The sequence below is a fragment of the Leptospira dzoumogneensis genome (assembly GCF_004770895.1).
GTDB lineage: Bacteria > Spirochaetota > Leptospiria > Leptospirales > Leptospiraceae > Leptospira_B > Leptospira_B dzoumogneensis.
In genome coordinates this window covers 57,672-115,342 of sequence record NZ_RQHS01000010.1, presented here as the reverse complement: position 1 = coordinate 115,342, position 57,671 = coordinate 57,672, and the positions used below count along the sequence as shown (strand labels likewise).

General features: G+C 41.2%; 53 protein-coding genes and 1 pseudogene (2 of these 54 cut by a window edge). 30 read left to right on the top strand and 24 right to left on the bottom strand.

Features of this window, described 5'->3' with window-relative positions; all coding sequences use genetic code 11:
- Window positions 1-120, bottom strand: partial view of a hypothetical protein gene (locus EHR06_RS06350; protein ID WP_135756230.1) — the 5' end (the start) only. It extends 219 nt beyond the left edge of the window; the window shows 120 of its 339 coding nt (coding positions 1-120); the start codon lies at window positions 118-120; its stop codon lies beyond the left edge, outside the window.
- Between the two features lie 102 nt (window positions 121-222).
- Here EHR06_RS06350 and thiS point away from each other — a divergent pair, with 102 nt between their 5' ends.
- The 3 genes from thiS (at window position 223) to EHR06_RS06335 (ending at window position 2,028) form a co-directional block, all read left to right on the top strand.
- Window positions 223-423 (top strand): sulfur carrier protein ThiS, encoded by a 201-nt coding sequence (gene thiS / locus EHR06_RS06345; RefSeq protein WP_008592479.1) that lies wholly within the window; start codon window positions 223-225, stop codon window positions 421-423.
- 7 nt (window positions 424-430) lie between these two features.
- Entirely contained in the window at window positions 431-1,099 is a 669-nt protein-coding gene (locus EHR06_RS06340) for a thiamine phosphate synthase (protein ID WP_135756229.1), read from the top strand.
- 98 nt (window positions 1,100-1,197) lie between these two features.
- The gene (locus tag EHR06_RS06335; RefSeq protein ID WP_135756228.1) at window positions 1,198-2,028 is read left to right on the top strand and encodes a WecB/TagA/CpsF family glycosyltransferase; all 831 of its coding nucleotides are present in this window, start codon (window positions 1,198-1,200) and stop codon (window positions 2,026-2,028) included.
- A gap of 143 nt (window positions 2,029-2,171) precedes the next feature.
- Here the strand turns inward: EHR06_RS06335 and EHR06_RS06330 are convergent, their stop codons facing one another.
- Entirely contained in the window at window positions 2,172-5,912 is a 3,741-nt protein-coding gene (locus EHR06_RS06330) for a tetratricopeptide repeat protein (protein ID WP_135756227.1), read from the bottom strand.
- Window positions 5,913-6,034: 122 nt separating this feature from the next.
- Here EHR06_RS06330 and EHR06_RS06325 point away from each other — a divergent pair, with 122 nt between their 5' ends.
- Together EHR06_RS06325 and EHR06_RS06320 are read left to right on the top strand one after the other, a co-directional pair.
- On the top strand, window positions 6,035-6,913 hold the full coding sequence (locus EHR06_RS06325) for an early set domain-containing protein (protein WP_135756226.1): 879 nt from the start codon (window positions 6,035-6,037) through the stop codon (window positions 6,911-6,913).
- Between the two features lie 30 nt (window positions 6,914-6,943).
- Window positions 6,944-7,666 (top strand): hypothetical protein, encoded by a 723-nt coding sequence (locus EHR06_RS06320; RefSeq protein ID WP_135756225.1) that lies wholly within the window; start codon window positions 6,944-6,946, stop codon window positions 7,664-7,666.
- Window positions 7,667-7,803: 137 nt separating this feature from the next.
- Here EHR06_RS06320 and trxB read toward each other — a convergent pair whose 3' ends face one another.
- A complete protein-coding gene (gene trxB, locus EHR06_RS06315) occupies window positions 7,804-8,751 on the bottom strand; it encodes a thioredoxin-disulfide reductase (RefSeq protein WP_135756224.1) in 948 nt (315 codons plus the stop codon).
- Between the two features lie 170 nt (window positions 8,752-8,921).
- Between trxB and EHR06_RS06310 the strand changes: the two genes are divergently transcribed.
- Window positions 8,922-10,262 carry an LA_2490 family SGNH/GDSL-type esterase gene (locus EHR06_RS06310; protein ID WP_135756223.1) on the top strand — a complete coding sequence of 447 codons (1,341 nt, stop codon included), beginning with the start codon at window positions 8,922-8,924 and terminating at the stop codon, window positions 10,260-10,262.
- Complete coding sequence (locus EHR06_RS06305; protein WP_135756222.1) at window positions 10,252-11,682, top strand: MBOAT family O-acyltransferase; 1,431 nt, start codon at window positions 10,252-10,254, stop codon at window positions 11,680-11,682. The genes EHR06_RS06310 and EHR06_RS06305 overlap by 11 nt, the downstream gene beginning before the upstream one ends.
- 194 nt (window positions 11,683-11,876) lie before the next feature.
- Here the strand turns inward: EHR06_RS06305 and EHR06_RS06300 are convergent, their stop codons facing one another.
- Both EHR06_RS06300 and EHR06_RS06295 read right to left on the bottom strand, forming a co-directional pair.
- Complete coding sequence (locus EHR06_RS06300; RefSeq protein ID WP_135756221.1) at window positions 11,877-12,926, bottom strand: LA_2486 family SGNH/GDSL-type esterase; 1,050 nt, start codon at window positions 12,924-12,926, stop codon at window positions 11,877-11,879.
- Window positions 12,923-13,471 (bottom strand): tetratricopeptide repeat protein, encoded by a 549-nt coding sequence (locus EHR06_RS06295; protein ID WP_135756220.1) that lies wholly within the window; start codon window positions 13,469-13,471, stop codon window positions 12,923-12,925. The genes EHR06_RS06300 and EHR06_RS06295 overlap by 4 nt, the downstream gene beginning before the upstream one ends.
- 173 nt (window positions 13,472-13,644) lie before the next feature.
- On the opposite strand from EHR06_RS06295, the gene xerD reads away from it, so the two are divergent.
- The 3 genes from xerD to EHR06_RS06280 all read left to right on the top strand — a co-directional run bounded on the left by xerD (window position 13,645) and on the right by EHR06_RS06280 (window position 15,450).
- Window positions 13,645-14,541, top strand: coding sequence for a site-specific tyrosine recombinase XerD (gene xerD / locus EHR06_RS06290; protein ID WP_040507921.1), 897 nt, complete (start codon window positions 13,645-13,647; stop codon window positions 14,539-14,541).
- 17 nt (window positions 14,542-14,558) lie between these two features.
- Window positions 14,559-14,984, top strand: coding sequence for an ATP-binding protein (locus EHR06_RS06285; protein WP_086446439.1), 426 nt, complete (start codon window positions 14,559-14,561; stop codon window positions 14,982-14,984).
- Between the two features lie 61 nt (window positions 14,985-15,045).
- Window positions 15,046-15,450, top strand: a complete 405-nt coding sequence (locus tag EHR06_RS06280; protein WP_135756219.1) for an LA_2478/LA_2722/LA_4182 family protein — start codon at window positions 15,046-15,048, stop codon at window positions 15,448-15,450.
- Here EHR06_RS06280 and EHR06_RS06275 read toward each other — a convergent pair.
- A complete protein-coding gene (locus EHR06_RS06275; protein WP_135756218.1) occupies window positions 15,447-17,165 on the bottom strand; it encodes a DUF342 domain-containing protein in 1,719 nt (572 codons plus the stop codon). The genes EHR06_RS06280 and EHR06_RS06275 overlap by 4 nt on opposite strands.
- Window positions 17,166-17,388: 223 nt before the next feature.
- Here EHR06_RS06275 and EHR06_RS06270 point away from each other — a divergent pair, with 223 nt between their 5' ends.
- On the top strand, window positions 17,389-17,994 hold the full coding sequence (locus EHR06_RS06270; RefSeq protein ID WP_135756217.1) for an LIC_11485 family protein: 606 nt from the start codon (window positions 17,389-17,391) through the stop codon (window positions 17,992-17,994).
- A 1-nt stretch (window position 17,995) separates the two neighbouring features.
- Window positions 17,996-18,970: a tetratricopeptide repeat protein gene (locus tag EHR06_RS06265; protein ID WP_135756216.1), complete on the top strand. Its 975-nt coding sequence runs from the start codon at window positions 17,996-17,998 to the stop codon at window positions 18,968-18,970.
- On the opposite strand, the gene EHR06_RS06260 is transcribed toward EHR06_RS06265, so the two are convergent.
- A complete protein-coding gene (locus EHR06_RS06260) occupies window positions 18,967-19,431 on the bottom strand; it encodes a chemotaxis protein CheX (RefSeq protein ID WP_086446434.1) in 465 nt (154 codons plus the stop codon). The genes EHR06_RS06265 and EHR06_RS06260 overlap by 4 nt on opposite strands.
- Window positions 19,431-20,648 carry a hypothetical protein gene (locus EHR06_RS06255; RefSeq protein WP_135756215.1) on the bottom strand — a complete coding sequence of 406 codons (1,218 nt, stop codon included), beginning with the start codon at window positions 20,646-20,648 and terminating at the stop codon, window positions 19,431-19,433. The genes EHR06_RS06260 and EHR06_RS06255 overlap by 1 nt, the downstream gene beginning before the upstream one ends.
- A gap of 104 nt (window positions 20,649-20,752) precedes the next feature.
- Between EHR06_RS06255 and EHR06_RS06250 the strand changes: the two genes are divergently transcribed.
- Window positions 20,753-21,472 (top strand): LIC_11490 family protein, encoded by a 720-nt coding sequence (locus EHR06_RS06250; protein WP_135756214.1) that lies wholly within the window; start codon window positions 20,753-20,755, stop codon window positions 21,470-21,472.
- A 20-nt stretch (window positions 21,473-21,492) separates the two neighbouring features.
- Here the strand turns inward: EHR06_RS06250 and lmtA are convergent, their stop codons facing one another.
- The 7 genes from lmtA to EHR06_RS06215 all read right to left on the bottom strand — a co-directional run bounded on the left by lmtA (window position 21,493) and on the right by EHR06_RS06215 (window position 27,890).
- A complete protein-coding gene (lmtA, locus tag EHR06_RS06245) occupies window positions 21,493-22,251 on the bottom strand; it encodes a lipid A Kdo2 1-phosphate O-methyltransferase (RefSeq protein WP_135756213.1) in 759 nt (252 codons plus the stop codon).
- A 79-nt stretch (window positions 22,252-22,330) separates the two neighbouring features.
- Complete coding sequence (locus EHR06_RS06240; protein WP_135756212.1) at window positions 22,331-23,332, bottom strand: DUF4340 domain-containing protein; 1,002 nt, start codon at window positions 23,330-23,332, stop codon at window positions 22,331-22,333.
- Window positions 23,332-24,996: a GldG family protein gene (locus EHR06_RS06235; RefSeq protein ID WP_135756211.1), complete on the bottom strand. Its 1,665-nt coding sequence runs from the start codon at window positions 24,994-24,996 to the stop codon at window positions 23,332-23,334. Before EHR06_RS06235 ends, EHR06_RS06240 begins: the two co-directional genes overlap by 1 nt.
- Window positions 24,993-25,739, bottom strand: a complete 747-nt coding sequence (locus EHR06_RS06230) for an ABC transporter permease subunit (protein ID WP_135756210.1) — start codon at window positions 25,737-25,739, stop codon at window positions 24,993-24,995. The genes EHR06_RS06235 and EHR06_RS06230 overlap by 4 nt, the downstream gene beginning before the upstream one ends.
- 3 nt (window positions 25,740-25,742) lie before the next feature.
- Window positions 25,743-26,654: an ABC transporter ATP-binding protein gene (locus EHR06_RS06225; protein ID WP_135756209.1), complete on the bottom strand. Its 912-nt coding sequence runs from the start codon at window positions 26,652-26,654 to the stop codon at window positions 25,743-25,745.
- A 50-nt stretch (window positions 26,655-26,704) separates the two neighbouring features.
- Window positions 26,705-27,007: an STAS domain-containing protein gene (locus EHR06_RS06220; RefSeq protein ID WP_020771596.1), complete on the bottom strand. Its 303-nt coding sequence runs from the start codon at window positions 27,005-27,007 to the stop codon at window positions 26,705-26,707.
- 97 nt (window positions 27,008-27,104) lie between these two features.
- Window positions 27,105-27,890, bottom strand: a complete 786-nt coding sequence (locus EHR06_RS06215; protein ID WP_135756208.1) for a class I SAM-dependent DNA methyltransferase — start codon at window positions 27,888-27,890, stop codon at window positions 27,105-27,107.
- A gap of 61 nt (window positions 27,891-27,951) precedes the next feature.
- Here EHR06_RS06215 and EHR06_RS19415 point away from each other — a divergent pair.
- The 5 genes and pseudogenes from EHR06_RS19415 to EHR06_RS06195 all read left to right on the top strand — a co-directional run.
- A pseudogene (locus tag EHR06_RS19415) lies at window positions 27,952-29,190 on the top strand (SpiroCoCo family coiled-coil protein); the annotation flags it as partial.
- 174 nt (window positions 29,191-29,364) lie between these two features.
- Complete coding sequence (locus EHR06_RS19410) at window positions 29,365-31,530, top strand: SpiroCoCo family coiled-coil protein (protein ID WP_425269489.1); 2,166 nt, start codon at window positions 29,365-29,367, stop codon at window positions 31,528-31,530.
- A gap of 237 nt (window positions 31,531-31,767) precedes the next feature.
- On the top strand, window positions 31,768-32,001 hold the full coding sequence (locus tag EHR06_RS06205; protein WP_010515511.1) for a hypothetical protein: 234 nt from the start codon (window positions 31,768-31,770) through the stop codon (window positions 31,999-32,001).
- A 7-nt stretch (window positions 32,002-32,008) separates the two neighbouring features.
- Window positions 32,009-32,764: a type I methionyl aminopeptidase gene (gene map, locus EHR06_RS06200; protein WP_135756206.1), complete on the top strand. Its 756-nt coding sequence runs from the start codon at window positions 32,009-32,011 to the stop codon at window positions 32,762-32,764.
- Window positions 32,765-32,777: 13 nt separating this feature from the next.
- The gene (locus EHR06_RS06195) at window positions 32,778-33,701 is read left to right on the top strand and encodes a DUF350 domain-containing protein (protein WP_135756205.1); all 924 of its coding nucleotides are present in this window, start codon (window positions 32,778-32,780) and stop codon (window positions 33,699-33,701) included.
- Here the strand turns inward: EHR06_RS06195 and EHR06_RS06190 are convergent, their stop codons facing one another.
- Window positions 33,702-34,061, bottom strand: a complete 360-nt coding sequence (locus EHR06_RS06190) for an LIC_11502 family protein (RefSeq protein ID WP_135756204.1) — start codon at window positions 34,059-34,061, stop codon at window positions 33,702-33,704. It abuts the gene before it with no gap.
- A gap of 16 nt (window positions 34,062-34,077) precedes the next feature.
- On the opposite strand from EHR06_RS06190, the gene queG reads away from it, so the two are divergent.
- Window positions 34,078-35,007 carry a tRNA epoxyqueuosine(34) reductase QueG gene (gene queG, locus EHR06_RS06185; protein ID WP_135756203.1) on the top strand — a complete coding sequence of 310 codons (930 nt, stop codon included), beginning with the start codon at window positions 34,078-34,080 and terminating at the stop codon, window positions 35,005-35,007.
- A 42-nt stretch (window positions 35,008-35,049) separates the two neighbouring features.
- On the opposite strand, the gene EHR06_RS06180 is transcribed toward queG, so the two are convergent.
- The 4 genes from EHR06_RS06180 to EHR06_RS06165 all read right to left on the bottom strand — a co-directional run bounded on the left by EHR06_RS06180 (window position 35,050) and on the right by EHR06_RS06165 (window position 39,945).
- Window positions 35,050-36,099 (bottom strand): LIC11966 family surface protein, encoded by a 1,050-nt coding sequence (locus EHR06_RS06180; protein WP_135756202.1) that lies wholly within the window; start codon window positions 36,097-36,099, stop codon window positions 35,050-35,052.
- Between the two features lies 1 nt (window position 36,100).
- Complete coding sequence (locus EHR06_RS06175) at window positions 36,101-38,173, bottom strand: carboxy terminal-processing peptidase (protein ID WP_135756201.1); 2,073 nt, start codon at window positions 38,171-38,173, stop codon at window positions 36,101-36,103.
- A gap of 139 nt (window positions 38,174-38,312) precedes the next feature.
- A complete protein-coding gene (locus EHR06_RS06170) occupies window positions 38,313-39,005 on the bottom strand; it encodes a Pr6Pr family membrane protein (protein WP_135756200.1) in 693 nt (230 codons plus the stop codon).
- A gap of 49 nt (window positions 39,006-39,054) precedes the next feature.
- Complete coding sequence (locus tag EHR06_RS06165; RefSeq protein WP_135756199.1) at window positions 39,055-39,945, bottom strand: AraC family transcriptional regulator; 891 nt, start codon at window positions 39,943-39,945, stop codon at window positions 39,055-39,057.
- Window positions 39,946-40,102: 157 nt separating this feature from the next.
- Between EHR06_RS06165 and EHR06_RS06160 the strand changes: the two genes are divergently transcribed.
- The 4 genes from EHR06_RS06160 to rfaD all read left to right on the top strand — a co-directional run bounded on the left by EHR06_RS06160 (window position 40,103) and on the right by rfaD (window position 45,187).
- Window positions 40,103-40,855 (top strand): SDR family NAD(P)-dependent oxidoreductase, encoded by a 753-nt coding sequence (locus EHR06_RS06160; protein ID WP_135756198.1) that lies wholly within the window; start codon window positions 40,103-40,105, stop codon window positions 40,853-40,855.
- A 440-nt stretch (window positions 40,856-41,295) separates the two neighbouring features.
- Complete coding sequence (locus EHR06_RS06155) at window positions 41,296-42,426, top strand: A/G-specific adenine glycosylase (protein ID WP_135756197.1); 1,131 nt, start codon at window positions 41,296-41,298, stop codon at window positions 42,424-42,426.
- 22 nt (window positions 42,427-42,448) lie between these two features.
- Window positions 42,449-44,206 (top strand): UbiD family decarboxylase, encoded by a 1,758-nt coding sequence (locus EHR06_RS06150; protein ID WP_135756196.1) that lies wholly within the window; start codon window positions 42,449-42,451, stop codon window positions 44,204-44,206.
- 12 nt (window positions 44,207-44,218) lie between these two features.
- Entirely contained in the window at window positions 44,219-45,187 is a 969-nt protein-coding gene (gene rfaD, locus EHR06_RS06145; RefSeq protein WP_208757750.1) for an ADP-glyceromanno-heptose 6-epimerase, read from the top strand.
- A 34-nt stretch (window positions 45,188-45,221) separates the two neighbouring features.
- Here the strand turns inward: rfaD and EHR06_RS06140 are convergent, their stop codons facing one another.
- From EHR06_RS06140 to EHR06_RS06125, 4 genes are all read right to left on the bottom strand, one after another.
- Window positions 45,222-45,524, bottom strand: coding sequence for an ArsR/SmtB family transcription factor (locus EHR06_RS06140; protein ID WP_135756194.1), 303 nt, complete (start codon window positions 45,522-45,524; stop codon window positions 45,222-45,224).
- 454 nt (window positions 45,525-45,978) lie between these two features.
- Entirely contained in the window at window positions 45,979-46,749 is a 771-nt protein-coding gene (locus EHR06_RS06135) for an SDR family NAD(P)-dependent oxidoreductase (RefSeq protein ID WP_135756193.1), read from the bottom strand.
- Window positions 46,733-47,437 (bottom strand): histidine kinase, encoded by a 705-nt coding sequence (locus EHR06_RS06130; RefSeq protein WP_100724707.1) that lies wholly within the window; start codon window positions 47,435-47,437, stop codon window positions 46,733-46,735. The genes EHR06_RS06135 and EHR06_RS06130 overlap by 17 nt, the downstream gene beginning before the upstream one ends.
- Window positions 47,438-47,606: 169 nt before the next feature.
- Window positions 47,607-48,149 carry a hypothetical protein gene (locus EHR06_RS06125; protein ID WP_135756192.1) on the bottom strand — a complete coding sequence of 181 codons (543 nt, stop codon included), beginning with the start codon at window positions 48,147-48,149 and terminating at the stop codon, window positions 47,607-47,609.
- Between the two features lie 474 nt (window positions 48,150-48,623).
- Here EHR06_RS06125 and recN point away from each other — a divergent pair, with 474 nt between their 5' ends.
- From recN to EHR06_RS06090, 7 genes are all read left to right on the top strand, one after another.
- Complete coding sequence (recN, locus tag EHR06_RS06120; protein ID WP_135756191.1) at window positions 48,624-50,330, top strand: DNA repair protein RecN; 1,707 nt, start codon at window positions 48,624-48,626, stop codon at window positions 50,328-50,330.
- A 131-nt stretch (window positions 50,331-50,461) separates the two neighbouring features.
- The gene (locus tag EHR06_RS06115; RefSeq protein WP_135756190.1) at window positions 50,462-51,067 is read left to right on the top strand and encodes a MotA/TolQ/ExbB proton channel family protein; all 606 of its coding nucleotides are present in this window, start codon (window positions 50,462-50,464) and stop codon (window positions 51,065-51,067) included.
- Window position 51,068: 1 nt separating this feature from the next.
- The gene (locus tag EHR06_RS06110; RefSeq protein WP_100709702.1) at window positions 51,069-51,536 is read left to right on the top strand and encodes an ExbD/TolR family protein; all 468 of its coding nucleotides are present in this window, start codon (window positions 51,069-51,071) and stop codon (window positions 51,534-51,536) included.
- A gap of 88 nt (window positions 51,537-51,624) precedes the next feature.
- Window positions 51,625-54,522 (top strand): BamA/OMP85 family outer membrane protein, encoded by a 2,898-nt coding sequence (locus tag EHR06_RS06105; protein WP_135756189.1) that lies wholly within the window; start codon window positions 51,625-51,627, stop codon window positions 54,520-54,522.
- Between the two features lie 12 nt (window positions 54,523-54,534).
- Window positions 54,535-56,745, top strand: a complete 2,211-nt coding sequence (locus EHR06_RS06100) for an ATP-dependent helicase (protein WP_135756188.1) — start codon at window positions 54,535-54,537, stop codon at window positions 56,743-56,745.
- A gap of 60 nt (window positions 56,746-56,805) precedes the next feature.
- Window positions 56,806-57,246 (top strand): LIC11625 family surface-exposed protein, encoded by a 441-nt coding sequence (locus EHR06_RS06095; RefSeq protein ID WP_135756187.1) that lies wholly within the window; start codon window positions 56,806-56,808, stop codon window positions 57,244-57,246.
- A gap of 9 nt (window positions 57,247-57,255) precedes the next feature.
- Window positions 57,256-57,671, top strand: the start of a protein-coding gene (locus EHR06_RS06090; protein WP_135756186.1) for a 3'(2'),5'-bisphosphate nucleotidase CysQ. 436 nt of this gene lie beyond the right edge of the window; 416 of the gene's 852 nt are visible here — the first part of the coding sequence; its start codon is at window positions 57,256-57,258; its stop codon lies off the right edge, out of view.

The window sequence follows — 57,671 nt, the reverse complement described above, 5'->3', positions numbered from 1 at the left end:
ACCTGTGCAGTTTGCATAGAAAGTTGCCAAAGCATTTCCCTTGATATCTCTCTCTCCGGTATTACATGATAAAATACCTAGGAGTGCGATTGCTAGTAAAAACGGGAGAAATCGGGTCATATAAGTAAATCGTTTTCGGCCGGGACAGAACGGTAAACTAAAAAACATTCGACGTTAGCGGAGAATCAGTAGGAATGAAGTATCTAGACCGAGGTGCATGGAATGATCGTAAACGGTAAGGAATTCTCTCTGCGGGAACTTTCTTCTCCGGATCTTTTTTCCCTATTGGAGTCCTTAAAATTAAAACCGGAAACGGTTGCCATCCAGAAGAATGGAGAGATCCTAAAAAGGGACCATTGGAAGAATTCCTCCTTAGAAGAAGGGGATAAAATAGAGATCCTGAAATTTGTAGGAGGGGGTTGAATCATTTTTGGAATTCCCACTTAGACCCAGACATAGTATCTGGAGAGCGCCCGGCATTTATCCAATCCTAGATCTAGAATATTGTTCCAAGTTTTCCAAGGACCCGGTCCGTATTGTGGAACTTTGGAGTTACCAAAGGGAATGGATCCCATTCTATCAGATACGCGCTAAAAAAGAGACCACTGAAACATTAAAGAAGGTTTATGAAAGTCTTATAGAAGCATTTCCTGATTTTCCGATCATACTGAATGATTATTGGAAAGAGGCCTTGGAATGGAGATGTTTCGGACTTCATATCGGAAAAGAAGATTATGCTTCTCTTTCCTTAGAGGATAAGAAGAAGGTCCGCTCGAGTGGATTGTACCTTGGCACTTCCTGTCATAATTCCGAAGATATTGCAGGCTTAGAGCCCGGTGTCTGGGACTATACCGGACTTGGACCGGTGTATTCTACAAACTCCAAGGATACGGAAGATATTCCTGTAGGTCTTCGGGGCGTCCAAGAAGCCTTACAAATTGCTAAAATACCTGTCACTCCTATCGGAGGGATCGGTCCTGAACAGATCACAGAGTTATCGGAGCTCGGTCCATTGTCCTATGCGATGATCGCTTCCGCTTCCGAAAGAGATTCCTTTTACGATTGCATTCGTATCCTTAAGGAGATAAAGAATCCATAAAGGACCTGAGACCGGTATACCGATTCTTCCTTGTTTTTGAAGGCTCCAAATCCCAAGTTTCAATTGACTCCCAAATTATGTCCAATAAGATGATCCCTATGAAACAGCCAGGGGAAATACGCCATCTATCTGCAAAGGATGATCGCGACTACTTACTAGATTATCAGACCCTGAATGTGGATGATCTGGACAAGGCTCCTATTTTAGGTGTACCTTTCGATAACGCCAGCCTAGATGAGGCGGTGGCAAAAATTTATCATCTCATGGAAGAGAAGGATAAATTCCATCATGTTCTTCTTTTAGATCCTATAAAGACAATGGCTCTTCGCAAAGGGAAGAAGTTACATAGGATCGCGCAAAAAGCCAGCCTCATCCTAGCGGAAGGTGCGGGTCTACAATGGGCCGCTAAAAAATTAGGCGGGGAATTAAAAGAGAGAATTCCTACAATCGCACTCATGATGGACTTGGTCCGTCTTTGCGAACTTAGAAATTATTCCATTTTTCTTTTAGGCGGAAAGGAAGAGATCGTTGAGAAAGTTTATTTCAATCTTTCCAGACATTTTCCCGGAGTTCGTATCGTAGGACGTCATGCAGGATATTTAAACACCCAGCGTGAGCTGCTTGTAAAAGAATCTATCCGCAAGACCAGTCCGAATATTATATTTCTTGCAATGGATTTTCCGGACCAAGAGATCTGGGTTGAGAATAATACCGCATTTTTCGGCCACGCAGTAGTGATCGGAGTCGGTCCTGCTATGGACATTCTTTCCGGAAAAGTAAAAAAGGCTCCGAATGTTTTCAAACTGAAGGGCTTAACCTGGCTTTGGAGAATTATGGTACGTCCTTGGAGACTGATTCGCCTGAGTAGAATGTTCGGATTTTTTATAGTGGTAGCGATCAAATCTCTTTTTGTAAAAAAGAAGAAATAACTCTTTCGGATTTTTATACCACGCGGAATCGCGAAGACGCAGAGTTTTTAAGAAACCCGATGTAGGAACTCCTACAAAACAAACTCCGCGGCTCTGCGCCTCTGCGTGAGAAAAACTCTGAATCTCTTAAAAACTCTGCGCCTCTATTTACGAACCAAATCTTTAATCGAATCAAGCGTTGGAGAAACCCAGTCTTCTAAGAGAGGTTCTCTTTTGAGAGCTTCTTTTTTGAATAAAAGATCTTTATTGGAAAGTGAGATCTCGCTTGCTTCATTGATCTTACGCGCGGTTTCGATTGCCTTCCAATAATTCTGAAGAGCCTGAGCGGTATAATTCTCGGATTCTTGTGCATTTGCTTTTTTAGAAAGAGTTTCGTAACAAGCGCCAATATTATTATAAGCGGCAGTCAGAGTTTGATACACTTCCTGGTGATATGGATCTTCCGTTTTAGGAGAACTCATCTGAGGAAGTTTTTCTTCCATATCATCTTTTACTCTTAGGAAATATCCAAGAGCGGTTTTTGTCTGACCTGTGTAGAAGAATGCATTTCCTTTTGCCATAAGAAGAGTAGGATTATAATATTCATCCTTGTCTTCGAAACCAGTCCAATCAGCCAAAGATTTGTCGAAGTCTGAGTCCATATATTCCACCCAACCTTTGAAAAATTTCATTTCTCTCAGCATGGATGCAGGGAGCTCTCTTCTCCATTTGCGGATTAGATCGAACTTAGGTTCTTCGGAATCCACTTTTGCGAATTCTTGGAGTGAATTTCTAAGTTCGTTCCTACGATTTCTTTTTTCCTCTTCTTCTTTTAAGACGGAAAGGCTTTTGCCGTCGGATTCGGAACGAGAACGGAATGGATAAATTTTTCTACCGGGAAATTCTTTTAGGGAATCTTTGTCTGAAAGCCCTGCGGACAATAAGTATCTGATCTTTCCAAGATCGAAATGGATACGTGCGGGATTTCCTTCGAATAATGTTTCGTCTTCGTCTTTAGAGCCGAACCAACGCTCGCTATTTTCATAACGAGATTCAGCTTCTTTCAAAAGATCTTTTGCTTCTTCAAAATTTCCTACTCGGATAGAATGTTCTGCAAGTTCCAGGACCGCCAGCCAATGTTTAGGATCTAGAGTAGCCGCTTTTTCGAAAAATCTTCTCGCCTGGCTATTTTCCTTTTGCGAAAGATAATATTTCCCGCGCTGGTAATATCCTTCCGCATAATCTTTTCCTTCTATCTCAACCCCGGTCCTTTCGTCTTCCATGGACTTTCTGTAAATAGTATCTAAAAGACGGATTGCACTTTCTTCTATTTCTATTCCGGAAACTTGGTCAACAGGATTGATATTATATTTGATCCTAAGTTCTTCCGGATCGATAGCGGCATAAAAAGATGCAAGCTTTGCAAGAGTATAGAAGGGGAGTTCCGACTCCATGTCCAGATTATTCCTAAGTAAACGATGATGATTTAAAACGAATTGAGGATCCCCGCTTTCTTTCCACATTTCTAAATATGTGGAAACGAGTCCGGCTTGGCCGGGAATACTTTTAGGATTCGCTTCTACAATTCGATTGTAGAAGGATGCTGCTTTTCCGAATTCTCTTCTATTATAATATATTTTTGCGATACCAGCGGTAGAATCCTCATCATAAGGGCTTTCTCCGTCGGTGAATACCTTGGAATAATAATCAACAGCTAACGCGTCGTTTTTATATCTTCCTTTTTTACCTTCGGTTGGCTCTGCAAAATCAGGCATGATCTGAGAATGGAACCAGCCTAGGTTTCTGTAGGTATTATTATCATGAGTTCTTTCTTTCAGCCTCATCGCGAGGAATGCGCCAGCGATCAGAACTTTTCTTGGGGTTTTTTCCTGGTCTAAGAGAAATTTGATGCCTTCTATCCCTTGGTTTACACCTTTATTGGTCTTAAGCTTTTTATCATTCCAAGATTCTCCTTGGGCCAATCGGACCATAGGAGATTGTTCTCTTTTATTCCAAGAATCTAATGTTCCCATTCCAAGATCCGGCTCTATTTTACCGAATAATTTTTGGAAGGAATATTCGTACTCTCCTGCACGGCTGTATTCCACTCCGTACAGGTTCATATATTTCAGATTATAAGGATCAATATCGAATCCTTTATCATAAGAATCTTCTATACTGATCAGATATTTTTTTCTATCTTCTTCGCCTAAAGTCCCTGCGAATCTTTTGGCTCCCATTTCACGGATCTGTTCCAGACCTGCTTCGTAATTTTGAGCGGCCTGTCTAGGAAGAATGATATGTTTATAAGTGAAATAACTTCCGAATCCGATCAGTAACGCTGCGGCCGCCGCGAAGAATGTCCTGCGGATCTTCTTCCTTCTTTCTAATACACCTTCTCTTGTATAGATAGGGTCGGAAGAAATGATAGGAACACCGTCTGCGGAATAAGCGCCGCTTCTATCCGTAAGAGCGACTGTGACTCCTAATGCGGATGATAAGAATGCGGCGATATCCTCGGGGCTACTTTCTATTTTAATAAGTTCTAATAGATCTCTTTGGGCCTTTTTAGAAAGACGGTCTTGGACTATGGATTCAATGACCGTTCTACGTAAAAGTGGAGGATAACGAAGTATTTCCCTCTGGATGATTGCAAGTTCTTCGTCTGTGAGGGATTTATCTATTTCGTCTTTATCTTCTCCACCCAATGAACGTAGGTCTTCTTCGAATGCGTCTGCTCCAAGATCCTCGTCTCCTGAGTCTGAATCCAGATCAGGGGAGAAGCTTGTAAAATCGGAAGATTCCGGAACAGATTCCATTTCCATTTGGGAAGCAGGTTCTGTCGCAAAATCAGCAAATGGATCCGATTCCGGAATGGAAGTTGCCCCGGAAAGATCTGAGAATGGATCATGATCTCCACCGGAAACAGGAGCGAAGTCTGCGAATGGGTCTGAATCTGTAGGAGCTTCGGCAAAATCATCTCCGCCAAAATCTCCTGAGCCGCTCGGTTCAGAATCGAAACCGCCTAAGTCTCCAAAATCAGAATCACCGGATGCAGGGGAGGCACCGAACGGGTCACCTTCTTCTAATCCGAATTCGTCTCCAGGAGTATCTTCCATTCCGGAAGCATCAAATGCTGCAAATGGATCATCGGAAGCGGAAGAAGCAGGAGAGTCGAAATCTTCAAGACCTGAATCTCCTGGCTCTTCTCCGCCGCCTAAACCAGCGAACGGATCATCTGAAGAGTCGGAAGTTCCAGCACCAAAATCGTCCATTCCTAGATCAGAATCCGCAAATGGATCAGCACTAGGAGTGGAGGAAACTAAGTCTTCATTAGGAGGAGAGTCGAATGGGGTATCTAATTCAGGAGAGGAATCGAATCCACCGAATGGATCTTCTTCACTTGTAGGAGCTCCGAAATCTTCCAGGCCTGCGGAAGGTTCTTCCGGCTCGGAAGCTCCTCCAAAATCATCCAAGCCTGAGTCGGCAAATGGGTCGGATACAGGCTCTGGGGTCGCAAAATCACCGAAATCGTCGGATGATGTAGGAGCTTCGTCAAATCCCCCGAAAGGATCTTCTCCCGCATCAGCGTTAGGTTCGCCCCCTTGGGAAGGCTCAGTTAATAATTCATCAAGATCGATATCATCGTCTTCAGAAAAGGATAATGGCTTTGGCTTTTGGATAGGTTCCGGGGACTCGTCGTCACCTAGATCGAAACTTTCTTCGGATCCTTCTTCCGGTTGGTCCTCATCGTCGTCCCCGATAGATATAGGAACACCGTATCCCATCTTCTCTCGGAAAGAGGAAAGCATAGGATTCAAATCTTCGGAAGATTCCGGATTCTTGTTCAAAGGATCCAAGATGGAGCGGATCTGCTCCAGTTCCTGTTCTGAATAATCAGCCATAAAGTCCTTCCAATAGTATCGGCTGGTCTTGGAAAGAGCAAAGATTTTTTCCTTATGTCGGATCTAGGACAAGCCCCGGAAATACGCTTAGGGTTTCCGGGAAAACCTACGACAATCGGTTTATGGTGCATAAAGCCAAGGCGGTTGCCTTACTTACCTTGATATTGACCTTCGCTCTTGCTGCGGAAGACGCGGAAGACTGGATCGGAGCCTTCCGGTCCGTGGATTATGAGGAAGGAGAAGAAGCCCTTCCCGAAGAGAAAATTTATTATTTCTGGCAATTGGAGAATTTGAGAAAGGCAGTACCGCCTAGATTCATCCGATTCGTAGATACATTCTCCGCTTTAAAAACCGGGAAACTATTGAACCGAGGAGTTTTGTTCAGTTACGAGGGTCTTGCAAACGACGAGGTAAGCGTTTGTGGAGAATTCAATCATTGGCAATGTGTTTCCTTACAAAAGAATGATAAGGGAATATTTTACGGAGTAGTGGATATCCACGGAGACCAACTCTATGAAGCAAAACCTGCCTACGAGTATAAGTTCAAGGTAGACGGTATCTTTACACATGATCCTGAAAACCCTGACACAGTAGAAGATGGAGAAGGTTCTCAAGTTTCCAGGATCGCATTCAGAGAAGGTGGACCAAATAAACAGACAAGCACCAGGGTCTTAGAAGATTCTCCATACGAAGAAAAAGAATTTAGGACCGTAGAATTCAGGATTTATCAACCCCAAGCAGAGTCCGTAAGTCTGATCGGAGATTTTAACCATTGGGATCCGGAATCCGATTTTTTGATCAAAGAAAGGAACGGGACCTTCAGGGTTGTCAAAAAATTAAAACCTGGTGAATACCAATATAACTTCTTAGTCGATGGAAAGATCGTAGTGGATACTTATAATCCTCTTACGGTGTTAAGAGAAGACACAGGAGAGATCTCTTCTGCATTATTAGTTCCTACCAGAACCGGAGTTTTGGAAAGAAAGAAGATTGACCCCTAAGGCATAAAACGGATTCTTTAGATCCGTTCTATGGAAAAGTTTCGTCTCTCCGTATATTTTGTGATCGGGATCATCGTCATCCTGATCGTATTTACTTTGTTAAAAAGTTGGTTTGTATACGACCGAGGGATCGAACTCGCAAAACATCCGTCTAACAGTATCCAGACTGTATATGTGGAACCGGACGACGATCTGGTAGAACATTCAGCAGTAGTTTGGGGAAAATTTTTATACTACCCACTCGGGCTAAACAGGGACAGAGAAAATTTCGGTCCTCGTAAAACCTTAAATCATGCCCAAAACCTTGTGTTTGTAGATCTCCAAACGGGAAGAAACCGTAAGGTATTCAATAAAAGTGTGTATATCTGGGATTATTTTTACGGAGCAGAACCTGAAAAGTTGAGTTCAGATTCGGAAACCGGGGAAGTCTCTGAAGATGTATTTCCAGGTTTAAAAACCGGAAAAAAGTTCGTGATCGTTGGAATGCCGGAAGATACCAATAAGGACGGATATCTAAACCAAAAAGATTCCAAAAAAGTTTTTGTATACGATCCGAATTATGATGAACTACTTCCGATTCTTCCCAAAAAATTCTATTTGGAAAAGATCCTGCCGGACACTCCTGAAAACAAACTAGTGATGATCGTAAAAAGGGAAGAGGAGTCCGGCCCAAACAAAAAGAAGCCGAATCTTCCTACATTATTTATTTATGATACTCTTCAAAAAAGAGGCCAAATGATAGAGCGCCCGTAAAAAATTTTGGGCGGGAGGCCTTTAGTTGTGATCTCCAAAAATTAGAAAATTTCGCACAAAGACCGCCAAGACCACGGGGTTGAAAACTAACGATAATCTTCTTTGTGTCTTAGCGGCTTCGCGTGAAAAAATGTTCTCTACTCTTCCTGAGCTTCTAACCATCTTTCCGCTTCCAGAGCTGCCATACATCCGGAGCCCGCAGCGGTAATCGCTTGGCGATATGTTTTATCCTGAACATCTCCTGCAGCAAATACACCATCCACACTTGTACGAGTTGTGCCAGGAACGGTTTTGATATAACCTGTTTCGTCCAGATCCAATTGGCCTTCGAAAATTTCAGTATTCGGTTTATGACCGATCGCGTAGAATAAACCGCCCACAGAAAGTTCTTTTGTTTTTCCAGTGGTAAGTTCTTTTACAGAAAGGGAAGTAAGCTGGTTTCCATTTCCTTGTGCTCCTTCTACGGCAGTATTCCAGATAATTTCTATCTTAGGATGAGTGGTCGCTCTTTTTTGCATGATCTTAGAAGCTCTTAAAGAATCTCTTCTGTGGATCAAATACACTTTAGATGCAAACTTAGTTAAGTGAGCCGCTTCTTCTACCGCGGAATCTCCTCCACCAACCACTGCTAATTCTTTGTTTCTATAAATTGGAAGTGCACCGTCGCAAACTGCGCATGCAGAAATTCCTTTTTGCCAATAAGAATCTTCACCTGGGATGAACATCCTTTTTGCAGTGGCACCCGTTGCGATGATCACAGTTTCAGCTTCGATCAATTCATCGTCCGACCAAATTTTGAAAGGTCTTTTGGAGAAGTCGACTTTGGTGATTGTTTGGGTGATAATTTTAGTGCCGTATTTTTCGGATTGAGCACGGAACAAATTAGTAAGTTGGGTTCCGTCTATTCCTTCCGGAAAGCCTGGGAAATTTTCCACCTCAGTGGTGGTGGTGAGCTGTCCACCAGCGGCGATTCCCCCCGCCATAAATCCTTCGTACATAACAGGGTTTAAATTCGCTCTGGCTGCGTAAATTGCCGCAGTATGACCCGCAGGTCCGGATCCAATGATGACTACTTTATGGGGCATCTCATTTCCTCTAATGATTTAGAATGATTCTAAATTGATTTTATTTTTAGACTGGGGAATTGTAAAGTAGATCTTTTTTTTCGAGAAGAAAGAGTCGGAATTCCAGCAGTCCCTTTCCTAGATGAATTGTCTTGTCATCCGGGTAGGAATCCAAATGCTATCCAGTATTCATGGATTTCGCCAAAAAATCGTTTTTCGGCCTAGTTTTTTTGATCCTAATCTTCCTCGGAACCGAAGCAGGCTTGGTTCTATTACGCAGTCCTTCTCTACAATACTATAGGGATCTAAAACTCATCCATAGTTTCCATCCTGAATATTACGTGGCTCTTGAGCCCGGCCAATCCAGATATGTCAGCCATTTTGCAGGAAAATGGGAAGGCCAGTTCAGCATCAACTCACTCGGCCTTAGAGGAAAAGAAGAACCGGTCCCTGGAAAACCAAAACTTCTATGCTTAGGAGATAGTTTGGTAATGGGATTTGGGGTAGGTGACTCAGATACATTTTGCCAACTCTTGGACGGAATTCAATTAAAGGGAGAAGCTAGACAGGCCCTAAACCTGGGAGTGGACGCCTACGGATCCAGAGGTTCCTATTACAGACTCAAAGATATTTCTGCAAAACTAGATAATGTAAAAGAAGTACTATTCTTCATTTCTCCAAACGATTTCGATATGCCGGAAGTTCTTGCAAAAAAAGGGATCTTGCCCGACGACCAAACCGACGCGATCAGAGAAAAAGATCCGAACTACGCTCGAAATTTTAAATTACAATTTATTTTAACAAGAATTTCTTATACACTCCAAGCTCTAAAACTTGCTTACGAACAGATCCAAGTAACATTTGCAGTTACTAAACTTTCAGTATGCAAAGAGTTGGATTCCGCAGGATTTTATAGATGTAGTATGCTTTCCGCTCCGGAGGAAAACACCAGCGCGGCCGGAAACGGATCTGTACAATCCAATGTAAATCGTCCTTCCGGAAATTTGGTCTCTTATTTTGAGTCTTCCTTTTTTAGACCTATTAAAAAACCAAATTGCGATTCTGATATTACGCCGACTTCCGCAGTATTCGGATCCATATGCCCTGAACCTGTGCCGGCTCATGTGACTTGTGTGGATTCGGCTCCTTCTTTCGAATCACTTCCCGTGCTTCCTGAACTCACTCAAGAATATTACCAAAAGATGATAGATCTTGCAAAAGAAAGAGGGTTTAAACTGGTCCCGGTCATTCTTCCTATCCAAATAGAAGAGATCTATTGTTATAATAACGGAAAATACCATCCTTTAGAAAATTACGCAACTCGTGCCTCTGCATTTTTCGAAAAACGAGGAGTGAAAGTTTTACGTTTCAAAAAGGAAACAGGATCGATGTGCGGTTTTGACCAGAACGGCAAAAAATTCGGAATCTTAGATCATTATATCCCGGAAGACGGGCATTTTACAAAAAGAGGAAATATTTGGGCGGCGGAATCTCTCAAGGCCAAATTGAAGGAGACCGATCTTGCTCTTTAATTCCCTTCATTATTTATTTTTTGCACCCATCGTTATCCTAGTTTATTTTCTGGTACCTTCCAGATTCCAAAAACTTTGGTTATTGGTAACTAGCTTATATTTTTATGCGGTTTTTAGAGTTCCATTCATTCTACTTCTTATCTATTCCATTGCGATCACGTATTTTTGTACACTTTGGATGGATAGATCCGAGTCCAGATTTGGAAAATTATTTTTCCTGAATATAGCTATCTGGGGAAACCTGTCTTTACTATACTTCTTCAAGTATTTGGATTTTTCTTTTACCGTTTGGAATACGATCCTTGGTCTTGTTCCTTGTGAGCCGTATTACGCGTATCCTTCCGGAATTCTACTCCCGATGGGGATCTCATTTTTTACCCTACAGGCGATTGCGTATGCGGTGGACGTATATCATAAAAAAGTAAAAAGAGCTGAGAGCCTATTTCAATTCGGATTATTCTTAAGTTTCTTTCCTCAATTGGTAGCCGGTCCGATCATTCGTGCCCAGGACATGCTCCACCAATTCCTGGACACATATACATTCAAAAAAGAAAATTTACTACCTGGGATCAGACAACTCGCCTGGGGACTTTTCAAAAAAACATTCGTAGCAGATCCAATCGCAGCTGTTATCGATCCGGTATTTGCAGATCCGCTTCATTATGGCTGGTTCTCATTAGCTGTAACCGGTTCCTTATACATCATACAAATGTATTGTGACTTTTCCGGATATTCGGACGTAGCCATCGGGACCGGAAGGATCATGGGCTTCCATATCCCGATCAACTTCAGGCAACCATTCCTTTCCCAGACAGTATCCGAATTCTGGAGACGTTGGCATATTTCCTTCAGCTCTTGGTTGAAAGAATATGTGTACATCTTCCTAGGCGGAAACAAAAAGGGGATCTCCAGAACTTACATCAATCTATTCCTCACAACATTCGTGAGCGGGATCTGGCATGGAGCGGATTGGAATTTCGTAGTCTGGGGATTTGTTCACGCAAGTTTAATGGTGATCGAAAGATTTGCATTCTCATTCGAGCGTATCAAAAACTATTGGGATAAGATCCCAAGCACTATCAAAGTAGCTTATCCATTCACCATATTCGGGATATCCATGTACTTCTTCCGAGCAAGACCGGTGGAAGGGATCGGAAACAGCGTCCAAGTTGGTTGGGCAATGGTCAGTAGAATGTTCTCCGGAGTCCAAGGTGATTTCCTGCCGGTTCCGTTATCCGTTCTTTCTACGGTATTTATACTAATGCTCGGCGACTACCTGATGGAAAAAGAAACTCCTTGGGCCAAAAAACTTTTCGAGAATAGGATCTGGGTCTATGGGATTTCAGCCATTTTGATCTCTATCTGTTTTATCTTATATAGTGTGACTGTAAGCGCACCTTTCTTGTATTTTCAGTTCTAAGATTTGGGCGGCTCCTACGCTTCGCTCCGGACCGTGCTGCTACGACTTCGCGCATTCGCGCTCATCCGGGCTTTGCCCGGACTAAAGGTCTGCGCATCACTGCCGCGTACTAAATCTCTGCGACTCCGTGTCTCTGCGTGAGAATTAAATCCGATTCATTTTGGCCACGCAGAGGCGCAAAGACGCGAAGGGTTTTAATGAATATCTTTTGCTATTTCTTCTGCGATAAAACGATATAGCGCCGGATTTGGATGTCCGTCTTTAGGAAGGAAAATTGGATTTTTGCCTTCTGCCCAGAACTCATGGATTTTGTGTTGGAGGTCCAACACTGGAATATTGGAATCGATTGCGATCTGTCGTACTTCTTTCACGAGTGCTGAATCCACAACCGGCTCATACTTCTCATTCGGTTCTGGAAGAAATACTAAAACAAAAGGAATCTTCTTCTCTTTTACGAATGTAAACAAGGAGATTGCTGCTTTTCTATGAGGATGATCCGGACCTAAAACGTTACCACTGGAAGGAATTACTAAATTATCCGCGGATTCAGGTTTGTACTTCTCATAAAGTATTTTGAATGCGTTGAATACTGCACTATATTTGGAAAGGATATAGGAAATTCTGACTAAGATCCTTTTTTTAACGGAATTTTGTAATTCTAGTTCTCTATAAGAATCAGTAAAATCGGAAATATGATAGATCCAATACGCAGCCTGAGGCGGGGAAGAATCTTTCAAAACTTCTGTAAGTCTTTCTTGGATCCCGAAACTTCCGAGTGCATCCACTCCCAGATTTCGGACAAGTTTTGGCTCCTTCTTCTCCTCGAATTGAGAATTTAGAACCCAAGGAAGGCTTTCCTGGTCATTCACCAAGTATCCTAAAGAAACAGAATCTCCTAAAACCCAAATTTCCTGAGGATTACCGTTGTAGGAATTCCTACCAACACTTTCACCAGTGTCAGTTGCAGAAGTTTTCCTTTCTCCTCTAAAATCAGTAGAGACATGGTATCTGATATTCTTCTCCGGATGATACAGATCCAAACTTTGGTTCGGGCAAAGCCTCATCCAGGGAATTGAAAACAGATTTCCGGAAGTTTGCAGGCAATGCAGCTTTTTATCATCCAATCTAAATTGAACGGAAGGGAAATAGGGAAGTCTGAGCAGAACTTCTAAAAGAAAAAATAGAAAAATAGAATATAATAAAAAAATAAAACGGATCTTTCGAGCGTAGGTTACTTCTCTCATTTAGTGGAAGTTTCCTCGTAGAGTCTTTTTTCACAGAGTTCAAAGAGTCTTTTAGAAGCAGGATTGGATTCAGGGATACGATTTTCGATAAAACGTTTTCTTTCCGAGGGATTTTTCTTAGAATCTAGAATACAAGAGCTTAAAAATTTGGCGAGACTCTCTCTGTCCTTGTCCCAACTTTCGGAAAATCCCCTCAAAACGGTTTCGGTCTCGTCCCTGGAACCCGCTAATAAATAAATTTCTAAAAGATAGAGAAGTATCTCCGGATTTTTAGGATCTTTTTTGAGAGCTTTTTCTAGATAAAGAGCGGCAGATCCGGGTGCTTCTCCACTTTCCGCTAAAAGAATTCCTAAATTTTTATTCGCAGTAAAATTTTCAGGATTTTCTCTAAGTGCTAAATCGTAATAATATAAAGCCTCTGCAGTGTTGCCTTGCGCTTCTTTTTCTCTCGCCTTACTTGCTAACTCCCCCGAGGAATCGCAATTCAAAGCAAATTGGGACATAAGCAAAATTATGGCGTATCGGAACTTCTGTCTCATTTCCATAGTTTTTTTTCCCTTAGGGGATAAGAAAAAGGGCGGTTTTTTGTTATGTCAGCCCGTCGAATTTGTACAATTTACGGGCCTCCTCGTGCCGCAATCTTAAAAAAGTTTCAATCTCGAGGGAGAATTTGTCCGAAGGATTTAGTACTGTAATAATCGGAAGCGGGACTAAGAAAGTGACATCTTCTCATAAGAATCTACTCCAAAATTTTCAAGAATACCTCTCGGTTGAGAAGGGTCTGAGCGACAATTCCATTTACTCGTACGGATACGATCTGAACAAGTTTAAGAACTTCCTCGAAAAGGAACATTTGGATTTCCTGGAAGTCCAAGCGAACGACATAGTTCGTTTCTTGAACGAAGAAAGGAATCGTAAAATTTCCGCAAAGACGATCGCTCGAGAAGTGGTTGCCATCCGCCAATTTTATAAATTTCTAAAAGACGAAAAGAAGCTGGATTCGAATCCTACGGAGAAGATCGAAACTCCCGAAGTGATGAGATCCATTCCCGATTATCTGACCCAAGAAGAGATCGAGGAATTGTTCAATGTGATCAAAGAGGATAATCTCTACGAACTCAGAGACAAATGTATTTTCGAACTTCTATATTCTTCCGGACTTAGGATCTCGGAAGCATGTAACTTAAGACTGACCGACATGGATATGTCCGGAATGACCTTAACCGTAGAAGGTAAGGGCGGACGCCAAAGACTAGTTCCATTCGGTGAAAAATCTTTGGACATTCTGAATCGTTACTTAAAACAAAGCAGACCTTATATTCTGAAAAACAGAAATTGTGATTATCTTTTCGTTTCCAAAAAAGGATCTTTCATCAATAGAAAATCTGTTTGGAGACTTCTGAACCATTATATTAAAAGAACAAGCATCAAGAAAAAAGTGACTCCTCACACTCTGAGACACTCTTTCGCGACCCACTTGTTGGAAAACCACGCGGATCTAAAATCGGTTCAGGAACTTTTGGGTCATATCGATATTTCGACTACCCAGATCTATACTCATATGGCGAACAAAACTCTAAAGGAAGTTCATAAGAAATTCCATCCTAGAGGATAATTCAACCGGACCGAATTTTGGCCGAGATCAAAAAAACCGACTATTCGAATCAATTTCGGATACAAGTTCCTTCCCATCCGCGTTACGTGACTGTAGCGCGGAACTTCGTCTACAATCTAGCTAGAGAATCGGGATTTTCCCTATACGATGCTGCCGATCTAAAATTGGCAGTGGGGGAATGTCTTCTAAACGTGATCAAACACGCTTATCTCGGAAAAACGAATTATCCGATCTTTTTGGAAGTTACGGTTCTTGAGAATCGAATGGAAGTACGTATCAGAGATTTCGGAGTTCAAAAAAATATTTCCGAGATCCGGGGATTCGATCCGGGAGATTATAGGGAAGAAGGGATTGGGCTCTACTTAGTCAGAAAACTAACGGATCATTTTTATATAGATCAATCCGGAAAAGGGAATCGTCTGATTCTCACAAAAATGAAATAATTAAGAAAGAACGGCTTGCAGAATAACGGATTTGTCCGTCTATTCTGTATAATCCAAGCATATGCTTTCGACGATCCAAATGAAATTTATCTCTATACTAGTATTTTCGATCTTAATTCTTTCCTGCAGAAAAGGACCTTCCTTATCCAAAGAGGAAGTCAAACAACTCAGCCAAAACTATATTAAAGAGTTATGTAAAAAGAATTTAGAATGTTCCGCTCAGTATCTGGAATCCCTTCCTTCAGGAGAACAGAATGCCGCAAGGTCCGGATTTTCTTCCTTGGACCAATGTATGGCGGAACAAAGTAACCAGTCCATTCTTCCCGACGACTACGAAAAAGTCACAGACCAGCAGATCGGAAAAGTGAAACGTTGTATGGATGATCTTTTGAAAACTCCTTGTTCCGAAATGGAGCAGGCGGGTGGAATTCCATCTTGTAGAGAATTATTTCCGGACGGGAATTAATCCGCCGAAGATCCGGAATCCAAAGATTCTTCCTGTAAAAGTCCGAGTCGTTTCGGTTTTACCTTGGAATGAGCGATCTGCCCGTCGCCTCCCAAGTATAGGAAAGAAGGACCTGGGATCTCTTTTAATTTTACGCTGAACTTTTTGTTTCTTCCTAGGTTTGCTTCCACCCCTGGAAAAATTTCTCTTTCTACTTCAATGAATGAATTTTTATCAGGATCGAAGGATAAAATCGCTGATTGTTCCTGTGCAAATAGGTTTTCTAAAATGGAACTGTACTTTTGACGGATTGCTTGAAGTTTAGGTAAGCTGTCTTTTTCTTCCGGGCTCAAACTTCTTCTTTGGGAATCGTCGCTTAATTTTTGGATACTAGTATCTACTTTTTTTAATATATCCTGATTTTTTCGGATCTCCGATTTTAGATCTTCTAATTCGGAAAGAAGTTCGGGAGGCATTCCGCAGCTGAGTACGGTTCGGGTCTCTACGATAGCGCCGAGCTTAGTGCAGGTAATCATTTTTCCTGCTACACATTGACCGCCTATAATTTCACCTCTTCCGCCTCTGACTACCACGGATTCTCCGGCGATCAGTTCGGAGTGCATCGCTGCTTCTTCTATGAAGATCGAATTTTTAGCGATCATCTTTCCTTGTTCTACGAATTTTGCATAGATATCTGCGCCTGATTCTATCATTCCACCGTTCCTTCCCATAAATCCTCCGGAAAGAACGATATCTCCTTTTGCTTTTAGGAAAACTTTACCTACGGATTTTTTAACTATGATGGATCCGTCTGTTTCGAGTGTAAAACCGTCTGCGATAGATTCTTCTACGATGATCGTGCCTGGAAAGTTGATGTTCCCAGTGGAGAAGTCTACATTTTCCAGCAGACAAACTTCATCCACACGAATGACCCCGAAACGATCTACTAGAGGTCTTCCGTCTATGAGAGATTGAACTACATTTCCATCTTCTGAAATTTTAACGTTAGGACCAAGTTTCCATTCCGCTAGTTTACCTTCTTCGAATGGAAGTACTTCTCCTTTTACGTTTTTGCCCGGTTTACCGGGAGAAGGGGAAACCTTTTCCGCAAGTTTCTGGTTCTTCTTCACACTTTGGATAATTTGAATATTCTTAAAATCTACTCTTCCGAATTCATCTTCTTCCAAAGTAGGTGTGCCTGGATGTTGGAATAAGATCCTGATATCTCCGTCTTTTCCAGGTATTGGAGATTCTCCTTGGGCGACTAAGGTCCTTTTTCCGTAATCCTCTGCTTGGGAAAGTTTGAGTATGGATTCTTCTAGTATCCCAAAAACGATCCCACTTACTTGTAACTGGGAAAGAATCTCGTCCCTAGTTAATAATTTTCCACCGAATTTGGGAGGATGGAGAATTCCATAGACCGTCATTTTATCTTCTGAAATTTTCAGATCCAGGCTGGACGCTTCCGGTTTGCCCGGCCATTTTCCGATTAGGTGTGGTTCCGAGTCTTTGGTCTTTAAGATACGTTTAACTTCTTCTTCGCTAACGCTCGAAATTTTAAATACATCCAATCGTTTTAGAATTTCGCGATATTCTACTTCTTTTCCTTTTTTTCCTGCGGGGAAGATGGTGAGATATGCGAGACCGTCCAGATTTTCCACCTTGAAAAATCCGTTTTCGTTCTCTTCCAGATCTTTTAATAATGATTCGGTAAAATTGCGGATCGAGTCGCTCATCCTGGGGGGCCGTTGTTGGAGAGTAAGTCCCATCCTATTTTTTACAATCGAAAACCTGTAAAAAGACTTAATGGGAAGAAGAAGAAAAATCTCCGAAATCTGTCGATTTTCAGACTGGGCTCGATCTGTCGAAGTTACTACAAGTCAGGATTTCCCTTCCTTTTTTCAAAAATTATGTCCTTGAAAAACCGGGAAAACGGCCGATGATCCTAGGGTAAAACGTATGGCATTCAATCCATTCTCCATCTTAACCAATATTCGGGTGTCAATAGACCAGGTTCTGGGAAATCTTCCGCCAAAAGTGGTAAAAACGATAGGAACTGCGGCTCTCAGCTTGGCGGTACTGGTCGCGCTCGTTCTGGGCTGGTTCAGTTTCCAAAAGGGTTTGGCTATGGCGGGAGAAGAAGACCAGGCAAAAGAACTGGATCGTAAGGCATTATTTTTAGAAGATATAGAAAGAGAGTATAACCGAAAAAGAAAGGACGTTAGATGGAGCGATCCTTCCTATTCGGAGTCCGGAAGTTCCTCCTTGGATATTGAAAGATATTCTTTGGAAAAACCCAAGACGGAACCTTCTGCCCCTAAACCTGAGCTGGAAGAGTCGGACACAATCCGCAATTCTAAAATGAAAGACGGAGACTCCAGAGTTTTCTTTCCCACTGAAAATGAAAGGCCTCCTCGCGAGGATTTAGCTCCTAATAGTAAGGGATCCGATTCTCCTCGTTTGGAACCAAGCACAAAGCTGCCTAATAGAGAACTTCCTGCAGAAAAGGAAGAATCCCGCTTAAGTCGTCCACCTAGAAAAGAACAAAAACCTAGGGGAGAATAAGATGAAATATATTCTAATTTCTTTAAGTATTCTTCTTTTCGCAAATCAACTTTCGGCGGATTTTCCTCTGCCAATTCCGGAACCAGGAGAGGGTAATATTTCCTCCAGGGGAATATCTCCGGATGAACCTCTTCCTCCTATTGATGCGAGTTCCGTAATTGCAGAACAGAAGTCCGAACAAGAAGGATCCGAAACTGTTTCTGAAAACGCAGCAGTGACCGGCGAAGAAACAAAGGTCACCGAAACAAAACAAACCGTTTCAGAAACTGTAAAAGAGAAAAAAACAAAACTTCCGAATCTTGCGGATAGAAAGGATAAAAAAGGCGGAAAGAAGAAGGAAGCCGCCGATCCGAGCCGTGCTGCTTATGAAAGAGGACTTTTACGTTTGAGGAACGGTCAGAAAGACGCAGCCAAAGAAGAATTCGGCAAGGCTGCATCCACGGAAGGAACCGCGAGTTCTCAGGCAAAATTAGAATTATCTAAATTAGACAATTCTAAGGCTCCAGATCCGACTGCGGAGGTTCCGGCAGAAGACGATTCCAGATGGAAAACTTCTTTGGAAACTGCAAGATCGCTGCGGGCACAGGGCAAAAATTCGGAGGCAGAATCCATCCTTCTTAGGACCGCAACCGAGGGAGAAGGGGAATATAGATCCAGAGCTTTATTACAATTAGGTGATATGCTTTTCAGGTTGGGAAGATATTCGGATGCTCGAAGTTATTTAATGGATTTTTGGAATCGTTTCGGTAAAACTTTTCCGAATGCGGAAGATTTAACCTCCAGAGAATTCAAAAGACAAAGAGAAGAAAAGGAACTAGGTGCTTATTTACTTTTTAAATCCAGTTATAAGGCGGGAGAAGGGGAATGGGCGAAAAGGTTCTTGAAAAAATATTTGGATAAGTCTATTTCCGAATCTCAAGGAGTGTATTCCCCCTTGAGAATGGAAATGGAATCTTTCGCGAAAAGCGATCTTTAAGTTAAAGCTACGTTTACTTCTAATTTTCCGAATTTGGAAAATAGACTGATCCCTAAGGCTTGTTTTTTAGGGATCTTGATGGTTTCATTTTTTGCATCCACGATATTCGGAGCAGTGATCTCGATAGACTGACCCGCAGTTGCAAAAATATTCATCGCGTTACCTGTGGTCATGTTCGCGATCTCACCTAAGATATCTTTATATTCATTCTTGATATCGTCGTCGCTCATTCCAGGCATCAGCTTTTTGGAAATTTTATAAGCCGCGTCGTAGTTCAAACCGTAGATCACTTCTCCATTAAATGTTCCTAAAACTCCGATGATGATCGCAAGTTCCAGTGTGGTTTCCGGAGTGTCTTTGATACCGATCTTTCCACGGATCAGGTCGGTCTGTAATATATCCCGGAAGACGATCGTAGCTGCTTCCAGGAATGGGTTTACTAACTCGGCGCGGATTTGCATTATTCCTCCGAAACGGATCTAACGGATGCTCGTTCGACTTTGATACTTTCCTCTAGGGATTGTGGAATTTCCATGAGTATTGCAGTAAGTAAGGAACCGTTCTCTCTGGTTCTCAAGAAGGAAGGATCAGGAGTTCCTAATTTGACTCCGGAGAAGGAAACAATCGCGTATTTTTCTCCCTCTCTAAATGGTCCGATGTTTTTCTTTTGGGTCAAACCTGGAAGGCTTAGGTCCTGTAAGAACTTTTTATCGGAACTTAAAGAGAATACTTCTTTACCTAGACTGATCTTTTTCAGGTCGGAAAGAGATTTGTTTTTAAGAGATACTGTTTGTCTTCCTAAAAGTGCGGCGATCTTTTGCAGACCGTCAGGCTCGTTTTGTAGAGTGACTAACTTTGCTTTTAAGGATTCCAGGGAATTTTTACGTGCTTCTAATAAGAACTTACTTCTTAAAACGGTTTTTCTTTCCTCGAACGGCACAGGCTTACCGTCTTTACCTTTTAAGGTGTTCGGATCCAAAGACTCTTTATCATAAAGTTCTTTAAGCTGTACGTCTGTAGGCTCCAGATTTCTTTCGGAAGCTTTGGCTAGATCTTCTTCCGTATATAAAACTGCGTCTAGGTCCACTCTGGCTCCGGAAGCCTCGGACATGATATTCAATTCTCCATCCGTGCGTCGGATCTCAGTCGGAAGGAAATTTTGAAATAGAGACTGGGACACTTTATAATCGATCCTAAAGCGTAGAGGCGCCTGTTGGAGGAACTGACGATAAATTTCTTCCGGTTTTTTCAAATCTTCCTCGGAATATCCTGCTCCTTGGAGAGAATTTTTAGAAACTCTTTTGGCTTCTTCCCAAAGAGCTTGTCTTTCCGATTCCTCAGTGATTGTGAAACCTACCGAATTTCCGATCTTGCGGAAAATATATTGGCCTTTTAAAGATTGGAAGGCACAGTCCGCCCAAAGCGCCTCGGAGCCCTGTCCTTGGTACATCTGGATACAAAATCTTTTAGCTGCGTTGAATGAATCGATTGGGACACTTTGGTCGTCAATACTTCCCATGGTGATGCTTGCCTTTCCGGCAAGCATGTCTATACCTACTTGTTCCACATCCGGCTTTAAGAGCATGATGATCAGCATCAGGACAAGAATTCCTAAAAAAACTGCCGATCCGACTTTGAATAAAATATCTTTAATTGAAATTCCGTCTGGATTTGTCATAAAACTACGTTCACAAGGAAGGCTGGCCCGCGCCTGGAATCTGTAAAGGAGAAAAACCGCCCGAAAAATGCTTCAGAAACGGCGAAATTGGATAGATACATATAATGATGCTCTATATTGCCTTAGCACTCATTTTAGTAGGAATCCTCTGCTTTATTTATGTTTCCTTCCAGCCAAATTCTAAAAAAGAGTTTAGCACCGGCTCATTTCCGAAAGGAAATCTGCCTCCTGCAAGAGAGAAAAAAATTTCTCAAGAATCGTTAGCTTCTCTTAAAAAACAGGGTCGTCCAGAAACCTATTCTCAAATGGATATGGCCTTTGCGGAAGAGAGAAAAATACGCCCGCTCTCCGAAAGACAAAAAATAGGATCCAATAGGATTGAGCCTGAAGTTTCGCAAGAGGAAGAATTCGGAACTGAGATCTGGGACGAAACAAAAAGGGGAGAAATTTTGGAAATGGTAACTGAACCTGAACGCACCCAACCTAGGATCCCTAAAGAAGAAGAATGGTCTATGGAAGGAGTATTATTCTTAGATCTTTCCGGAAGATTACCTTACGAGGCGCTCCAAGAAAAGATCCGTCCTGAAACTCTAAAAGGTTTTAGAAGAATGGGAAAAGGAAGTATTAGAGAGATCCCAGGCGGATTCACTTTCCAGGCAAGAAACTCTGAATTTAGTTATAAGCTGAATGAAGTGGAGAAGATCGTTTTTTACGACCAAGGTTTCGCGCTGCTTCCTTTAAAAAGAGAATACCCGACCCCGATCTTTTTGACCAAGGACGGGGAGAAGTTCAAATCTTATCTGGAATATACTGCGAGCGCTTAAGAAAAGAAGAAGGCAGTAAATTATCTGCCTTCTACCGCCAACCACTTAGTGGTCTTTACGATCACCCTAACGATCGTATAGAATGCGGCTCCGATACCGAATGCCCAGATTTGCGGCTCAGTAATCACTGCCCAAGGTTCTTTCCAATCTCCGAATCCGATCTTAAAACTTGCCGCATAATCAAATAATACGAAGATCACTAAGATCCCGAATAAACTAGGGTATTCTCTTTTTAGGATATTTCGGAAGGAGAAACTAAGTTTAGGTTTTACATAACCTGAAAATTTAGGGATGAATGCAGGGATCTTGTCCGCCCAATTCAAATAATCCTGGCCGAACTTATCTCTTAAGAATTTTTCTTCCGCGAACATTATTCTTTCGTAATAGAATCCGAAAAATAAAGAGAATACCAGAAGTAAGGGAACATCTCTAAAATAAAGAACAGGTCCTAAATACATTAGGAAATTCCCTAAATAAAGAGGATGGCGAACAAGGGAATAAATTCCCTCTTGGTTGACCAGATCGGCCACTTGTTCTTTCGTATTTCTGCCGGAAGTGCGGGCAGGAGCGTAACCGATCACGAAACAACGGACCGCTAAACCGAGTAAGCTGACTACGAAACATGCGGCCGCATAGTATAAATTGATCTCGTAAGAATCTTCTAAAAATTCGAACTTGCTTAAGGAGTATAGACAAAGAAGAAGAATAAATCCCGGTATATAAGATCTCCAGCGAAATAGAAAATTCCCCTGCTGATCCAATTCTTCGATTAATGCCATACGAATTCCTTATAAGGTTATAGTATTAAGGAAGGAAACTTTTATCCCCTCGGAGTGTCAACCATTGATTCGGAGCTGTTCAGGGAGAAAGAAACCTGGTAGAAAAGTCCGCAAGATCCTTTTGTAGTATCCTTTCCAGATTCCAGGGATCCAAGACCAATCTGTAACTAAGGCCCTCTCTCTGAAAAACATAACTTCCTAACTTGGTCATTCCGATCGGAGAAACTAGATAACGATCCGTACTGGTAACGATCTCTATTTTAAAATTTCTATCTTTTGGGACCGGAGAATATTCTTCCGACTTCTCCAAAAGAACTTCGTCTGCGCTTAATTTTTTGATCTCTTCCAGATAGTTTTCCACTTCTTCGGAAGAGGCGAGGATCTGACTGCCGGAAGTTTCTAAGGTCCAATTCTCACCTTGTTTACTTAAGTTAAAATCGATGGAAGAAAGTCCTGAAATTGCGATCTTAGAAACTTTTTCTCTGGAAGGGAAGGGAGGGATCAAGGATCTACTCAAGAAAAAATCCAGTTTGCCTCCTCCCGTAACTGATTTTAGATTTTCTTTAACTAACCAGATCTGATTTTTTTCATCCAGGATGTAGGTGCCGGAACCTTTTCTGACAGGTGCTCCTATTAAAATTTTTCCAATAGAATTTCCGGAAACACTTTTTAGTTCTAATATTGGTTCATCTCCTCCTAGTCCGAATTCTTCTTTAGAGACTGAATTGGATTCTGAGAGTAGGGTGAATTTGCGTAAATGTAAACATGCTTGGATCAATTCTTCAATTCTGGCAGAATCACCCGGTAATACTAGGCCCGAAGGTAACTGAACTGTCCATCCGTCCAGATTTCTGTTCAGGATACTTTCTTGTCCTTTACGTCCGCTGATTATGGTTTGTATCTCTTCCGATTTGGTCTTATAGAAGCTTTCCGAATTCTGGTAGGTCTTTTTGAACCAGTCCCAGGGATCTTTTGCGATTAATAGTAGAATGGCTAATAGTATATTCCCAAAAAATAATATAATCCGAGGATATTCTTTGTAGATACGGTGAAGAAGGTCCTTAAGTTTTGAAAATTCCATTATCCGTTCCTTCTTTTTAGCCTGCGGAAGGCATAAAGAGCCAATAATCCAGGAACCAAAAATAAATGAAATAAGCTGATCGAAGTTTCCAAGAAGAATGGTAAAGGTTTTAGTTTTAAAACTGCCGATTGTTTGGAACGGACTTCTAAAAGATCTGTTTCTCCTTTGAGTATATCGATTGCATTTAATAAAAAAGGAATATTCGAGTTTTTTAGTATTTCCGAAAATTCAGGAAATGCCAGGAGATCTGAAACTAGATAAGGAGAACCGAATACTAAGATCCTTCCTGTTTTAGTAGGTTTGTTCCGGGATTGTGGATCCGACGCTCTTTGTTGGAAATCGGAAAAATAAGAAGTAAATTTACCTTCTGCATAAACTCCTAAAACAAAAGGCCCGCCATTTGCTTGGATCGGAGCGGAAAGGATCTGTTTTTCCCCCAGGGAAATCGGTTCTGTTCTGGACTCAGCATCTTGTCCGCTTTTTGCTAATATAGTAAATTGTACTTCTTTTTGTTTATCCGGAAGAATATTCAAACTAGAAGACCAAGGGATCAAAAGACTTTCTTGGTTTTTAGTAAATACGCTATTCGGATCCAAGGTTTTTGATTTTTGGTCCGGAACGATCCAAGGAGGATAAGGATATTTTCCTAAAACCCCAGGTTCTATTTCTATTACGGAGCCCATCGGGAGAGAATGATCCGGCTCTAAAACGATATCATAGTTGATTCGAATTCCATAATGTTCTAAAAATCGGACCATTTCTTCCGAGTCCGGATTTTTCTGGGCGAGTCCTGCTCCAAGATCTCCGGAAAGAAGTCCAAAACCCCCTCTTTCAGAGTTTGTTTTGAACTCCATTGTTTTGGCGAGAAGGATGAAACTTCCTCCTTCTAAAATGAACTTATCTAATTTACGTTCCGTATTTTTAGAAAGATGTCCTCCGCCTATCCAAAGTACTACTTCAGTTTCCGGGGGAAGTTCTTCCGTTTCCAGATCCAATTCTAGTATAGGACCATATTCACCTCTAAGAACTCTTCTTGCAAAAATTTCGATCCTGTCTTTGGGAGAGCCTTGTTCTTGGAAGGAAAGATTTCCCGGAGATTTTAAAAGAACGATCCCGGAGTCCTTGTCTTGTCTTTGCATTTTACGAATTGAATTTAAGATCTGGTATTCCAAATCTTCCGTGAAAAATGCAAAAGATAAAACTTCTGTTTTATGGCCTAAGGTAAGAACGATCCCCATAAATGCCTGCTTGACCGAGGCGGAATCCCTGGAAGTTTGTTGCAGTATCTGAGGTTCTAATCCGACTTCCATTGCTTTTCTTGCATCTTCTTCAGAAGTAGAAGGATCATAAAACCGCAAAGAAACATTTTCCTTTCCGATCTTAGAGATCTCTTTTAAGAGTTCTTTGCTGAGTTCCGCTCTTGCCTTATATTCTCCCGGGATCTCCGAAGAATAAAACGCGTCTATGTATAATGGATCATCTAGTTCTTTTAATACTTTTACGGTGCTTGTTGTGATCTGAAATCTTCCGGATCTGGATAGATCTGCCTTACAAGGAATTGAGGAGAATAGTCCGTTCAATAATACAAACAACAGTATTCCGTTTGCGAGTCCGAACCAAGTGGATTTAGAAAGATCTAATAGAGGACGGAACAATTCTCTCATGGATAATTTCTCCTGAGAAAGAAAACGTTCCCCGCTAGATTTGCGGATATAAAACTAAAAAAGTAAAGAGTGTCGGAAAGATCTAATATTCCCAACCGAAACGATTCAAAATGAGAAGATAAAGCGAATAAATACGCAAATGCAGAAGGTCCGTTTGCGAAAAATTTCAGGACCGGTTGAGTGCCCAATAGAAAAAAGAAAAGGCAAACAAGAACTGTTAGAATATAAGAACTGATCTGATCTTTTCCAAAAGAAGAAAGAAAAATCCCAATGCTAATATAGGCCCCTCCGAGCAGCAAACAGCCTAGATATCCTGCAAATACGATCCCAAGATCCAGATCACCGAATGCCCAGATAAAAAATGGGATACTAAGACTTAAACAAACAGTGGATCCTAAAAACGCCCAGGAAGCCAAAAATTTTGCGGCAACGATTTCCCATTTTGAGATTGGCAAGGTGAATAAGATCTCTAAACTTCCGGATCTTTTTTCTTCGGACCAAAGCCTCATTGTGATCGCAGGCACAAATACTACGAATAGAAGCGGAGTCCAAACGAAGTATTCTTCCATACCTGCCACTTTTCTGTCCCAGAAGGAACCTTCTCCCAAACCGTAAAAGAATAAGAAGGAAGATAAGAATAAGTAAAGTATAGAAAAAACATAGCCAATCGGTGTATTAAAATAGCTGGCCCATTCTTTTTTAAAAACGGCGATAAGTCCTGGAGGTAAGGTGAGAAATTTCATATCTTAACCGGAAACCAGATCCTGAAAGACCGATTCTAAAGACTTTTGGGAAATCTTATATTCTAAAATTGGAAATGACTCTTTTCGGATGATCTCGAAAATTTCCTCAGGCTTAAGAGAAGGGGATTCCAATCTGAATTTTGTATATTCACTTTCTATATCTGCAGAAATGATCTGCACATTTTTACCTTCTAAAACTTTTTCCAAGTTTTCTTGATTCGTTTTGGCGGTTAGAAGGACAGAGTCCGATCTTTTGAATTCGGAAACAGGGAGATCCGCCACTAGATTCCCTTTATGCAAAACCAAAGCATGATCGCAGGTTTCTTCTACCTCGGATAAGATATGAGTGGATAATAATACTATTTTATCTTTTCCTAAATTTCGGAGTACATCTCTAAAATGGGAGATTTGGATGGGATCCAAACCGGAACTAGGTTCATCTAAAACGATCCAATCCGGATCATGTAGTAACGCTCCGGCCAATGCTAATCTTTGTCTTGTTCCTTTGGATAGAATTCCTGCCAAAGAAAAAGTTTGGGATCTTAGATCACAAATATCTAATACTTCTTTTTTTCTTTTTTTGAAGAAGGAAGTTTCCATTCCTCTTGCGTTTCCTATAAAATCCAAATATTCTCCCACGGTCATATCAGGATAGATTGCGGAGGTTTCGGGGAGATAACCTAATCTTTGTTTTATTCTTTGGGGATCTTTTTCTAAAAAGACTCCGTCGAGTGATACGGAACCTTTATCAGGCTGCACAAAACCAGTAAGAATTCTGAGTGCAGTTGTTTTACCCGCGCCGTTGGGCCCAAGTAAACCTGTGATCCTATTTTTAGGAATGGAGAAGTTTAGATTAGAGATTGCGACCTTCCCGAAATAGGATTTAGAAAGATCGGATACCTGGAGAGAGGCCACGAAAGTTATTCTTTCGGGCCTTAAGGCCTATGCAACTTTTTTTCCCGGAATTAAGCTCTGATACGGAGCATAGTGTCCACTTTGAACTTACGAAGAACATCCATTAAAGCAGGTTGAAGATTTACCACTTCTAATTTCACCCCGAAATGATCCAAAAGGTTTCGGAGAGTCAGCAGTTTAGCAACTCCGCTGGAAGTGATTTTTTTGGTTGGGGTCATGTCCAGAGTTAGGTTTTGGATATGTGCCCTGGAAGCCTGTTCGGAAATCTCATCAAAGACTTTTTCATATCCGTCCAGAAGTTGATTTTCGAAACGAACGATTCCGTGTTTATTTTGTATCGTTAATTTGGCCATAGGTAACAGCTTGTTTACTGAAATAGACTCCTAAAACTAGAGCATCCCAACAATAAAACAGGGTAGGAACTCCGGTCCTATAATCCAAACAAACGGCTCAAATTTTTCGGCACATAAAATTCCAATAATTCGCCTTAGGATAAATTTCCCAGGCCTCATAATCGGAACCGATCCCTAGAATTTCTAGGCCTGAATTTTGTAGTATCTTCGACCAAGTTTCGAGCGGATAGGCCCTATGATAATGCTCCTCCAGTTCCGAAATCCCAGGCCCCGAAAATTCCAAACTGGTCTTTAAAACGGAAGTTTCCGGATCAAATTCATTCTTCCAGACGAGTTTTGTCTTCCCGTGGGTCTCTTTTAGGACCTTATCTTGAAAATTTTTTCGAAAATTTTCGGAGGTGCTTACATCGAAAAAGAAGACCCCATTCTTCTCCAAAACTCCCGAAACTTGGGCGAATACTTGGATGAGTTCTTCCTCTCTTTGAAAATAATTCAGAGTGTCGTGAACTGAAAAAACCAGATCAAATGACCGACCCAATTTAGGGAAGGATAGAAGGTCCCCTAATTTACGGACCCCTCTAATCTGCTGAGAATCGGCGATTTGAAGCATTTCAGGAGAATTGTCGATTCCCCAGAGTTCAGTCGAAGAAGGTAGGAATTTCCAAATTTTGCAGGTGCCGCAGCCTAGATCTAATGCGATTTTGGGATGGATTTTTTGGGTTCCGATCTGGTAAGATTCTAAAATCATCCTCGCCCAGTCGCGATAAGGTGCCCGTTTCATGACTCCGTCATAAATGCCCGCAAATGCCGTATACGGCCTTTTTTTGGGGATTGGAGAAATAATTCTTGATTTATTCCCCTGCTCGCGAGTATTCCTATCCATTTGATGCGACATAATTCTTTGAAGGGTCTTTCTTCATAGAATCTTCGTTGAAACTCTAAGTATGGGCCTAGAACTTCTTTTACCCTTTTTAGCCAGTGTAGGCATTACTATCCTCCTTCGCAGGATGGACAAGTCGAATTATAAGCTCAGCCAGATCAAAAGATATACCGGCAAACTCCAGGAAGAATTGCAAGAGATCGCACTGGAAAAAATCCAATCCGTAAAAGATTCAGGAATAGAACTGGAGATCAGTTTAAAACAGACCAGAAAACTTGCGGAAGAGGTAAGAGGCCTCAACGAAGAATCCAAACAGTTATTGGAAACCATCCGTTCCAACCGGGATTTCTTAAACGCAGTTACATTAGATCTAAAAGAAGTAGTTCACCTTTCTTCCGATATTCGCCAAGAATCCCAGTCCATCCAAGACGGATTACAAAGACTGGAGATTGGCAAAAAAGAAGTATACGGGATCGGAAATCGTATCCAAGAACTTCGTTCCGAGGCAGAGGTTCTACTCGAAGCATTCCAAGAAAAACTCAATTTCCGTTCTGATGATATCCTACAATCACTCGCTTCTAAAATAGTAGAGCTGGAAGGATTATTAGAAGTGAAAGCGGATCGTATCGAATCCGGTTTAGAAGAATTGGGAGAAGCTTTCCGCCAAAGGTTGGAAGCTCAGACTAAGTCATTATATCATGAAACCGTAGGCAAAGTAGATAACGCTAGAGAAGAAGTTCAGTCTCTTCTTGAATCCGTAAAAGTAAAAGAAGAAGATCTAGATGCCAGAACGGATCGTATGCAGACTGCATTCTTATCCGTATCCGAAAAAATCGATCGTTTAGAAACTAGAGTGGATGAGAAGGCGGAGCTTGCGGATCGTAAATTAGAAGAAACCTTCTCCCGTAATGAATCGGTCATTCGTCAAAAATACGATCAAGTATTAGAACAAGTAGTTCATTCTAAAGAAGCGTTCTTAAACGGAGTTCGGATAGAGATCGAGGCAATTCGTAAAGAAATAGAAGGAATGAGCCTCGAAACACTCACTAGACGCGACGAGATCTTAAACGAGACTAGACGCCAAGCGGAAGGGATCAACGACTCCATCAATATCTTCCAAGAAAAATATTTGGAAGCGGAGAACAAATTACTCAAGCAGGCAGATTCTCGTAAAGCGGATCTGATGCGCCAAATAGATTCTTTCGAAGACGAATTCAATCGTATTTCCAGCAGTTTAAGGATAGAAGCGGAAGATCTAAGAAAGGAAATCCTCTCCGGATTAAAAGAATTCCATTCCGCTTTAGAATCTTCCCGCTCGGAAGAAGAAAGAAAATCCAAACTCAAACTGGATCAAATCAGAGAATCTTTGGAAGAAGAACTAAAAGTCCTGCAACACTCTCAGGCGGAAAAATTCCGTGCGGACTGGGAAACTATTAAGGATAACGTTAAGGAATATTCTTCTCAAATTTCCACTCGAATGAAAGAGATAGAAGGTTCCGTGAAAGATCTGAAAGTTTCTTTAGAGGAAGAAGTAGGAGCATTACATGCTTCTCATTCGGATCGTTTCCGTTCCGAGTGGGATTCTATTCGAGAGAACGTAAAAATTTTCGACGTCCAGGTTTCTACCCGGATGAAAGAAATGGATTCTTATGTAAAAGATATCCGAGAAGCATTGGAAGGAACCGCAGGTGATATTCTTGCGGAAGCGGAATCCAAGGTAAGCGAGATCGGTCTTTCTATAGAAGACGAGTTCCGCAAGATGGACAGAAGATTCGAACACTTCTCCCGTTCTTGGGAAGAAGATGTACAATCCCAGAAAAACCATACCATGGATGCGATCCGTGGATTGGAAGAAAGACTGGGACAGATCCATTTTAAAGGCGCAGAATATCTGGAAGAATTCTCCAAATCTTATGCGGAACAAAAAGATAAGATCGAAGAATTCGTATCTAAATATAAGGCCAACTTCCAGAAAGAGGGAGAAGAGGTCAGGGAAGATCTTGTATCTCGTTTCAAAGATCTGAAAGCAGAAGCAATTACGAGTGTAGAGAACGTAAAAGTGGAATATTCTGCTGTGGGAGAAAGGTTCGAAAACCTTCTGCGCAAGAACGAAAAACTTTTAGAAATGCAAGCGGAGAAGATCCGCACTTCTACCGAATCCCAATTGGAAAAGGCGGGAGAGCAGGCAAGAGTCGTTCTGGACAAACTGAAAGAATCCGGCCAAGACTTCTTCGAAAGACAGGAAGAAAAAATAGATCGTTTGAACGATACTATAGATTCCAAGATCAACAGACAATTGTCTGCACTACTGGACAAAGGACAGATCCAATTAAGCCAATTGGAAGAAAGGATCGCAAAACATTTAGCGGATGTAAAACGACATCTGGAAGAAGCTTTAGATTCAGGGATCAAAGAAAGCGAAGACCAGATGAAGGAATTCCAAAATCAGGTAAAATATTTACTGAAAGAGACCGAAGAATCTTCGGAAGAATTCCTAAAAACTGGAAGAGAAGAATTCCAGAAGGCACAAAAAGAATATCGTGTTCTTCAGATCGATCTTCGCAAAGATCTGGAAGATATCCAAGATGCAAAACGTTCTCTATTCTCCGAATTGGAAGAAGAAGCTGAAAAATTACGTTCTTCCGTGGATGATATCTCTGAAAGGATATTGGATGCAGAAAAACGTTCTGCACTCTTCTTAGATGTAAAAGAAATTATAGAACGTTCCGAAGAGTTTGTCTCCGAGATGAAAGAAGCTCTGGAAGATGCAAACCATACCGAAAAAACCTATGAGGATCTGGACCAAAACTTAGTTCGGATCAAAAAAGTACAAGAAGATCTGGAAACTCGAATCTCTCAGGCAGAAGAAAGAAGTTCAGAAATTCTTTCTATAGAAGAAAAAGCGGAAGTCCTAAAAGAAGAATTCGAAAGGATCATGGAAGAATCTTCCCAATGGAACGATACTCATCGTAAATTGGTAGAGGCTGGAGAAAGGGCATTCGAAATGGAATCCCGCTTCTTGGATCTGGAAGATCGTCTAGGCAGAGTTGTATCCGTTAGAGAAGAGATCAAACAACTGGATCAAGACAGCCAAGGTCATAAAGAGAATTCATTCAAATTAGCTCAGAAAATACGCGAGATGGAAAAAGAGATCTCCGTAATAGAAGCTAGAGAAAGAGAAGTCGCAGAAACTCTTAGAAAAACTGACGATAGGCTAGAGACTCTCGCAGGAAGAAAAGAAGAAATACTCTCTGTAGAAGCTAAGTTCGATAAGATAGAAGACCTAATGTCAGAGTTAGGAGAGCGCCATAAACAGATCAGCACTCTCCAACAAAGATTAGATGATATGAAAGAAGGTGCTTTATCCGTTAAGGACGACCTAGAAGGTCTACTCTCCGAAGCGGAAGATACATTCGAAAAACTTTCTACATTCATGGACATTGTCCAGACCAATATGTCTAAGACTGGTGGGGGAAAATCCGGTAAGTCGGAGAAAGATCCCCTAGTAGCTAGAAAGAAAGCAACGGTGTTGAATTTATTTCATAATTTTCATTGGCAACCAGAGACGATCGCTGAAAAATTAGGGCTCGAAACTTCTTTGGTCCAAACTATCATTCAAAACGAGACGGTGAAAAAGGGATGATTTTTTTCTTGACCCCAATGTTTTTCCCCAATATGTCTCGTTCCCACTTGTATTATACGACATGCAAAAAATTTCATGGGGAGAACCTTTCGTTTTTAATAAAAAACTGAAATTGTAGGGTAGCATTCCGAAAATGATTCCTTTTTTCGAGGCGTCTGGAAACGTATCACAGTAAATCTGACACGTTCCGGAAAAGTCTCGGGATGAAATAAGGAGAAGCTCCCAAAGCTCGTTCGTATGGTACAAAAAAAGAAAACTACTGTTAAGAGGAAGAATTCCATGGCTCAAAGCGCTGAAAAGGATACCCTCATCGTCGCAAGCAAGGTAAAAGCTTATATCAAATCTAAAGGCTTTATGACTTCCGGAGACGCGGTCGATGGCTTGAATGAAAAGTTATACGGACTGATCGACGATGCTTTAAAACGTACCGAGGCGAACAAACGCACTACGGTTAGACCAACCGACTTCTAATCCATTCTTGATCTACATCAAGAACAAGACTGAAATCGAGAAAATGAGGGCGGCGGGCAAATTAGCCGCCGCGCTTCTGGACTATATATCCGGGTTCATTCAACCCGGTATAAGTACTCTTGCGATCAATGATCTCTGCGAAGAGTTCACTAAGAAGAATGGAGGCAAGTCGGCTCCATTAGGTTACAAGGGTTTTCCGAAATCGGTATGTACTTCTGTCAACGAAGTCGTTTGCCACGGCATTCCAAAGGCAATTGATGTTCTGAAGGAAGGAGATATAGTCAACGTTGACGTTACTCCTATCGTGGATGGATATCATGGAGACAGCTCTCGTACTTTTATCGTAGGCGGTAAAACTTCTCCGGAAGTGGAACGTCTTGTTAAAGATGCGGAACGTGCCATGTGGATCGGGATAGAACAGGTCAAACCTGGAAATCGTGTGAGCGATATCGCAAATGCGATCGATGACTATTTGACTCCGAAAGGATATGGGATCGTTAAAGATCTAATGGGCCACGGAATAGGCAGAGGTTTCCATGAAGAACCTCAAATTCCTCATTACCGATCCGGCCGTAAACTAGCCAAATTAGAACCTGGAATGACATTCACTATAGAACCGATGGTGAATTTAGGGACCTGGGAAGTGATCTTTTCTAAAAAGGATGGTTGGACTGTGACCACAAGGGACGGAAAATGGTCCGCTCAGTTCGAACATACCATTTTAGTCACTGAAAAAGGCTATGAAATTTTAACCCAAGCATAGTAATCTGTCGTGCATGGATTTCGTTTGGAAATATATTTCTTTACTAGGTAAGGATCTCGCCTTTTTCGTTTTAGGCTTTTTAGTCTTTTACATCGGCAAAAAACTCAAGGACTGGACGGAACCTCGCAAGCTGGACGAGGAATTAGTAAAATCAGATAATAGCGCTCTCGCACTGAGCTTATCCGGTTATTATATCGGGGTCATAATATTATTTATCACTATAGTTTCTCATCCGGGGGAGAAGGGGGACTTGTTGGGAGATCTTTTCCAAGTATCTTCTTTTTCGATATTGGGAGTTGTGCTACTTCTTCTTTCCCAAAAGATCAATGATGGATTGATTTTAGGCGGGATAGACGCGATCGAAGAGATCTACGAAAAAAGAAACCTAGCGGTAGCTTCCGTTTTATTTGGAGGAACCATTGCGAGTTCCTTTTTTATCGCGGCCGCATTGAATGGAGATATAGGAGAGAAGGTTTTCCCACAAGGTTTGGGGATCGCAGTTTCTCCACTTGTAGAAAAAACGATCATAGGATCCATCATCTCAGTGATTTTCTTTTCCGTGGGACAGATCGGAATGATCTTATTCTCAGTATATTATAAACTTTGGGTCCCTTATAAACTTAAGAGAGAGTTGGAAGAAAAACAAAATCTTGCAGCAGGCACTGCATTTGCCGGGGCATTACTTGCGATCGGGATCTTACTAACCAGAGCATTGTTTAGAGAATTTGAATCCTTATACCAAACTGGGATCTTATTACTTTTGGATCTTGGACTTGCATTTATAATCATTCCTATTTTACATTTTTTTGCGGACTGGGTAGTACTGCCCGGTTCCACATTGAAGGAAGAAATAGAAAGAGATCAAAATTTCGGGGCGGGGCTTTTGGAAGCAGTGGTGCTTGTATCCTTCTCCGCTATTATATTTTTTGCGGTTTGATCAGAATAGATCTTTAGAAGAGTATAATTTCCATTCAAGATGATATACTTTTTTGATCCCGAAGTCGCAAGCTGCTTGTAAAATCGTTTTTTCATCCGATTCTTGGGATAGGATAGAATAAGCATCAGTAAGATCCGAAACGATCTCTGCAAAGATATATTTATGAGTGGGTAAGAAGGGAGAAAGACCTCTCTCATCAAAACCTCGCAGCGCTCCTAAAAGTCCTGCGAGTAAAATCCTGCCCAAGGGCTTTGTTCTTTCTTTAGGAAGATCCAAGCCGGCTTCTTTTGCCGCGGTTAAAAGTTCCTGGAGAGGAATTCCTCCTGATAAAGAATATAAGGATGTTTCTTCTCCTTCCATAAAGAAAGAATAAGATATGCTTCTCGAAAGTAAAGAACTTCTGGATAGGCTAAAACATATCGCAGAGACGAATGGTTTCCAATTATTCGGAGTGGGACCTGCTTCCGTTCCTTCCGAAGATAAGGAGAATATTCTTCATTGGGTGGGAGAAGGCCGTCATGGAAATATGGAATGGTATCCTAAAAACATGAATCTTCGGCTGGAATTAGAAGGACTCGGATTCAAACCTGAATCCGTAATTGCGTTAGGTGCATTATATAACGACCCGGAATATGATAATTTGGATCTGCCTTACCGGTTTTCTAGGTACGCGATGGGAGAAGATTATCATTCCGTTCTTCGCAAAAAAGCTTCCGGCTTGCTAGAGTTTTTAAGGAAGAAGTTTCCGAATCAAAAATTCAGACAAGGAGTGGACTCTTTACCGGTTCCTGAAAAAATTTTAGCTAGGGAAGCGGGAATTGGTTGGATCGGAAAAAATACGAATTTGATCCATGAAGAATATGGGTCCTTCTTCTTTATCAGTTTAATTTTTACGGATCTTCCTCTTCGTTTTGTTTCCATAAAGGCAAAGGACAGATGTGGGACTTGTACAGCCTGTATAGATTCGTGTCCTACCGGTGCATTGGAACCTTACAAAATTGATGCTCGTAAATGTATCTCCTACAAAACAATCGAAGATAGATCCGAGAATGTGGACTCTCTGCATGGCTGGGTGTACGGCTGCGATATTTGCCAAGAGATCTGTCCTTGGAATCAGGTCAAAGCGCGTAAGAAGGGTTGGAAAACTGAGATAGGTGAATTTAAGATCCGAGATCTATTCAAAGAAGAAAATCTCTCGGATCTGGATGAGAAAAAATTCAAGGTTTACTTTCAGGATTCCGCAGTCAATCGGATATCTTATTTCCAGCTTAAACGAAACTTGAAAGCGGTAAGTAGAGAAAAATAGAAATTCTTTTCTCTACCGCCGTAATTTAAACCCTCGATCTAATTACTTTTTGGGAACATGCTTGGATAAGAAGTTTTTATTGGACTTATTCCATTGCTCGATCAATACGCCGCGCTGCTTATTTAAGGTTTGGTTTATCTTATTATAAGTAGGGACTAACGTGTTTACTTCTCCCAAAAGTTTATTATGGGTGTCCACATCCTCTTGGGTACGATCTTTCGGTTCTTTTTCGTTAAATTTCTTTTTGTAAGCGTCGAAGCGGGCTTCTTTCATATGGAATTCGATTAGAGTAGGGATTTGATCTTTTGCCTCCATCTTATAGAAGTTCAGGTTATTTTTACATGCTTGGATCAAGGATGAATCGCCCTCATAAGGGACTACCTTATCCAACAATTTAAGACCTTCTTCCGCATACTTTAAAAGTGTTTCTCTATTTTGTTCGATTGCCTTTACGTCCTGGTCTTTGAGAGCTTGTAATAGATAAAATTCCTGCTTATAAGGTTTGAAATCGATCAAATAGATTTCATCTTTATAGCTCATTACCTCTCCCGATTTTTTCAATAGTTGGCTCATTCTATCTTTACTTTCGTAAAGAGTGATATCATTGTCCTTTGCAAAGACTCTTTGTTCTTTGCCGAATTTTTCGGCTGCCTCGTGCAATTTTTCACCTGCTTTTTTCTCTGCGAGCATATAGGCTTCCATTGCATCGTAGGATTGTTCAGCGGCTTCTTTTAGGTCGACTAACTTTCCGTAGTCTTCTCTCAAAACGGTATAGTATACATTTAGATATTTGATGACTGCGTCTTTTAGGTCGGAGTTTCCATCATACTTCGTGGCTTGGTTCGCGTTCAATAGGGCCTTTTCCACGGAGGTAATGATCGCGGCTCTTTTGGCTTCCTTGTCTTGTTTACTATTACTATGTGCCAGAGCTTGGATGTATGATAAACGATCTGCCGATATTTTATCTATCGGATCGGTCAGTTCGTTTAAATATTTCAAAGCTTCCGCCGGGCTTTTTGCTGTTAGATTTGTCGCGAAGGAAAAAACCAGTAAGGTTACTAGGATTTTCCATACCATTCCTTTATATTTCATGCTACTTTCCTTCATTATAATTTATGAAATCGTTAATTATATTGTATGATTCTTCCACATACGGATCGGATTCGAGTCTATCCTTTTTGGATTTGAGTATTTGGTTCTCTATACTGCCGCTATGTATAGATTTTTTATCGAAAGAGGTTGCTTGGGAGCTGAAAACTGGACTTTTGAAAAACGAAATTTCGTTTATTTGGTTTATTAACTTCTCTCTTTCCTGATAGAATTCAAAAAAATCCTGGGGATCTAGGGGAATTTCCTTAGGCTTGGAAAGCCATTTTTTCGCTTTGTTTTGAATGGCTCCTATCTTTTGAAAAAACTGACTTTTTTCGATTCTATCTGATGATTTATTTTTCAGGCTGCGAACTGGGAGTTCCGGCAAAATTTCATAACGGATCTCTTTAGAAATGGAGTTAGGGGAAAGGCTGTTTTCCAGATCCGTTTCCCTAAGAGGAAAATTATTCCATTGAGGGAGTTCTATGTGAGGGGTTACTCCTTTTTGCTGGTGACTTGCATTATCTAGACCGTAATATAATCCGGTAGTAAATTTTATTTTATCGATCTTGTATTTTCCTTCTTTCATGGATAAAAATTTTTGTGAGCTTGCCTTTCCGAAAGAAGAAGAACCTACAATCAAGGCTCTATTATAATCTTTTAATACATGAGACAGAAATTCGGGACCGGACGCACTCTGGGAATTCTGTAGGATTAGCAACGGACCTGAATAAATTCTTCCTCTATTCGGATCTTTCAAAATATTCAATTCCCGATTGCCGTTCTCACTTAAAAAAAGAGGACCTTCGTCTATAAATAACCCGGCCAGATCCATAGCTTCCTGAAGAGAGCCGCCATAGTTGTCCCTTACATCTAGGATTAAACCTTCTATCGATTCCCGTTTCAGTTTTAAAATCGCTCTTGCTATATCCTCGGAACATCCGAGTAGATCCGTTTCCGAGTCCGTATAGAAAGAAGGAAGATAGATATAGCCTATCTTTTTTTCCCCTTCCAATACCTGAGTAAGGATGAAATCCTCTTCTTTAGCCTTTTTAGTCTTTTGCAGCTCGATCCAAGCCGTTTTGCCTGAAAGTTTTCTTATCTTAAAGAACGCTTTTTGAGGAATTTCGCGATTTATAAAAATGTAAAGTTCTTCCGCGGAAATATCGGCGACATTCGTCCCCGCATCTGAATTTAACGAATTACGTATCTCTACTATTTTATCTCCTTTATGGATCTCTCCGGAATTCCAAGCGGCTCCGCCTGGATAGATTTCCGAAATACGTGTGTCTCCGAATTGGGAATGTTCGAATTCCAATCCGAAACTTAAACCTTTATCAAGATCCGGAGATTTGAATTTTTTTCGAAAGGAGTCCGAGTAAAAACTACTATGAGGATCCAATTCTTTTAGCATTGAATCCAAAAACTGAGAACCTAATGAATCGATCATCTCATCGGAGGAAGTCAAACTGTTCCGTAATCTATAGATCTCGAAGTTTAGAATAGATCTTCTGATCTTTTTTCTCTCTTTCTGAAAAGCTTTTGAAAAATCATCGGATGATCTATATTTTCCGATCTCGAAAAATTGTTGTAAGGTCCTACTCTCTATATAACTGGCCCATCTCTTTTTTAAGGAAGATAGATCCTTTTGGTATTCGGTCTTGCCTTTTATGTATATCTTAAATTCGTCGGAGATATTTTCCGAGTCCTGATCTAACATTTCCATAAATAAAGCTAGTCTATTTCGAAAATGGAAGGCGAATCTAAGGGCTATTTCCCAAAGCGCGGAATTGAGTTCCGAAAAGTTTTGGTGTTCTCGAAACATCGTGGAAAATTTTTCTATATCCTCTTTGAGGTAGATCAAACCTTGAGGATCTAATTCAGAAAGAAAACGCTCCGAGGAATTGATGTAATATTTTCGGTTAAGTAATTTGGCCTTTCCATAGTGTTGTTCTTCTAAAATTTTTACAAGATGCGCAGCTTTGTCCGCAGGCGTAATTTCCGAGTCTGAAAATTGTGCTGCGGGTAAAATTATGAGGATAAAATAGAGAATGAGTCTCTTATAAGCAAAACGCATAACTTACCCGATGCTGTAATAGTTTAACAAGACTGCAAATCTTTTTAGAGGATACTTCCGGCAAGGATCTGCGAAATTGTATCTTATTATTATTTCGATTTTTTATAATAAAGTACGGCTCTCTATTGAGACGGATCCATTATTTGGAGAAAGAGATCCTTCCATATCTTGAAGATAGAAGTCTATCTACCAAAGCTAAAAATGCTGCGATCAACAAAAACAGAACAAAGATCCCCACAATATTTACCGCTACTCCAGAATAGCCAAGACGAGGGACATCCATAATATTATAAGGATACCATTCCATAATGGCACCTCTGATCAGGGTAAATATTGCATAAGCGATAGGAAGAATTGCCGCTATAAGAATTCTACGCAACGTAACCATTCCTGCGGGGCCGAAGATAATCCAGCCGATTATTGCAATTATAGGAGCGATATCATGCTCTAATCTGCTCGCAGTATCCGCAATGATATCGTTCTTAGGAACGGTTTGAAGAACAAAGTTAAAAACGATTCCAGTGATCGTGATATCAATGACCCCTATCAAACGCCAAATATGAAATGAAGATGAAGTCCGATCCAAATTTAATGCAAGAATTAGAGTAGTGATCCCTAAGATCAGATTGGATTGAGTGGTAAAGAAGGAAAATTGATTCAATAAACTGTCTATTCCAGGACCGAATGTACGGGTGAAACCTGCGTTTGGCGGAAGAGAAGATTGATGATGATAGGCATACCAAAGTTCTAATAGAACGCCGACGAAACATATCAAAGCGGTAGAAGCGAATGTTAAGCGGGCGAGAGTGAGAGTGAGTTTAGAGTTTTCCATCTGATTATTTCTCCGTTTAGAAAAACCGATCGCTGGATTTTTATGAGCTTTAGAAGTTCGTCAATGCTATTTTTTCTCTAACATTGGAAGCATCTCTTATTGGAGAATCTCCGAAAAATCGGGAATATTCTCTATTAAATTGAGTTACACTTTCATATCCAACTTCAAAGGCAGCACGTGATGCGGAATAAGCACTATGGACTAAAAGTTTTCTAGCTTCTAAAAGTCTAAGTTGTTTTTGGAATTGGATAGGGCTTAAGCCCGTGATCTGTTTGAATTGTCTATGAAAAGTTGTAACGCCCAATCTCGATTTTGCTGCTAACCGTTTTATCTCCATGGAAGCCGTGTAATTTTCTCTGATCCATCGAATTGCAGGATAGATACTTGGTCCCTTACCTTGGGTTTGGCAAAATTTTCTCAGACGCCATCCTTGCGGCCCGAGAAGAGTTCTATATAATATTTCTCTTTCGTAGATTGGTGCGAGTGCGGGTATATGTTCAGGGGTTTTTAGAAGTCGAAGCATTCTCACCCAAGCTTCTAAAAATTCAGGTGAAGCTTCACATGCCTCGAACTCGTTATTCGTATTTTCTTCGGAAGGATCTTTAGGAAGATCATTCAATAGATCCAGAATGGAGTCCTGGTCTAATTCAAGACCCAAGGATATATAAGGTCCATTTTTGCCTTGCTGCACTTTTCCAGTGGCAGGGATATCCGCGGAGATTACAAAGTAAGAAGCCGCCTTTAATTGAATAGTTTGCTCTCCTATGGAGATTGTCTTACCCCCTTGGACAACTAATCCGATCATAGGCTCATAAATAGCTGCCAGCTGGTATTCGGATACTTCTCCCTTTATGAGTAATACTTTGGGGAGTTCCGTCTTAGTCGGTTTTGTGGTTGCCTGAGTTGTCAGTTCGGCAATCTCTTTCAGGATTTCCTTCATTCTATAACAGAATAAAATAGAACCATATTTTCTAAAGCGAAATCCTGAGAATATTTCAATTTAATAATAGTGCGGTAGGATTAGGCAATCAATCGGCATGATCCGATCTTTACGATAACTGTAAAATGCTCTACGATCAAGATTATTGGAGGACGTTATGAAAGTAGCAATCGTCACAGGAGCAAGTAACGGGATCGGAAAAAATATCGCGATCGAATTAGGAAAAAGAGGGATCGGCGTAATCCTTACTTATCATTCGGATAAAAAAGGTGCCGAAGATGTTGTGAGAGAAGTGGAGAAGAATGGATCCAAGGCTGTTAGTCTTAAATTGGATCTAAGCCAAAAGTCTTCTTTCGAAAGTTTTACCGAGTTAGTAAAAAAGAACCTGGAAGAAATTTGGAAAAGAAAAACTTTCGATTACTTGGTAAATAACGGAGGAGTCGGAGGAGGAATGCCTTTTACAGAGATCACTGAAGAATATTTCGATCAGATATTGAACACGAATTTTAAAGGACCATTTTTCATAACACAAAGCCTTGTTAGTTCTATAGAAGACAATGGAAGGATAGTGAATACATCAAGTTCCGCTAGTCACGGATCCTTTGTAGGATATTCGGCCTATGGCGCATCGAAAGCCGCATTAACTTCTTGGACAAAGTATCTTGCAAAAGAACTTTCTCCCAGAAAGATCAGAGTGAATTCAGTCTCTCCAGGTCCAGTTCACACGAATCTTGGAGGAGGAGCTTTCGATAAACATCCGGAATATATCCAACCAATAGCAGACCAGACTGCTTTGGGAAGAATTGGAAGTCCGGATGATATTGCAAAGGTAATCGTAAATCTTTTATCAGATGAGTTTTCTTGGGTAACTGCTCAGGACTTGGAGGTCTCTGGAGGATATTTACTATAAGTTTCAAGTATATTTCTACAATCGTATTGTAGGAACTCCTACATGGCTTGTGGCTGGGAATATGCTTGCTGGTCTGAATCTTTTGTGATATGACGAGTCGGAGGCCGACAGAATGGAGGTCAAGCGAGTATAAAGATTGGATCAACACAATGCAATCGGATCGAAATTTTGCAATCGTGTACCACCGACCGGCCCCCTTCGCAGCGACCGCAGGAGCGAGAAGACGACCGTCTATGACGAGTCGGTGGCCGACAGAATGGAGGTCAAACGAGTATAAAGATTGGATCAACACGATGCAATCGGATCGAAATTTTGCAATCGTGTACCACCGACCGGCCCCCACCCAGTACGGGTGGGGCACCAATTTTGTAGGAATTCCAACAAATTCACTTCGAAAACTCCTTTTCTCCCTGGAGTAAAAGGCTTGGATAGTCAGATACATGCCCGCAGGTCTGAAACAAAAAGAAACCGATCTTCCGACCTACGAATTCGATCCTAAAACGAATTTAAAACTTAGAAATTGGTTCTTAAAAGAAAAAAGAGACCTGGCATTCCGAAAGAACAGAACTCCTTATTCAACTTGGGTGAGCGAGATCATGCTGCAGCAGACAAGAGTTGCAGCAATGCTTCCTCTTTACGAAAAGTTTATACATAGATTTCCAAAACCGGAAGATCTTGCAGTCGCGGAAGAAGAAGAAGTATTTCGTTATTGGCAAGGTCTGGGTTATTATTCCAGGGCTAAAAATCTTTTGGCGGGAGTCCAAAAATTAGTCAATGAGTTCGGCGGAAAATTTCCAAAAACTTTAGAAGAGGCTCTTTCTCTTCCGGGAGTGGGACCTTATACCGCCCGTGCTATTCTTTCTATTTCTTACAATCTACCTTTTGCCGTTTTGGATGGAAACGCAAAAAGAGTTCTCTCTCGTTTGGTCTTATTCAAGGAGTCCGGATCTAAAGCGGATCCTGCGTTACAAAGGATTGCGGATTCATTTTTGAATTTGGAATTTCCCGGGGATCATAATGAAGCAGTAATGGAACTAGGTGCCCGCATCTGTATTCCAAAACCTTTATGTAAAGAATGTCCTCTTCAAAATGATTGTTTAGCCTATCAAAATGGGGTCCAAGAAAGTATCCCGGAGATAGAAAAGAAAAAAAAGGAAATCCCTTTAAATATACGTTTTTATATTCTAAAGACAAAACAAGGAATACTTCTTGTTCGTTATCCGGAGAGAAGATTTTTCAAAACAATCTATTCTCTGCCTTTTTCCTTCGAAGGAAAAAATCCGTATGAAGCGGATCCTGTTTTGGATTGGAACTTAAAACCTTTCGATCTTGGGATTAAATTTAAACATACGATCACTCACCATAAGATCCAAGGTTTTGTTTCCGAAACGGAATTGGATCCAAAATTAGAGAAGAAGATCCTGGAAAATTTCCGTAAGATCCGTCCTTCTATAGAGATTAAATATTGCAATTGGAAAAATTTGGAGACTGAATTCCCTTCTTCTATTGCAAAAAAGATCAAACAAACCCTGGCTAAAGACGGAGCAGTCCTGCCGGGGTTAGAAAATTAAACTATTATTTAAAAGGAAAACTATGAGCATTCGATCTACTTCCGAATTCGTAAAAGAACTTTCTAAAAAAGGAGAACTTTTGGAGATCAAAGAAGAAGTGGATCCTATCCTCGAGATCGCAGAGATCCAGAGAAGGGTAGTCTCTAAAAGAGGTCCTGCACTTCTATTCTCGAATGTAAAAGGTTCCAAATTTTCCGTAGCCACGAATTTATACGGCTCTGAAAACCGGATCAAGATCGCATTTGGAGAAGATCCGGAAAAGTTTATTCAAAAAATTGCATATACTGCTAAACATCTGATGCCTCCCACTCCTAAAAAAGTATGGGAAGCAAGATCTCTTGCCTGGACTGCACTAAGAGTAGGTCTTAGGAAAGTAAGTAAGGCTCCAATCCTGGATTCAGAATTGCAGAGTACTGAAGAATTGCCTGCATTAAAATCTTGGCCCAAGGATGCAGGAAGATTTATCACATTACCCTTGGTATATACGGAAAGTCCCAAAACCGGAAAAGGAAATTTGGGAATGTATCGTATCCAATTCCATGAACCCAAACTCACTGGGATGCATATACAGATCCATAGGGGTGGTGGTTTTCATTATTCTGAGGCGGAAGCAGAAGGTAATGCTTTGCCCGCGCATATCTATGTAGGAGGTCCACCGGCACTTACAATTTCCGCAGTGGCACCTTTGCCGGAAGAGATCAGTGAATTCCTTCTCGCTTCACTTTTACTTGGTGAAAGATTAAAAGTAATAAAAAACAAAAAGATCAGTCCACTTCCAATCGTTGCAGATGCAGATTTCGCTTTGATCGGAAAAATTCCACCTAAGATCAGAAAACCGGAAGGACCTTTCGGGGACCATTACGGGTATTATGCTTTGAAACATGATTATCCGGTATTCGAGATAGATAAAATTTACGCTCGAAAAGATGCGATCTGGCCGGCAACAGTTGTAGGACGTCCTCCCCAAGAAGATCATTGGATCGCAGAATATTTACAACATCTATTATCTCCCATGTTCCCAATCGTAATGCCTCAGGTAAAAGGAATTTGGGCTTACGAAGAATCCGGTGTACATTCTTTGGCTGCAGCAATCGTAAAAGAAAGATACAAAAAAGAAGCATTCATGGGTGCTCTTAGGATTTTGGGAGAAGGACAATTATCTCTCACTAAATTCCTGATCGTAACTGACCAAGATGTTCCTTTGATGGATTTCAAAACAACTTTTCTCGCGGCACTTGAAAGATTCCAACCGGAGACCGACTTACATATTTTCTCCAATATTTCTCAAGACACTTTGGATTATACGGGACCTAAAGTAAATGAAGGAAGTAAGGCGGTTCTACTTGGAGTCGGACCTAAAACCCAAAAACTAAAACCTAAGATCACTTCTAATCTCAAAAATCCTAAATTCAAAGATCCGAAAGTATATTGTCCGGGAGTCCTCGTAGTTTCCGGACCAAAATATAAAAAGGGAGACGGGGCTTTAGAAACACTTCGTAAAGAAGCAATTACCCAAGGATTTTTATTCGTATTCTTAGTAGATAATTCGGAAGAAGCAACCAAGTCGGATCATGATTTTATCTGGAACGTATTCACTCGATTCGAACCTGCTGCGGATATATACGGAGATTCTAAAGTGATCCGAAATCATATTTCTTTCCAAGGCCCGATCTTAGTAGATGCAAGATTAAAAACTTGGTATCCTCCTGTTCTGGAAGAAGATCCTAAAATCTCCAAACAAGTAGAAAATAGATTTGGTAGACTTTTGGATTCGATTTAGGTAAATGGAAGAATGGGAATGAAACGAGTAATCGTTACCGGCGGAGCCGGACTGATCGGAAGTAATATAGTAAGACTTCTGAATGAGCAGGGGATTTCAGATATCCTAGTCGTGGACCATTTGGGGACTTCTTCCAAATGGAAAAACCTAAGAGGTTTGGAATATACGGATTATACTGAAAAGGAAGAATTCCTCCAAAAAGTACAAACCACGGATATATTAAAAGATTATTCTCATATCTTTCATTTGGGAGCTTGTTCTTCCACAACGGAGACGGATGCCTCTTATCTGATCCGGAACAATTACGAGTACACTAAGATCTTAGCGGAAGAGTCTCTTCGAAGAAAGATACAATTTTTATACGCTTCTTCTGCAGCCACCTATGGAGAAGGGCAATTCGGTTACGACGATAAGACTCCGATCCACCCGCTCAAACCTTTGAATATGTACGGATATTCCAAACATATGTTCGATCTATATGCCTTAAAAAAAGGATTTTTGGACCAAATCACCGGAGTGAAATACTTCAATATATTCGGATTCGGAGAGGCACATAAGGGAGACATGAGATCCGTAGTATTAAAAGGATACGAACAGATCTCTTCCGAAGGAAAGTTGAAATTATTCAAGTCCTACCGCCCGGACTATAAGGACGGAGAACAAAAAAGGGATTTCCTCTACGTAAAAGACGCAGCCAAGATCAGCCTATTCCTTTTAGAAAACCGTAAATTCGGTTTATATAATGTGGGAAGAGGTCAGGCAGAAACCTGGAATTCGCTCGCTTCCGCATTATTTGCAGCGTTAGGAAAACCTCAAAATATAGAATATATGGAAATGCCTGAGAGTTTAAAGGCAAAATACCAATATTATACGAAGGCAGAGACCCAAAAGCTGATCTCGAGCGGTTACAAGGAAGGATTTACCGATTTGGAAACTGCGATTGCGGATTACGTGGATCTGTTGAAAAAAGAAGAGGAATAAAAGGGGTCCCGAAGAAACCCCCCACAGCTATTAATTACTTAGAAAAGATCTGAAGTAAAGATTTTGCGAATGCTTTGAATTTTGCGTCTTTGATAGAGTAGAATACTTGGTTAGAAACTTTTTTGCTTCCTAAGTATCCTGCTTCTTTCATTTTGCTTAAGTGTTGAGATGCAGCTGATTGGCTGATACCAAGTGCGTCTACAAGTTCTCCCACGCTGTGTTCTTTTTTAGAAAGATGGAGAAGGATTTTTAATCTGTCAGGATGAGCTACTGCTTTAAGTCCGCGGATGGTAGAATCCAGATGAGTTTTTTTAATTTCTAACTTTTGGGCTGCCATAATCTGCCTTCTGTTGTATTTGAATCCACTCTAACATAACCTTTGAAATTTACAAGGATTTCCGAAAAGTATCTCTATTTTTTGTAAAATTATAAATCATGTAAATTATGATATAATTATGTAAATAAAATGGAAAATAATTTATTACCAATTGTAGATATTATAACCTCAAAACTTAGATATATTGAATATTATAACTTTCAATCCTTCGAATATTAGAACCCTCTTACGTTTAGAAGATCCCAAAAACTCAATATTCTAATTTAGCAATAAACGAAATATATACTATTATAAAGTTCGAATTTGCCGGATTTCTAATTCAAGAAAACGTTTATAAGAATGAACAAGCTTTCAGCCTAACCAAGATAGGCGAAACGAAATTATTAAAGGCAAAAGTGTGGAAGAATTAAGGAAAACTAATGGACTGAAAAAGGGAATAAAAGAAACAAAGGGGTCAAATTTTGACCCCTCCCGAAATTTCCAAAACGACTCCATCTACCAGATCGTTTTGAGCGATGAATACCGCGGTGCTTGCAATCTCATCCGGTCTACCCAACCTGCCGATCGGGATCAAAGACTCCCATTTTTTGAGAGCTTCCGGATTCATATCTTTCATTACCATTTCTGTAGCGATGAATCCAGGTGCGATCCCGGCAACCCTGATACCGTAGCGGCTGAGTTCCTTCGCCCATAACTTAGTCATGGCAGCTACACCCGCTTTTGCAGCGGAATAATTGGTTTGGCCCGGGTTACCATGCATAGAGACGGAAGCGATAGGGATGATCACCCCTTTAGTACCGTTATTTACCATTTGAACCGCCGCTTCTCTGCCTGTTAAGAATACTCCGGTCAGGTTCACATCGATCACTGCCTGCCATTCTGCCAAAGACATCTTAGAAGCAACCTTACCAGTTTGTTTATCCGCTTTTATTAAGAGACCATCTCTCAAGATCCCTGCGTTCAAAACTGCGATATCTACGGAACCGAACGCGGAAACTGCTTGTTCCATGAGTTCAACAGCGTCTTTTTCCTTAGAAACGTCTGTCGGAACTGCGATTACCTTAGCACCGAGCGCTTCGATCTCTTTTTTGGCACCTGCGAGTTTTTCTGCGGAGATATCCGATAGAACGATATTGGCTCCCAATTTCGCAAAATGAAGGGCCATCTCTTTGCCTAAACCTCCGGCAGAACCGGTGATTACGGCAGTTTTATTTGTGATTTCCAACTTGGTTGATTTCCTTACTTCTAATGGTTACGTAATTGTCGGTGAAAGGGATTTCTACCCTGGCGACGGTTTCTGCGGCGCTTGTCTGGATCCTAAAAAGATTTGGATCAATATTCTCACTTTTGAGAAGGATCATGATGAGAGCGATCCCAAGACCGGCTCCCTCAGTATTGTCCATATTATCCATATAGAACTCGGCGATATCATTGTATTCCATCGCCTTTCTCATTTTCTCCCTCATACGAGATTCTTCGATCTCGATTACAGGAGTATTATTAACTACTTCGACTACCAAACCTTCTGGAGCGTAAGTTACCGAAATTTTGACAAAAACGCCTCTGGCAAGACAACGCTTCCCGTATTCGTCGGCCATTTTTTCGGAAAAGTTCTGTTTGAACTGGGCCAGACCCTGGTCGTAATGTTCATGATTTCGGATATCCAAACCCAGATCTTCGAAGAACACCCTCTTTTGGTTGGCCTTCACTCCGTTGATCGCCATTTCCTTGGTGATCGTATACAACATCTCTATGTATCTTGTTTGGCCTAATTTTTCCAGAACTTCCGTAAGAATACGCAGGACGTATTTTTCCAATTTGGAATTCATTCTGGAAGATTGAACGGAGATGCGGGAGCGGTTGAGGATATAATCTGAGAGCTGGGCGTCTAAATCTTTGAAACTTTTTGCCATGCTCGTTAAGTCCTCTGTGGGAGAAAAGTCGATACCCAGTGTTTCCCCTAGGACGATTCATGCAATCAAAAATCAGCGGATTCCAGATCTCAAAAAGAATACAAACTCCAAGGGCTGGCCGCGTCCGATCCGGACTAAAGTCCGTCTCGGACCAAGCTCTCGCCTCCGGTCAAAAAATCGCGGCCACTATTTTTTGACCCCGGCTCGATCTTTCGCGGGGCAGTAAATCAATGTCCCTTTGCGCTTCCGTGAAATTTGTGCGAGAGTGTCTCACGCAGAGGCGCAAAGACGCGAAGATATAGATTGTTAAATCTGTAGAGTTGATTGAATAAGGGTAACAGTTTGTCACCTTAGGCAAGGCTGCAATATCGGTTTCACAATAGTCTCCTGATGCCGAATCAATATTCCATTCAAAATAATGTTTATTTGAACTGATTACGTTACAGGAAGAAGTCTGCTTATAATCATATTCCGTTATAACCGTATCGTCAAAAATATAGGTAATCTTGGTTTGATTGCACGAGTCTGCGGAATTTTCATTCTTCCAGGTACCAACAAATTCAGGTAATCCTGATTTTTGCCAATCTGCGGCGCAGATAGCAAGTCCGCCACACTCAATAAGAGGAGTGAGATTTTCCTCCGGTTTATGATCACATGCGGAAAAATTGAAAAAGATAATCGCTTGAAGGGCTAATATTTTATTTTTTAACATTTTTAATCCGTATTATAATTCCGACCCTGTTGAACACATGAATAATGCACTTGAGCAAGCTCCTTCCGGTCCGTTTGCGTAGTATGGATCAGAGGAATTGCAGCGACCTGAATCTATACATTCCCTATAATAACTCACGCAACCAAAATAATCGGTTACGCAATTTTCTTTCTTTTTCTTTCCTTGAATTTCATCTAAGTCTACTTGAGAACATTGAAAGAAAGTTATAAACAGAAGTCCAAGAATTAGTGAAGAATTTTTAAGCATAATGTTTTGCCTGAAATTTGAATCTGACAACGTTATTTTAGCTTATCTTTGCATCTCGAAATACGGACTCAAAAAAAAACGAGCTAACTTAAGGCTTTTTCTTTAAAATTTCCTGTTTTTTTATATTTTTCAGAATACTATACAAAAAAATAGTTTACAAAAGTATATAATCATGCGAATAGTATTCTGTAGCTAAGAGGAAAAACCATGCTTCAGACAATTAGTATCCGAGATTTTGCATTAATTGAATCAGCCCAGATCGACTTAAGAGGGGGGTTAACTGCGATTACGGGAGAGACCGGTTCCGGAAAATCTCTCTTACTGGATGCTCTTTCTTCCTTACTCGGAGGAAAAAGTAGTACCATGGATATTCGAACTGGTTCGGATAAGTATTGTTTAGAAGCTGAGTTCGATGTTTCCCAAAATCCAGGCGCCATAACCTGGATGAGGGAACATGGATTTCCTTTAAACGGCTCCGCAATTGTGATCCGAAAAGAATTCACTCGGGATGGAAAAACAAAGATCCAGATCAATCATTCATTATCTTCTGCTCAAGTGCTTCGTGGTTTAGGAGAGATCCTTTCCGAAGTACATAATCAAAATGATCAAATTCTACTTTTGGACAAGGCCCAACAATTGGATATTCTGGACGGTTTTGCAGGTTTGCACACACTCAGAGGAGAAGTGAAGGAAGGATTTTTAACTTATAAAAGCCTGAAAAAACGATTGGAAGAATTAGAATTATCTCATGCGGACAGAAACCGCAAAAAAGAGATACTCCAATACCAGATAGAGGAGATCCACACTGCCAATTTAAAATTGGGAGAAGAGGAGGAACTCAGCAAAGAAGAAAACCTACTCGTTCACGGAGAAAAATTGGCAGAGAACCTAGATATAATCACCGGTTATTTGCATGAAAGTGAATCTTCCGTTTTGGGGATTTTCCCCAAGGTGCTTGCCGCTTCCGATAAGATCAAAATTTTGAACGAATCATTAAACGAAATGGATTCCGCTCTTAGGGAAGTGTATGTTACGATCCGTGAGATCAATACGAGTGCCCAGGACCAAAAAGAAGAGGTGTTCTTTTCTCCGGAGAGGTTATCTCATGTTCAGTCCAGGCTAGATCTGATCCAAAAACTTAAGAAAAAATACGGAAATTCAATTTCTGAAATTTTAGAAACAAAGAAGAAGGCGGAGGACGAGCTAGCCGCTCTAGAACAAAATTTAGATTCTAAAACTTCTCTGGAAAAGGAAAAGAAAAAGGCAGCAGATAAGCTTACCCAATCTTGTTTGCAGCTTTCCAAGTCTAGGCGAGAGGTCCTGAACAAGTTCGAATCCAAACTTAAATCAGAGTTGGAAGTTCTGGGAATGAAGGGAGCCGGACTGCAGGTAGTACTTCGTTGGGAAACAAGCCCGGAGGGAGAAGTAGAAGCCCAAGGAAAATCCTATTTGGTAAACGAATTCGGATTGGACCAGGCAGAATTCTATTTTAGCCCGAACCCTGGAGAAAAACCAAGACCTCTTCGTAAAATTGCTTCTGGAGGAGAAATTTCCAGAGTAATGTTGGCCATCAAAAGTGTGCTTGGTTCCAATTTTGACGGAAAAGTTTTGGTTTTTGATGAGATTGACTCCGGTCTGGGTGGAGAGATTGCTTCTGACGTAGCAAAAAAACTCAGAACACTTTCCAAAACTCACCAGATTATTTTGGTCACACATTTACAGCAGATCGCTGCCGCTGCAGACCATCATCTTCTAGTAAGCAAACGACTCAAAGAAGGAAGAACCGTCTCCGAAACTGAATTCTTGGGAATGGAGGAGAGAACCATGGAACTTGCGAGAATGATCGCGGGTCAAAATATCTCCAAAGGCGCTCTCCATCACGCAAAGGAATTGCTCAAAAAGAAGGCGGTATAATTCGCCTTCTAAACTTCTCTTTTTACCGGGGCAGAATTTGCTTCCGGTAAAAAGGAAAACTTCCTTTTAAAAATCGTTTGGCAGGGACAGCCGAGTTGGAAACCCTACTCCTTGGAGAACCTCAAGCCGATATGATTCTTGCCAAAACAGATTCTTTGGTTTCCATTATTCCACCGGAAACCGTACCTATTCTGATCCTTCTAGTTTCTATAGTAGGATTTACAATCATCATAGAAAGGCTGATCTTCTTCTCTCGTTGGAAAGCAATTACTCCTGACGATTGGAGAAGGGTAAAAGATCTACTCAGAGAAAAAAACTATGATTCCGCTTCCGATCTAATGAGAAGTCTGAGCCAAGGACCGGTCTCCCAGGTTTTACAAGCAGGTATTACCCAGTTTAAGAAAAATGCATCTTCCGTAGATGATGAGATCGTGACCCAAGGATTAAATCAGATCCAGAGAATGGAAAAATTCCTTTCTCCGTTAGCTACAATCGCTACCATCTCCCCACTTTTAGGAGTATTGGGAACAGTTCTTGGGATTATTCGTTCCTTCGCGGAAGGTTCCGGAACAAGAGGAGCGGAAGTGGGGATCAGCGAAGCGTTGATCACCACAGCTATGGGACTTGCGGTTGCGATCCCTGCGTATATTTTTCATAACTTCTTCCAAAAGAAAAAAGAAGACACGATTTCCGAAATGGAAAGTCTTTCAGAGCAGGCGCTTAGGTTTTTAAAATAAAATGAAATTTAAAAAGTGGAATCGGGGAGAAAGCGGAAGTTTTAGGGCGGGCCAGATCGAGCTTGCGCCTATGATCGACGTTATTTGTTTCATCGTAATTTATTTTTTGATGAACGCGACTTTGGAAAAATCCACTGTCGTAAAAATAGAACTCCCTAGATCTTCCAGCACTGCTCAGGAAAAGAAAAAGGACGAACTGGTGATCACTGTCAATAAGGACGGAAAAATTTTCCTAGATAAAGACACTGAGCCTGTTCCTTTGGAAAAACTGACTGAAAAAATAAAATTGTTCAATGGCCAAAACCAAGGCGACGACAAAGACAAAAAAGAACAGAGTAAAAATCGGGTGATTATCAGAGGCGATGGCGGAGCGAATTACCAAACCATCGTCAAAGTGATCGATAAAGTGAACGAAGCCGGAGTAACAAGATTCAATCTTGCGATGGTTCGTCAACCGGGAGGTCAGTGATCCGCTCAGGTGGATCTAAAGACTTATTTCGAGCAGGGAAGAACCCTCTCGATTTTAAATAAAGCCTTAAGGCGATTTCAAAAGACTCTTGAAACGAAAAGTATCTATATATAAATCCTTTGCCGTTATTTTTGTAAGCGGATTCTTTTTTTACTCCGGCGAGATCTCTCAACTTTTCTCCAAAAAAAGCGATTATTTCGGAAAGATCGTAAGAGAAATAAAATTTAACGGAAATAAGAACACATCTGACTCGGATATCAGTGGTCTTTTGGAACTCCGAACAGGTAAACTTCTCACCAAAGGGATCATCGATCGAGACTTAAAAGCATTATTCGCTTCCGGGTTCTTCTACTTTATAGATATTAAAGCGGAAGAAATGGAAGGAGGCGTTCGGGTCATTTTCGATCTGAGAGAAAGACCTAGAGTTAAGGAAATTGAATTTATCGGAGCGGACGAAGTTTTTCCTGCGGATCTCCGGGATAAAATGCCTCTCAAAGATAACGAGGTAATCACTCCACAAAAGGTCACCAAGTCCAGAGATATTATATTACAAAAATATAAAGACGAAGGATTTTTCCTGGCCTATGTAAAAGTTGAACTTGGAAAACCTGATCCGAAGACAAACTTAGTAAAGGTCCGTTTCATCATTGACGAGGGAGAAGAGATCCCTGTCGCAAAGATCAATATCTACGGGAATGAGACCATAGAAACTTCTGAGATCCTCGGACTCATGGAGTTAAAGGAAGAAGGCCTATTCGAAGGCGGTAACTTCAAAGAAAGTTCCTTCGAAAAAGATAAAGAAGTCATCCAAGCCTATTTAAGAAGTAAGGGATACTTGGATTCAGAGTTGATCCGAGAAGGTACCAACTGGGAAATCCATTGGGAAAACGCCGAAAAGAAAAATAGAAGGGTAATCATAGTCAATATCAAACTCTACGAGGGGCAGGTGTATTATTTTAACGGATATACGGTTGCTCATGATATGACTACTGACGGAGACGGCAGGCCGATCTTCTTGAACAAAGAAAATAACCCTCCTGATACTCCTAAGGACAAATTAAAACCTTTATTCACTGTTCAAGAGGTCGAAAAGTCTTTGGATTATAGCTCTAAAGATGCGGGAGAAATTTTCGACGAAACGGTATTCTCCAGAGACAGGGCCACAGTAAACGAACTCTACGGTTCTAAGGGCCATATCTTCGCTCAGGTAATTCCAAGAAGAAAGATCGTTTCATTGGATTCTGAAAGTTTAGAATATTATGAAAATTGTACCTCCAGAAGAACAGAGGTGGAAAAAAAGTCCTGCGAAGAGGAATATAAACAATTAAATATCCGTAAATTAAGAGAAATTTATAGAGATACTCCTGAGTTGAGGGGTCGTAAATTCGTTCACGTAGATTTTACCATCCGTGAGAACAACCTGGCTCAGATCGAGAACGTAATCATCAAAGGAAATAAGAAAACCCAGGACAAGGTAATCCGAAGAGAGTTACTCTTTAAATCGGGAGACTTATTCGATTCTACTTTGGTAAACCGTTCCAGGGAAAGGATCTTCAACTTAGGCTATTTCAAAGAAGTAAACTTTAATATGAGACCCGGTTCGGATGATACTAAGATGAACCTTGTTATCGAAGTATTAGAGCAGCCGACCGGAACGGTTTCCATGGGTGGTGGTTACGGAACAATCACCGGATTTACGATCTTCACCGAGATAGGTGAAAACAATTTGAACGGAACCGGACAAAAAGTCTCGGGACGTCTGGAGTTCGGACCTTATCGTAGATCCTTCCAGATCTCTTGGACAGAACCTTGGATGTACGATACTCCTTGGTCTCTTTCACTTTCCATGTTCTATTTCTCACGAACCATATTCTTAGGTTCTACTTCTACGATCTCTATTTCGGATAGTACAACTTCTCCAACTGTTGAGAATGCTACTTACGATAATAACGGTTTAGGGATCACTATGGGAGTGGCCCACAGGCTCGGGACCAACTGGACCCATTTCCATAGATATACGCCTGCGTTTTATTCTTATTCCAACCCGACTGCACTCGTATCGGACGCAGTTTTGGCTAACGTAAGAAGAGGATGGCAATTCCGTTCTCAGGTCACAAACGGTCTTGCTTATGATATTCGGGATAACGTATTCGCTCCTACTAGAGGTTATGATCTGCTCTTCCAGGTGGATAACGTGGGACAGTATTTGGGTGGATCTTCTCACTTCGACCAATATAGGATCTTAGCGGAATATTATCATACTTGGTTCGATTTCACATTCGGCGGTCTGATCCGGAACAACGCTCTTCGTAGATGGAGAGTTGTACAAGAATTCAGGACTTCCGATACTTTTATTTTCCAAAGAGCTCCTATGGGAGGTTCTCATAACCAAGACCCTGTGCAGGATCCATATATTCGTCCTCAGGATTTACTCATCATAGGTGGTTATGAATCCTTAAGGGGCTGGTATTATAACGACCAAAAGTATCCTGTGGAATGGAGAGACGGTGCCCAGCATCGTATTCTTTTCGATACCGAGATACGTATTCCGATAGAGCCAAGCTTACTCTGGCTTGTGGTCTTCTTGGACGGAGGAGCACTTTACGAGCAGGTGAACCGAGCCACAGGGACTAAAAAAGATTATTTTGAATCTTATGATAAGAATAAGGCGGATCAGATTGCCGCAAACCCGATCGGCTGGTACATCCAGAACAATTTCAATTTGCAGAATGGACGTAAGGCGGACGTAACCTACGACGAATTGAATAACCCGGGAAGATTGATCCTATCATCGGATAACGTTGCAATGGATAGAATGAGATATTCCTGGGGGGTGGGTCTGAGGGTGCAGATCCCTGTTCTTCCACTTCGTATTTATTTTGCACAAAAGTTAAAACCTACCGGAAATTTCTGGGCACCTTTCGAAAGATATGAATCTGACAACGCATTCCAGTTCGTATTCGGTATCGGTGATTACAGATTCTAAGGAGTTTTTGCTTTGTCAGTTGATCTAGTACAAGGCTTGAACGATCCACAGAAGGCCGCAGTCGAAAGATTGGAGGGCCCTGTTCTGATTTTAGCAGGTGCAGGTTCCGGGAAAACCAGGGTGATCACTCATAGGATCGCAAACCTGATCCTGAACAAAAGAACGGATTCAATCTGCGCTCTCACTTTTACGAATAAGGCCGCCGCAGAGATGTTGGAAAGAGTGGGAAAACTTGTGCCTTCCATCCCATGGAATGTGCAGATCAAAACATTTCACTCTTTATGTTTATATATTTTGAGAAGGGAAACTTCTTATCTTGGAATGCCTTCCGGATTTACGGTTTATGATTCGGCATTACAGGAATCCTTGATCAAGCAGGTGATCAAGGATCTACATGAGGATCCTAAGCAGTATAAACCTTCTTCTTTGACAGGGATCTTTTCCTCTTGGAAGGACGGGCTTTCCGATTCCGATCTTTATATCCGAAAAGAGAATTTTTCACACAGATCTCAGATGATCTCTAACATCTACGAAGAATACGAAAAACGTAAGAAAAAAAACCAAGCATTAGATTTCGGCGACTTGATCCAAAAAACCGTAGAATTATTCAGGGAGAACCCGTCCGTCCTAAAATCCTACCAAGATAGATGGAATTATATCATGGTGGACGAGTATCAGGATACAAACAAGGCTCAATACACGTTGGTCCGCCTGCTTTCGGGAGACAGGGCGAATCTTTGCGTGGTAGGAGACGACGACCAGTCCATCTATTCCTGGAGAGGAGCAGATATTTCGAATATTCTAAATTTCGAAAGTGATTTCCCGAATGCATACGTCGTTAAGCTGGAGGAAAATTACCGTTCTACTTCCAGGATCATTCGTGCCGCTTCTAAGGTGATTTCGAATAATAGCGGAAGAAAAGAAAAAGAATTATTCACGAATAATGAATTGGGAGAACCGATCGGAGTTTCCCAATTCGAGAATGAAACGGAAGAAGCTTACGATATAGTCAAAAAGATCAGGGCAGGCTCCGCAAGAGGCGCCGATTACAAGGATTTTGCGATCTTCTACAGAACAAACGCTCAGTCCAGATATTTTGAAGAAGGACTTAGGGCTTCCGGTATCCCATATAAAATTTTCGGCGGTTTCAGATTTTTCGATAGAGCCGAGATCAAGGATATGATCGCATATCTGAACGTGGTGGCTAACCCTATGGATTCCAATTCTTTATTAAGAATTGTGAATACACCTCCCCGCGGTATCGGTGAGGCGAGTATAGAGAAGATCCGTAAATTTTCCCTGGACCAGGGGATTTCTTTTTTGGAAGCGATCGGGCATCCTGATCTTCCTTTAAAAAAAGCAAGTTTAGGAAAAGCGAAAGAATTATATCATCTATTCGATGATCTGATCGATCGGAAAGAAAAAGGAGAACTTCCTTCTAAGATTGCCTTAGAGATCGTGACTAGATCCGGTTGGATCGATTATATGGAAAGAGATGTACATGATGAGGAAGCGATCTCCAAAGTAGAGAACGTCAGAGAGTTCGTGAACTCTATCGAAGAATACGAATCCAGGGAAGAAGCTCCTAACCTAGAAGAATATCTGAACCAGATCAGTCTTCTAACCTCTGAAGAGGATTCCGCCCAGCTCACGGACTATGTTCATCTTATGACTGTCCATAACGCAAAGGGACTGGAATTCCCTACGGTATTTCTGACAGGTTTGGAAGAGGGGACCTTCCCCCATTCCATGAGCTTGGAAGAACCGAACGGAGAGGAAGAAGAGAGAAGACTTTTTTACGTGGCATTGACCCGAGCTAGAGTGAAATTATACCTAAGTTATTCCAGGACCTCCCGTAAATTCGGAAAAGTGGAAGACAGAATTCCTTCTCGCTTCCTTCCTGAAATCCCCTCCGAATGTTTCGGGGAAGAAGGTATTGTCGCCCAAAAAGGAGTTCGTAGACCTTCTGGACCTCCGGCTGCTGCTTCCGGTGCTTATAAAATCCCCGAAAGTCCGAGAGAGACCAGGGAAAATGCGGATTCTTCCAAACCTTTGGGAGAAGAGGCGGATATTCGAGAAGGCGATAGGGTCAAACATGCCCAATTCGGCATGGGACAGGTGGTTTCCGTCCAGGGAACCGGCAAAAACCGTAAGGTAAAAATCAAGTTCGGAGGCCTGGAGAAGAACTTTTTCCTTGCCTATACCCCCTTAGAGAAATTATAACAAGGGGGAAAGTTCGCCCCCTAAAATACCGATATTATTCACAGGAACATAGGAGAAACAATGAAACGGATCGTAATACTAGCCTTGGCTATCTGCCTAGGGACCCCATTGTTTGCTGGAAAAGTCAGCGGTTTAGTAGAAGAATTTAATAAAGTAGAAGAATTTAATAAGAATCGTAAAGTTTCAGACGCCGCTAAAAAAGCGATGCTGGAAAAAAATCTTCTCTCCGCTTTAAAATACAGCCTTCATCGTAAATACCTGGATTATAAGGAATATACCAAGGATCTAAAAGCGGATTCTATTTCGTACGAACCTCAAAAGGGGACTTTTGGAGTGTATGTAAAATACAAAACTTATATCGTATTTTACAGTTATCTAATGGATCCCGAAATTTATCTCCAAACTCCTATCAATGAAGTGTTCTATGTTCGTCCTGATAATTTGGACGAAGAGCCTCATAAGGAAGATAAACAACCGGCTCAGCCAACTTCCGGAAAATAATCCCTTTTCATGCGATTTCCGGAAGAAGCGGAATTAGTTTCTAAACTTGTTCTGGAAGCAGCAGATCGGATCTTTTCCATCTATGGAACAAATTTCCATGTGATGGAAAAATCCAAAGGTGATCCTCTCACCGAAGCCGACCTGCAGGCAAACGAGATCATTGCAGGCGGCATCCGCAAAATCCTAAAAGACAAAGTTTACTCCGAGGAAGATTCGGATTTTTCCCATTCTTCTTTAGGAAAAGAAAGGGTCTGGATCTTGGATCCAATCGACGGCACCAGAGAATTTGTTTCTAAAAATCCGGAGTTTGCGATCAGCCTTGGACTTTTAGAAGAAGGCAGACCTGTTTTTGGGATCGTAATGAACCCCGCGACCGGGGAATTTTTTTGGGGACTAGAAGGTAAGGGAGCATATTATACAATTTT

Excerpts from the sequence above, each read along its gene's own strand:
- thiS (WP_008592479.1), top strand. The coding sequence starts at position 223 with ATGATCGTAAACGGTAAGGAATTCTCTCTGCGGGAACTTTCTTCTCCG.
- EHR06_RS06335 (WP_135756228.1), top strand. The coding sequence starts at position 1,198 with ATGAAACAGCCAGGGGAAATACGCCATCTATCTGCAAAGGATGATCGC.
- EHR06_RS06330 (WP_135756227.1), bottom strand. The coding sequence starts at position 5,912 with ATGGCTGATTATTCAGAACAGGAACTGGAGCAGATCCGCTCCATCTTG.
- EHR06_RS06325 (WP_135756226.1), top strand. The coding sequence starts at position 6,035 with ATGGTGCATAAAGCCAAGGCGGTTGCCTTACTTACCTTGATATTGACC.
- EHR06_RS06320 (WP_135756225.1), top strand. The coding sequence starts at position 6,944 with ATGGAAAAGTTTCGTCTCTCCGTATATTTTGTGATCGGGATCATCGTC.
- trxB (WP_135756224.1), bottom strand. The coding sequence starts at position 8,751 with ATGCCCCATAAAGTAGTCATCATTGGATCCGGACCTGCGGGTCATACT.
- EHR06_RS06310 (WP_135756223.1), top strand. The coding sequence starts at position 8,922 with ATGGATTTCGCCAAAAAATCGTTTTTCGGCCTAGTTTTTTTGATCCTA.
- EHR06_RS06300 (WP_135756221.1), bottom strand. The coding sequence starts at position 12,926 with ATGAGAGAAGTAACCTACGCTCGAAAGATCCGTTTTATTTTTTTATTA.
- EHR06_RS06295 (WP_135756220.1), bottom strand. The coding sequence starts at position 13,471 with ATGGAAATGAGACAGAAGTTCCGATACGCCATAATTTTGCTTATGTCC.
- EHR06_RS06280 (WP_135756219.1), top strand. The coding sequence starts at position 15,046 with ATGCTTTCGACGATCCAAATGAAATTTATCTCTATACTAGTATTTTCG.
- EHR06_RS06275 (WP_135756218.1), bottom strand. The coding sequence starts at position 17,165 with ATGAGCGACTCGATCCGCAATTTTACCGAATCATTATTAAAAGATCTG.
- EHR06_RS06270 (WP_135756217.1), top strand. The coding sequence starts at position 17,389 with ATGGCATTCAATCCATTCTCCATCTTAACCAATATTCGGGTGTCAATA.
- EHR06_RS06265 (WP_135756216.1), top strand. The coding sequence starts at position 17,996 with ATGAAATATATTCTAATTTCTTTAAGTATTCTTCTTTTCGCAAATCAA.
- EHR06_RS06260 (WP_086446434.1), bottom strand. The coding sequence starts at position 19,431 with ATGCAAATCCGCGCCGAGTTAGTAAACCCATTCCTGGAAGCAGCTACG.
- EHR06_RS06255 (WP_135756215.1), bottom strand. The coding sequence starts at position 20,648 with ATGACAAATCCAGACGGAATTTCAATTAAAGATATTTTATTCAAAGTC.
- EHR06_RS06250 (WP_135756214.1), top strand. The coding sequence starts at position 20,753 with ATGATGCTCTATATTGCCTTAGCACTCATTTTAGTAGGAATCCTCTGC.
- lmtA (WP_135756213.1), bottom strand. The coding sequence starts at position 22,251 with ATGGCATTAATCGAAGAATTGGATCAGCAGGGGAATTTTCTATTTCGC.
- EHR06_RS06240 (WP_135756212.1), bottom strand. The coding sequence starts at position 23,332 with ATGGAATTTTCAAAACTTAAGGACCTTCTTCACCGTATCTACAAAGAA.
- EHR06_RS06235 (WP_135756211.1), bottom strand. The coding sequence starts at position 24,996 with ATGAGAGAATTGTTCCGTCCTCTATTAGATCTTTCTAAATCCACTTGG.
- EHR06_RS06230 (WP_135756210.1), bottom strand. The coding sequence starts at position 25,739 with ATGAAATTTCTCACCTTACCTCCAGGACTTATCGCCGTTTTTAAAAAA.
- EHR06_RS06220 (WP_020771596.1), bottom strand. The coding sequence starts at position 27,007 with ATGGCCAAATTAACGATACAAAATAAACACGGAATCGTTCGTTTCGAA.
- EHR06_RS06215 (WP_135756208.1), bottom strand. The coding sequence starts at position 27,890 with ATGGATAGGAATACTCGCGAGCAGGGGAATAAATCAAGAATTATTTCT.
- EHR06_RS19410 (WP_425269489.1), top strand. The coding sequence starts at position 29,365 with ATGAAAGAGATAGAAGGTTCCGTGAAAGATCTGAAAGTTTCTTTAGAG.
- EHR06_RS06205 (WP_010515511.1), top strand. The coding sequence starts at position 31,768 with ATGGTACAAAAAAAGAAAACTACTGTTAAGAGGAAGAATTCCATGGCT.
- EHR06_RS06195 (WP_135756205.1), top strand. The coding sequence starts at position 32,778 with ATGGATTTCGTTTGGAAATATATTTCTTTACTAGGTAAGGATCTCGCC.
- EHR06_RS06190 (WP_135756204.1), bottom strand. The coding sequence starts at position 34,061 with ATGGAAGGAGAAGAAACATCCTTATATTCTTTATCAGGAGGAATTCCT.
- queG (WP_135756203.1), top strand. The coding sequence starts at position 34,078 with ATGCTTCTCGAAAGTAAAGAACTTCTGGATAGGCTAAAACATATCGCA.
- EHR06_RS06180 (WP_135756202.1), bottom strand. The coding sequence starts at position 36,099 with ATGAAATATAAAGGAATGGTATGGAAAATCCTAGTAACCTTACTGGTT.
- EHR06_RS06175 (WP_135756201.1), bottom strand. The coding sequence starts at position 38,173 with ATGCGTTTTGCTTATAAGAGACTCATTCTCTATTTTATCCTCATAATT.
- EHR06_RS06170 (WP_135756200.1), bottom strand. The coding sequence starts at position 39,005 with ATGGAAAACTCTAAACTCACTCTCACTCTCGCCCGCTTAACATTCGCT.
- EHR06_RS06165 (WP_135756199.1), bottom strand. The coding sequence starts at position 39,945 with ATGAAGGAAATCCTGAAAGAGATTGCCGAACTGACAACTCAGGCAACC.
- EHR06_RS06160 (WP_135756198.1), top strand. The coding sequence starts at position 40,103 with ATGAAAGTAGCAATCGTCACAGGAGCAAGTAACGGGATCGGAAAAAAT.
- EHR06_RS06155 (WP_135756197.1), top strand. The coding sequence starts at position 41,296 with ATGCCCGCAGGTCTGAAACAAAAAGAAACCGATCTTCCGACCTACGAA.
- EHR06_RS06150 (WP_135756196.1), top strand. The coding sequence starts at position 42,449 with ATGAGCATTCGATCTACTTCCGAATTCGTAAAAGAACTTTCTAAAAAA.
- rfaD (WP_208757750.1), top strand. The coding sequence starts at position 44,219 with ATGGGAATGAAACGAGTAATCGTTACCGGCGGAGCCGGACTGATCGGA.
- EHR06_RS06140 (WP_135756194.1), bottom strand. The coding sequence starts at position 45,524 with ATGGCAGCCCAAAAGTTAGAAATTAAAAAAACTCATCTGGATTCTACC.
- EHR06_RS06130 (WP_100724707.1), bottom strand. The coding sequence starts at position 47,437 with ATGGCAAAAAGTTTCAAAGATTTAGACGCCCAGCTCTCAGATTATATC.
- EHR06_RS06125 (WP_135756192.1), bottom strand. The coding sequence starts at position 48,149 with ATGTTAAAAAATAAAATATTAGCCCTTCAAGCGATTATCTTTTTCAAT.
- recN (WP_135756191.1), top strand. The coding sequence starts at position 48,624 with ATGCTTCAGACAATTAGTATCCGAGATTTTGCATTAATTGAATCAGCC.
- EHR06_RS06115 (WP_135756190.1), top strand. The coding sequence starts at position 50,462 with ATGATTCTTGCCAAAACAGATTCTTTGGTTTCCATTATTCCACCGGAA.
- EHR06_RS06110 (WP_100709702.1), top strand. The coding sequence starts at position 51,069 with ATGAAATTTAAAAAGTGGAATCGGGGAGAAAGCGGAAGTTTTAGGGCG.
- EHR06_RS06095 (WP_135756187.1), top strand. The coding sequence starts at position 56,806 with ATGAAACGGATCGTAATACTAGCCTTGGCTATCTGCCTAGGGACCCCA.